Annotated in this window: 52 protein-coding genes (2 of these 52 running past the window's edge); 16 read left to right on the top strand and 36 right to left on the bottom strand. The window is 52.7% G+C overall.

Annotated elements, in window-relative coordinates; translation table 11 throughout:
• On the top strand, positions 1-966 hold the 3' portion of the coding sequence (locus tag EG028_RS21170; RefSeq protein WP_120518327.1) for an alkaline phosphatase. Its footprint begins 840 nt before the window's first position; 966 of the gene's 1,806 nt are visible here — the last part of the coding sequence; the start codon falls outside the window, past its left edge; its stop codon occupies positions 964-966.
• Here the strand turns inward: EG028_RS21170 and EG028_RS21165 are convergent.
• From EG028_RS21165 to EG028_RS21155, 3 genes are read right to left on the bottom strand one after another with little or no spacing between them, the layout of a single operon-like run.
• A complete protein-coding gene (locus EG028_RS21165; RefSeq protein ID WP_120518326.1) occupies positions 957-1,385 on the bottom strand; it encodes an SRPBCC family protein in 429 nt (142 codons plus the stop codon). The two genes, EG028_RS21170 and EG028_RS21165, sit on opposite strands and share 10 nt — an antisense overlap.
• Positions 1,372-2,169, bottom strand: a complete 798-nt coding sequence (locus tag EG028_RS21160) for an SRPBCC family protein (protein WP_120518325.1) — start codon at positions 2,167-2,169, stop codon at positions 1,372-1,374. The genes EG028_RS21165 and EG028_RS21160 overlap by 14 nt, the downstream gene beginning before the upstream one ends.
• The gene (locus EG028_RS21155) at positions 2,135-2,749 is read right to left on the bottom strand and encodes a winged helix-turn-helix domain-containing protein (RefSeq protein ID WP_120518324.1); all 615 of its coding nucleotides are present in this window, start codon (positions 2,747-2,749) and stop codon (positions 2,135-2,137) included. The genes EG028_RS21160 and EG028_RS21155 overlap by 35 nt, the downstream gene beginning before the upstream one ends.
• A gap of 214 nt (positions 2,750-2,963) precedes the next feature.
• On the opposite strand from EG028_RS21155, the gene EG028_RS21150 reads away from it, so the two are divergent.
• A complete protein-coding gene (locus EG028_RS21150; RefSeq protein WP_120518323.1) occupies positions 2,964-3,455 on the top strand; it encodes a hypothetical protein in 492 nt (163 codons plus the stop codon).
• A 125-nt stretch (positions 3,456-3,580) separates the two neighbouring features.
• Here the strand turns inward: EG028_RS21150 and EG028_RS21145 are convergent, their stop codons facing one another.
• The 5 genes from EG028_RS21145 to EG028_RS21125 form a co-directional block, all read right to left on the bottom strand.
• Positions 3,581-4,255, bottom strand: coding sequence for a nucleotidyl transferase AbiEii/AbiGii toxin family protein (locus EG028_RS21145; RefSeq protein WP_120518322.1), 675 nt, complete (start codon positions 4,253-4,255; stop codon positions 3,581-3,583).
• Complete coding sequence (locus EG028_RS21140; protein WP_123864747.1) at positions 4,248-4,778, bottom strand: hypothetical protein; 531 nt, start codon at positions 4,776-4,778, stop codon at positions 4,248-4,250. The genes EG028_RS21145 and EG028_RS21140 overlap by 8 nt, the downstream gene beginning before the upstream one ends.
• Positions 4,779-4,912: 134 nt before the next feature.
• Positions 4,913-5,767 (bottom strand): dienelactone hydrolase family protein, encoded by an 855-nt coding sequence (locus EG028_RS21135; protein ID WP_120518320.1) that lies wholly within the window; start codon positions 5,765-5,767, stop codon positions 4,913-4,915.
• An 88-nt stretch (positions 5,768-5,855) separates the two neighbouring features.
• A complete protein-coding gene (locus tag EG028_RS21130) occupies positions 5,856-6,296 on the bottom strand; it encodes a carboxymuconolactone decarboxylase family protein (protein WP_120518319.1) in 441 nt (146 codons plus the stop codon).
• Between the two features lie 70 nt (positions 6,297-6,366).
• Positions 6,367-6,942 (bottom strand): Crp/Fnr family transcriptional regulator, encoded by a 576-nt coding sequence (locus EG028_RS21125; protein ID WP_120518318.1) that lies wholly within the window; start codon positions 6,940-6,942, stop codon positions 6,367-6,369.
• Between the two features lie 96 nt (positions 6,943-7,038).
• Here EG028_RS21125 and EG028_RS21120 point away from each other — a divergent pair, with 96 nt between their 5' ends.
• From EG028_RS21120 to EG028_RS21100, 5 genes are all read left to right on the top strand, one after another.
• Positions 7,039-7,557 carry an RNA polymerase sigma factor gene (locus EG028_RS21120; protein WP_120518317.1) on the top strand — a complete coding sequence of 173 codons (519 nt, stop codon included), beginning with the start codon at positions 7,039-7,041 and terminating at the stop codon, positions 7,555-7,557.
• Entirely contained in the window at positions 7,554-8,207 is a 654-nt protein-coding gene (locus EG028_RS21115; protein WP_120518316.1) for a hypothetical protein, read from the top strand. The genes EG028_RS21120 and EG028_RS21115 overlap by 4 nt, the downstream gene beginning before the upstream one ends.
• Before the next feature lie 6 nt (positions 8,208-8,213).
• On the top strand, positions 8,214-8,630 hold the full coding sequence (locus tag EG028_RS21110) for a hypothetical protein (RefSeq protein ID WP_123864746.1): 417 nt from the start codon (positions 8,214-8,216) through the stop codon (positions 8,628-8,630).
• A 41-nt stretch (positions 8,631-8,671) separates the two neighbouring features.
• Positions 8,672-9,577: a bestrophin family protein gene (locus tag EG028_RS21105; protein WP_120518314.1), complete on the top strand. Its 906-nt coding sequence runs from the start codon at positions 8,672-8,674 to the stop codon at positions 9,575-9,577.
• Between the two features lie 66 nt (positions 9,578-9,643).
• Positions 9,644-10,633, top strand: a complete 990-nt coding sequence (locus EG028_RS21100; RefSeq protein ID WP_120518313.1) for a helix-turn-helix domain-containing protein — start codon at positions 9,644-9,646, stop codon at positions 10,631-10,633.
• 307 nt (positions 10,634-10,940) lie between these two features.
• On the opposite strand, the gene EG028_RS21095 is transcribed toward EG028_RS21100, so the two are convergent.
• From EG028_RS21095 to EG028_RS21055, 9 genes are all read right to left on the bottom strand, one after another.
• The gene (locus tag EG028_RS21095; RefSeq protein ID WP_120518312.1) at positions 10,941-11,882 is read right to left on the bottom strand and encodes an alpha/beta hydrolase; all 942 of its coding nucleotides are present in this window, start codon (positions 11,880-11,882) and stop codon (positions 10,941-10,943) included.
• Positions 11,883-11,896: 14 nt separating this feature from the next.
• Positions 11,897-13,237 (bottom strand): WG repeat-containing protein, encoded by a 1,341-nt coding sequence (locus tag EG028_RS21090; RefSeq protein ID WP_120518311.1) that lies wholly within the window; start codon positions 13,235-13,237, stop codon positions 11,897-11,899.
• Between the two features lie 31 nt (positions 13,238-13,268).
• Entirely contained in the window at positions 13,269-13,880 is a 612-nt protein-coding gene (locus tag EG028_RS21085; RefSeq protein WP_120518310.1) for a hypothetical protein, read from the bottom strand.
• A complete protein-coding gene (locus EG028_RS21080) occupies positions 13,880-14,218 on the bottom strand; it encodes a TfoX/Sxy family protein (RefSeq protein WP_120518309.1) in 339 nt (112 codons plus the stop codon). Before EG028_RS21080 ends, EG028_RS21085 begins: the two co-directional genes overlap by 1 nt.
• Positions 14,219-14,536: 318 nt before the next feature.
• On the bottom strand, positions 14,537-15,802 hold the full coding sequence (locus EG028_RS21075; RefSeq protein WP_120518308.1) for a glycoside hydrolase family 71/99-like protein: 1,266 nt from the start codon (positions 15,800-15,802) through the stop codon (positions 14,537-14,539).
• Positions 15,803-15,819: 17 nt separating this feature from the next.
• Positions 15,820-17,157, bottom strand: a complete 1,338-nt coding sequence (locus tag EG028_RS21070) for a glycoside hydrolase family 71/99-like protein (protein ID WP_206614491.1) — start codon at positions 17,155-17,157, stop codon at positions 15,820-15,822.
• Complete coding sequence (locus EG028_RS21065) at positions 17,157-17,843, bottom strand: DUF3823 domain-containing protein (RefSeq protein ID WP_120518307.1); 687 nt, start codon at positions 17,841-17,843, stop codon at positions 17,157-17,159. The genes EG028_RS21070 and EG028_RS21065 overlap by 1 nt, the downstream gene beginning before the upstream one ends.
• Before the next feature lie 17 nt (positions 17,844-17,860).
• Positions 17,861-19,738, bottom strand: coding sequence for a RagB/SusD family nutrient uptake outer membrane protein (locus EG028_RS21060; protein ID WP_120518306.1), 1,878 nt, complete (start codon positions 19,736-19,738; stop codon positions 17,861-17,863).
• A 4-nt stretch (positions 19,739-19,742) separates the two neighbouring features.
• Complete coding sequence (locus EG028_RS21055; RefSeq protein WP_162946597.1) at positions 19,743-22,886, bottom strand: SusC/RagA family TonB-linked outer membrane protein; 3,144 nt, start codon at positions 22,884-22,886, stop codon at positions 19,743-19,745.
• Between the two features lie 512 nt (positions 22,887-23,398).
• Here EG028_RS21055 and EG028_RS21050 point away from each other — a divergent pair.
• Positions 23,399-25,705: a hypothetical protein gene (locus EG028_RS21050; RefSeq protein ID WP_162946596.1), complete on the top strand. Its 2,307-nt coding sequence runs from the start codon at positions 23,399-23,401 to the stop codon at positions 25,703-25,705.
• Here the strand turns inward: EG028_RS21050 and EG028_RS21045 are convergent.
• The 6 genes from EG028_RS21045 to EG028_RS21020 all read right to left on the bottom strand — a co-directional run bounded on the left by EG028_RS21045 (position 25,702) and on the right by EG028_RS21020 (position 30,903).
• Positions 25,702-25,866, bottom strand: coding sequence for a phosphatidate cytidylyltransferase (locus EG028_RS21045; protein ID WP_120518303.1), 165 nt, complete (start codon positions 25,864-25,866; stop codon positions 25,702-25,704). The two genes, EG028_RS21050 and EG028_RS21045, sit on opposite strands and share 4 nt — an antisense overlap.
• A 109-nt stretch (positions 25,867-25,975) precedes the next feature.
• On the bottom strand, positions 25,976-27,139 hold the full coding sequence (locus EG028_RS21040) for a hypothetical protein (protein WP_120518302.1): 1,164 nt from the start codon (positions 27,137-27,139) through the stop codon (positions 25,976-25,978).
• A 184-nt stretch (positions 27,140-27,323) separates the two neighbouring features.
• On the bottom strand, positions 27,324-28,016 hold the full coding sequence (locus EG028_RS21035) for a LytR/AlgR family response regulator transcription factor (protein WP_120518301.1): 693 nt from the start codon (positions 28,014-28,016) through the stop codon (positions 27,324-27,326).
• 9 nt (positions 28,017-28,025) lie between these two features.
• Positions 28,026-28,826 (bottom strand): sensor histidine kinase, encoded by an 801-nt coding sequence (locus tag EG028_RS21030; RefSeq protein WP_120518300.1) that lies wholly within the window; start codon positions 28,824-28,826, stop codon positions 28,026-28,028.
• 336 nt (positions 28,827-29,162) lie between these two features.
• Positions 29,163-30,053 carry a TraB/GumN family protein gene (locus EG028_RS21025; protein ID WP_120518299.1) on the bottom strand — a complete coding sequence of 297 codons (891 nt, stop codon included), beginning with the start codon at positions 30,051-30,053 and terminating at the stop codon, positions 29,163-29,165.
• A gap of 61 nt (positions 30,054-30,114) precedes the next feature.
• Complete coding sequence (locus EG028_RS21020; RefSeq protein ID WP_120518298.1) at positions 30,115-30,903, bottom strand: SDR family NAD(P)-dependent oxidoreductase; 789 nt, start codon at positions 30,901-30,903, stop codon at positions 30,115-30,117.
• Positions 30,904-31,089: 186 nt separating this feature from the next.
• Here EG028_RS21020 and EG028_RS21015 point away from each other — a divergent pair, with 186 nt between their 5' ends.
• Both EG028_RS21015 and EG028_RS21010 read left to right on the top strand, forming a co-directional pair.
• A complete protein-coding gene (locus tag EG028_RS21015; RefSeq protein WP_120518297.1) occupies positions 31,090-31,821 on the top strand; it encodes a phytanoyl-CoA dioxygenase family protein in 732 nt (243 codons plus the stop codon).
• Positions 31,822-31,898: 77 nt separating this feature from the next.
• The gene (locus EG028_RS21010) at positions 31,899-33,323 is read left to right on the top strand and encodes an alpha-L-fucosidase (RefSeq protein WP_120518425.1); all 1,425 of its coding nucleotides are present in this window, start codon (positions 31,899-31,901) and stop codon (positions 33,321-33,323) included.
• A gap of 76 nt (positions 33,324-33,399) precedes the next feature.
• Here the strand turns inward: EG028_RS21010 and EG028_RS21005 are convergent, their stop codons facing one another.
• The 4 genes from EG028_RS21005 to EG028_RS20990 are packed head-to-tail and all read right to left on the bottom strand — an operon-like array spanning position 33,400 to position 39,422.
• Positions 33,400-34,263 (bottom strand): helix-turn-helix domain-containing protein, encoded by an 864-nt coding sequence (locus tag EG028_RS21005; protein ID WP_120518296.1) that lies wholly within the window; start codon positions 34,261-34,263, stop codon positions 33,400-33,402.
• Between the two features lie 33 nt (positions 34,264-34,296).
• Positions 34,297-35,124: an alpha/beta hydrolase gene (locus EG028_RS21000; RefSeq protein WP_120518295.1), complete on the bottom strand. Its 828-nt coding sequence runs from the start codon at positions 35,122-35,124 to the stop codon at positions 34,297-34,299.
• 39 nt (positions 35,125-35,163) lie between these two features.
• On the bottom strand, positions 35,164-38,541 hold the full coding sequence (locus tag EG028_RS20995) for a M1 family aminopeptidase (RefSeq protein ID WP_120518294.1): 3,378 nt from the start codon (positions 38,539-38,541) through the stop codon (positions 35,164-35,166).
• Complete coding sequence (locus EG028_RS20990; protein ID WP_120518424.1) at positions 38,535-39,422, bottom strand: ABC transporter ATP-binding protein; 888 nt, start codon at positions 39,420-39,422, stop codon at positions 38,535-38,537. Before EG028_RS20990 ends, EG028_RS20995 begins: the two co-directional genes overlap by 7 nt.
• A 169-nt stretch (positions 39,423-39,591) precedes the next feature.
• Between EG028_RS20990 and EG028_RS20985 the strand changes: the two genes are divergently transcribed.
• Positions 39,592-41,043 (top strand): sensor histidine kinase, encoded by a 1,452-nt coding sequence (locus EG028_RS20985; protein ID WP_162946595.1) that lies wholly within the window; start codon positions 39,592-39,594, stop codon positions 41,041-41,043.
• 2 nt (positions 41,044-41,045) lie between these two features.
• A complete protein-coding gene (locus EG028_RS20980) occupies positions 41,046-41,747 on the top strand; it encodes a LytR/AlgR family response regulator transcription factor (RefSeq protein ID WP_241559193.1) in 702 nt (233 codons plus the stop codon).
• Here EG028_RS20980 and EG028_RS20975 read toward each other — a convergent pair.
• Positions 41,744-42,742: a GlxA family transcriptional regulator gene (locus EG028_RS20975; protein WP_120518291.1), complete on the bottom strand. Its 999-nt coding sequence runs from the start codon at positions 42,740-42,742 to the stop codon at positions 41,744-41,746. The genes EG028_RS20980 and EG028_RS20975 overlap by 4 nt on opposite strands.
• 278 nt (positions 42,743-43,020) lie before the next feature.
• Here EG028_RS20975 and EG028_RS20970 point away from each other — a divergent pair, with 278 nt between their 5' ends.
• From EG028_RS20970 to EG028_RS20960, 3 genes are all read left to right on the top strand, one after another.
• Positions 43,021-43,932, top strand: coding sequence for a transporter (locus EG028_RS20970; RefSeq protein ID WP_120518290.1), 912 nt, complete (start codon positions 43,021-43,023; stop codon positions 43,930-43,932).
• Positions 43,933-43,969: 37 nt separating this feature from the next.
• Entirely contained in the window at positions 43,970-45,538 is a 1,569-nt protein-coding gene (locus EG028_RS20965) for an arylsulfatase (protein ID WP_162946594.1), read from the top strand.
• 80 nt (positions 45,539-45,618) lie between these two features.
• Positions 45,619-45,975, top strand: coding sequence for a DHCW motif cupin fold protein (locus tag EG028_RS20960; RefSeq protein ID WP_120518288.1), 357 nt, complete (start codon positions 45,619-45,621; stop codon positions 45,973-45,975).
• Positions 45,976-46,170: 195 nt separating this feature from the next.
• Here the strand turns inward: EG028_RS20960 and EG028_RS20955 are convergent, their stop codons facing one another.
• Both EG028_RS20955 and EG028_RS20950 read right to left on the bottom strand, forming a co-directional pair.
• On the bottom strand, positions 46,171-46,644 hold the full coding sequence (locus EG028_RS20955; RefSeq protein WP_120518287.1) for a YybH family protein: 474 nt from the start codon (positions 46,642-46,644) through the stop codon (positions 46,171-46,173).
• Between the two features lie 77 nt (positions 46,645-46,721).
• The gene (locus EG028_RS20950; protein WP_120518286.1) at positions 46,722-47,501 is read right to left on the bottom strand and encodes a helix-turn-helix transcriptional regulator; all 780 of its coding nucleotides are present in this window, start codon (positions 47,499-47,501) and stop codon (positions 46,722-46,724) included.
• A 115-nt stretch (positions 47,502-47,616) separates the two neighbouring features.
• On the opposite strand from EG028_RS20950, the gene EG028_RS20945 reads away from it, so the two are divergent.
• Positions 47,617-48,366 (top strand): GNAT family N-acetyltransferase, encoded by a 750-nt coding sequence (locus tag EG028_RS20945; RefSeq protein ID WP_120518285.1) that lies wholly within the window; start codon positions 47,617-47,619, stop codon positions 48,364-48,366.
• Between the two features lie 43 nt (positions 48,367-48,409).
• Here EG028_RS20945 and EG028_RS20940 read toward each other — a convergent pair whose 3' ends face one another.
• The 6 genes from EG028_RS20940 to EG028_RS20915 form a co-directional block, all read right to left on the bottom strand.
• On the bottom strand, positions 48,410-49,357 hold the full coding sequence (locus EG028_RS20940; protein WP_244939848.1) for a 3-keto-disaccharide hydrolase: 948 nt from the start codon (positions 49,355-49,357) through the stop codon (positions 48,410-48,412).
• Between the two features lie 124 nt (positions 49,358-49,481).
• Positions 49,482-51,059: a SusD/RagB family nutrient-binding outer membrane lipoprotein gene (locus tag EG028_RS20935; protein WP_206614490.1), complete on the bottom strand. Its 1,578-nt coding sequence runs from the start codon at positions 51,057-51,059 to the stop codon at positions 49,482-49,484.
• 6 nt (positions 51,060-51,065) lie between these two features.
• Positions 51,066-54,317: a SusC/RagA family TonB-linked outer membrane protein gene (locus tag EG028_RS20930; protein WP_120518282.1), complete on the bottom strand. Its 3,252-nt coding sequence runs from the start codon at positions 54,315-54,317 to the stop codon at positions 51,066-51,068.
• Positions 54,318-54,619: 302 nt separating this feature from the next.
• Entirely contained in the window at positions 54,620-55,981 is a 1,362-nt protein-coding gene (locus tag EG028_RS20925) for a hypothetical protein (RefSeq protein ID WP_206614489.1), read from the bottom strand.
• Positions 55,978-57,345 (bottom strand): DegT/DnrJ/EryC1/StrS family aminotransferase, encoded by a 1,368-nt coding sequence (locus tag EG028_RS20920; RefSeq protein WP_120518281.1) that lies wholly within the window; start codon positions 57,343-57,345, stop codon positions 55,978-55,980. Before EG028_RS20920 ends, EG028_RS20925 begins: the two co-directional genes overlap by 4 nt.
• A 116-nt stretch (positions 57,346-57,461) precedes the next feature.
• On the bottom strand, positions 57,462-57,671 hold the end of the coding sequence (locus EG028_RS20915) for a LacI family DNA-binding transcriptional regulator (protein WP_120518280.1). It continues 867 nt past the right edge of the window; 210 of the gene's 1,077 nt are visible here — the last part of the coding sequence; the start codon falls outside the window, past its right edge — the gene reads right to left on this strand; the stop codon is at positions 57,462-57,464.

Genomic DNA, 57,671 nt, shown 5'->3' with positions numbered 1-57,671 from the left:
ATCCTGCTGATAGGGGATGGTATGGGGCTGGCGCAGATCTATGCCGGATATACCGCGAACTTCGGCGAGCTGAACCTCTTCAAACTCCTGAACATCGGTTTTTCCAAAACAGCCTCCTTCAGCAACTATATCACCGATTCGGCCGCGGGCGGCACCGCCATGGCCTCCGGAAAAAAAACGCATAACCGCTCCGTGGGCGTAGACCCGGTAGATGCACCGCTGCAAGCCATCCCGGACCTCATTGCGCCCCTTGGCATGCAAAGTGCGCTCATCAGCTCCGGCGACATCACAGATGCCACGCCCGGCGCTTTTTATGGGCACAATAAAGAAAGAAGCAGGTACGCCGCCATCGCAAAAGATTTCCTGCAAAGCCCCGTGAGCATCCTCATCGGCGCGGGCGGCAAACATTTCCTGCCGATCCGTGAGCAACTGCAGCAGAAAGGCTATAGTTTCTCCACCAGCCTTTCCGCACTGGATACCATCCGCGGCAATAAGTTCATCGTACTGGACGATAGCGCAGCCTTCAGCATGCAGAAAGGCCGCGGTGAATTTCTCACGCGTTCGTTCCGCAAAACCGTACAAACGCTTTCAGGCGGCAAAAAAGGATTTTTCCTGATGGAAGAAGGCGCGCAGATAGACTACGGCGGCCACGCAAACTCCGTTCCCTATCTCACCATGGAAATGCTCGACTTCGACCAGGTGATCGGTGAAGCGATCCGTTTTGCAGACAGCAACGGGGAAACACTCGTGATCGTAACCGCGGATCATGAGACGGGCGGCCTCACCCTGCTGGATGGGAATATCCGCAAAGGGTATGTGGACGGGCAATTCAGCACTTCAGACCATACTGCCGTGATGGTACCGGTATTTGCATACGGCCCTCACTCCATGGATTTCAGGGGAGTGTATGAGAATACGGAACTGTTCGACAAGATCATGAAAGTAATACGCCGCTATCAGAACTGACGCTGCTGGTAAGGCTGGCCCTTGCCGGTTTCAAGGTATAACTTCAGGCTGTAGAGAAATTGCGCCCAGTTGTAATTGCAGAAGCGGTAGAACTCCGTAAGCTCCCTCCAGCCGGTGTGGCGCAGCGTTACCGCCGTCACATCCTCCCTGGCTTCAAGATCAAATGAAACTTTTGTGCCGATCCACTCCGGATCTGAATGCACACATTCCCAGAGAATACGCGTGGATGGCGTCAGCTCAATGTTTTTGAACTTCGTATCGTAATTGTCGTTAAAATCAAATTCATTCACAAAATCCAGTTCGGGCCTCACGATCAGCTTCTCTGTCCATACGGCGCCCAGGCCTTTCTCCGTGGTCAGCGCGTCATACACTTCCCCGATTGGTTTGCGGATGTATTGAATATGTTCAATGTTGTACATGATATAGTAAGTTTAGTTTTTCCTGCCATTGTTTTTCCAGTTCCTTCATCTCCTTTTCAGGCACGCCGTAAGCGCCGATCCAGGCCCAGATGTATATATCGCCGCCTGGGGCGAACCTCTCGATGGACAGGCGGAACAGGGAGTTGTGAAAATCCTGCATCGTACCAAGAAGGTCCTGCGGCTCGTTGTAGAACATCAGGCGGCCTTCGTACGTTTCATCTACCGGCGTGTCCCATGCATAGTGATTGCCGTTGATACGCAGGTGACCGCCGATGAGTTTGTCCCATAATTCCTGGTACGATACTCCGTCCGTTTGTATACTGGCCAGCGCCACTATCCTGTCTTTACCGGCATGATGTTCCAGGTAATGTTTCAGCGAGAGGGATTCCGTGCCCCAGCCCCTGCGCACGCCGTCATACATTTCGTCCCAGCTTTCTTCACCGCCAAACCCTTTGTGAACGATCCGCAGCGTGGTAACGTCATCTTTGCCATGCAGGAAAAACTCCACAGCCAGGCGCCTCGGCACCGCGGATACAATGCGGTGATGTGATTCGTCGTAGCCGAGGCGGAGATATTCTTCTTCCTTTACCTCTTCGATCTCCATATGCCAGTTCACATCGCTGCCCCATGACAGTTGTATTTCCTCACCGGTGACATTTGCTTTCAGGGGGAACCAGCGTTCCAGCTCCTTTGCTTCCGTGAGGGCCTTCCAGACTGCCTTCACGGGTGAATTGATACTGCGGGTGATGTCAATGACGCGGTCCGCTTTCGTTTCTTTTTTCATGATCCTGTTTTTTGATGGTGGGATGAGAAAACAGATGAAACTGGTAGGGCCTGGCGTGAGCGTTTTCGGGCTGGTGATATTTCATGGCCAGCCGCGCGATGGTCTGGGCTACCTCGTCCGCAAAAGCATGCAGCGCCGATGGATCCTCAAAACGCACTTCGGTTTCCAGGGTGAAAGTGGCCAGTTTCTTCCTGGCCTTGTGCGCCCCGGCCTGCATCGTGGCCACGTCCTGCATCATATGTCCGGCAGACTGAAGCAGGTAGGTGGATGAAAATTTATCGCCGATCTCGTCCGAATCAACCGGAGCGGCCGTGTTCAGCAACACCATATACGAGCGGGAAGTAGCCCTTACGATCCTTTCGGTGCAGTTGCCTTTCCGTTTTTCTTCCACCAGTTCCACGAGTTCGTTTTTTTCCAGTTCGCGGAGGTGATAGTTCAGCTGCTGCCGGGGCATGTCCAGCAGGCGGGCAAGACCGGCCGCGGAATTGGGCTCCCGGAGCTGTTCCAGTATACGCATACGCAGCGGGTGCATCATGGCCGCAGCGGTTTGTGTATCCTGGATGAGATTTTGCGCTTTCATACTCCGAAAATACCACCGAAAAATTAATTTTTCAAGAAAATATTTATTTTCAGATAAGTCTATTGGAAAAGTGAAGTATATACATTTTATAAATAAATAATTATTAAACACAAACAAAAGTGCTATTTGTAATCAGGGGGAAAGATTTAAATTGTATCTGTCATCCAATCATCGACCAAAATCTAAATCTTTTTATCCAACCTAATTGCTCGCTATGATATCAACTCACGGGCGTACGGTGTCCCCTCTGGCCACCGTACTGATGATTGGATGTACCGTTTGGCTGCTGGATGGCGCAGCGGCGGTCATCAGCGCTTATGCCAGGAACGGCGTTCCGCCGGACAGGGTATTTAAGTACATTTCCAGTTCCTTAATGGGTATGCAGGCTTTCAGCGGGGGCCCGCCGGTGATCTGGCTGGGTGTATTCCTCCATTTCCTCGTTGCCCTGGGCTGGGCTGCCCTGTTTTTTATCCTTTACCCGAAGCTGGGGTTCCTGCAGGGGAATAAGTGGCTTATCGGCTGCCTGTATGGTTTATTCGTATGGGTGATGATGAGCCTGGTGATCGTTCCGCTCACGCTTACGCCGCAGGCGAAGTTCAGTTTTCCCGGCGCCGCCATCGGGTGGGTGGTGCACATGGCCTGCGTGGGCCTGCCGATTGTGCTGCTTACACGGGAATGGTACAGGCGGAAGTGGGGATTTGTCTGATTCCATTCTGATTCCATTCATTTTAAGGCTGTAAGGCCTTTGAGAGCGTGCGGGTAGGATTGCCTGCCACGGAGGGATAGCTGTGTCCTGATTAGGTTGGAAATTATTCTTGCAAAGGAAGTAGACTAAAGAGCAAGTACCTTTTTTAGTTTTTGCAATATGCGGTTTGGGTCTGACGTCTCCATATGACAATAAAGAGCTTCCTCAAAATCCGGATGCGTTAGATGAACGGCTAATTCCCTGGCGAAATATTCTTTAACCGGCTTGGGTCCTTCAAGCAGTTGCCGATCGAAGTCATGGCAATTTTCAAAAACGTATACCATATCTTCAAAATCCCGGCTGGTCCTCAAATCATTCCCGCCTCTGGAAATATGTGCCTCCCATTTCGAGGCGAGAAAATAAGGTAATGAAAATATCAATATCTCCATGCCATCATCGAACGTATAAGTAACAGCTTCCCGAAAACCATCAGGATACCATTTGTTACTGAAACCTAAAATACCTGGGGCTGTCGGCATTATATCGACAATTATACCATCTACCTTATACCTGCAGATAACACCGGAATCCTTGGCATTCTCAAAACCGATAGCCCGAAGCCGTTCATCCATGGCGGAATAACCGGTGTACGATGCAAGTTCCAGCACCACGTCAACATCGTCTGTTGGTCGTATGGAAGCAGCTAAAGCCTTATGCGTTGCATATAATGAAACCGTAGCTCCCCCAACAAATACATATGGCTGCCCCAGCCCCCGGAGTATATTAGCAACGGATTTAATGCGCACAATATTCTCATGCATGGCCGATATCAAATTTTTGACTGAGTAACTTTATCGCAATTTTTTTTTCCCTGACCTTACCCAACCTCATTACATCCACCAGTGCCAACAGATTGTGCAATTCCGGATCATTTAATGCTGCGACTATTGCGTTCGGGTATAAAGGCGAAATTGTTTCACCCCTTGCAGTTCCGTCAGGATGAGCCCACACTATCTGCTCCTGGGAAGAGTTATTCATAAGATAACTGGCCATTACGGGCGCGGAGTATGCGGTAGGTACTCCTATTGCCAAAGGGCCTTTAATAGCGGGGAATACAACAGGCAACCCGTATTCAATAAATTCAAGGAAAGTATTCCGCATGACTTTCCTTTTAGACAGATCGATCAATCTTGCATAAGCCGATCTTTGAAGTGAATAACCAATTTCTGCAGGGCTGAGATGCAAAGCAGTCGCCAGATCCTTGTTCATCAAGGATTCCTGCGATACAGCTATTTTTATCAAAACAGCTATATCCTGTGGCCTCATGCCATTGTGCTGATTCATAATAACGAAAATAGGCAATATATTCATAATTCACAAATCATGAATTGTGAATACATCGAATTACCTCTTATAAAAAAACGCCGGGCAAATGGATTCCCCCATCCGCCCGGCATTGTAATTTCCCGTGAAATATTTTATCCCAGCGTTTCTTTAAACAATTCCAACGTTCTCCCCCAGGCCAGTTTCGCTGCTTCTGCATTGTAACGCGCGGCAGAACTGTCATTGTGAAAGGCATGCTGCATACCCTCATACATAAACAGCTCATATTTTACGCCGGCGGCTTTCAGCGCGGCCTCGTAGGCGGGAATGCCCGCATTGATGCGTTCATCCTGGCCGGCGTAATGCAGCTGCACACGGGCCTTGATCTTTGGTACATCCGCCGCATCCGGCTGGCCACCGTAAAAGGCTACGGCCGCATTCAGCAGCGGATCATTTACTGCCAGCTGGTTTGCCATGGAGCCACCCCAGCAAAACCCAACGCACCCTGTCTTCCCGTTACTGTCCGGCCGGCTGCGCAGGTAGGCAAGGCCTTTCAGGTAGTTTTGCAGGTTCTGCGCCTTGTCCAGCTTACCGATGAGCGTGCGGCCTTCGTCCTCATTCGCCGGCGTGCCGCCGAAAACAGACAATGCATCCACTCCCAGGGCGATATAACCGGCTTTTGCGGCACGACGTGTAACGTCTTTGATATGAGGGGTAAGGCCGCGGTTTTCGTGGATCACCACTACCGCCCCGCGTTTGCGGTCTTCTTCAGGGCGCACGAGGTAGCCTTTCATAGTTACGTTGTCCCCGGGCCAGGTCACTTCCTCTTCTTTGAGGCCGGGATCCAGCGGGGGGACGGCCGCTTGTGCATAATTGGATTCGAGAAGGGGCAGGATGGTCATGGCAGCGGCCATGGTGCCGGTGAGCTGTACGAGGCGTTTCAGGAACACGTCGCGGCTGAGCGGCTTATGGGTATACTCATCAAAGAGGTTGATAATACGCTGGTCCATATAAAAAGGGTTTATAGAAAGATAAGACGTTTTTTACCAACTTTCCATCCGTTTTCCTATGGCTGTTTCACCTCTCCGGCGCGGGATTTTACACCCTGGCCGGCTGCATATGCGTGGATACCCCAATCCTGTTCCATGCATTGATAATGATCGCGGCCATGATGATCTGCGCGAGATATTCCTCATCGAAGAGGGCGGCGGCTTTCGCGTAGGTTTCGTCGGACAGGCGCTGATGGATGAGCGTCACTTCTTCTACTATAGCCAGGATAGCCTGTTCTTCTTCCGTGAAAAACGGTGTTTCACGCCATACGGTGAGCGCGTAAATGCGCTGCTCGGTTTCTCCCCGGCTGCGGGCGTCCCGGGAGTGTTTATCGACGCAATACGCGCAGCCATTGATCTGTGACGCGCGGATGCGGATCAGTTCGTGATGGAGCGGGCTGATACGGGTGGTTTCGAGATAACTTTCGAAGGCCTGCATTGCTTTATATGCGGCGGGCGCCGCTTTCGGGATCTTAATTCTTTCAGACATTGTGTTTCGTTTTTGATAACACAAATGTCGCACGGGAACAGGGCTCAAAATCTTGAACTAGTTCAAGAAATCAGGCTTTCTTTTTTGCCCTTATTTTGCTGATGAACTCCGGCGTGAAACCCAGGTACGACGCGATCATATACAACGGCACCCGCTGCACGAAATCCGGGAAGGAACCGGCAAAATGATGATACCGTTCTTCGCCTGTCTGGGTAAAAATGTATTTGACGCGGAGCTGCGCCGCGGTGAGGGCTTTTTGTAAAATAATGCGGAAATATCTTTCAAGCTGCGGCACGGCGGCAAACAATCCGTCCTGCACATCCCGGTACAGCACGGCATACGTGGTATTTTCCAGGGCCTGGATATTACTCTCGGAAGGCGTATGCGCCTCAAGGCTGATGTAATCAGTGATCCACCAGTTTTCTATCGCAAAATGATAGATCTGTTCCCCATCCCGCTCCGAATCAAAATAAGCGCGGCAGCAGCCTTTGATGATAAAATAATTCCCCTGGCATACCTGCCCTGCCTTCAGCAGGTGGTCTTTTTTCTTAACATCCCGGATTTCGATATATTGGGCAAGGATCTGTTCCTCCTCTTCGGACAATGGCACGAATTTCCGGATATGCTCAAACAAATTCGTCAACATAATTAGCTGGTTTTCAATACAAATAAAAAATATTTCCACCACCCTGTGATTTTCTTTCCTTCCCCGCGAATAATAGTACACAATGATTAACACAAGATGAGCATACCGGACAAACAGGCATTTCACCACCTGATCCAGGAGAACCGGCGGATCATTTACAAGATATGCAATTCCTATTGCCGGAATGCGCAGGACAGGGAAGACCTGGCACAGGAGATCATTTACCAGCTCTGGCGCTCCGGGCATTCTTTTAACGCGGATCATAAATTCTCCACCTGGATGTACCGCATTGCGCTGAACACGGCTATTTCTTTTTACCGGAAGTCCGCGCTGCCATCCAAAACGGTGCCGCTTACGGAACATGTGATAGACATGGCGCCGGATACCGATCCGGATACTATCACCGGGGAGCGCATCGGCCGGCTGCAGGAGCTGATACTCGCCATGAACGAGCTGGACCGCGCATTGATACTGCTTTACCTTGAAGAAAAGAGCCACCGCGAGATCAGCGAGATACTCGGCATCTCCGTGTCCAACGTGGGCACAAAGATCGGCAGGATCAAGGAAAAGCTCAAAGAACAATTTTCAACCAACGAAAAAATCACCAGGATATGAATACTGAAAAAGACGAGCTGCTTGAACTCTGGAAAAGTTACGATGACAGGCTGGAACGTTCGCTGCGGCTGAATGAACAGGTGCTGGAAAAATTAGAGACACTGCGTGTCACCACGTCGTTTGACAGGGTGGTACGGCTCAAAACAGGGGCGGTAGTCTTCGGCATGTTCTGGAATGCGTTCCTTGTTTTCCTGATCTATCATACCTGGCGGGAGCCATTTTTTACTATCTCAGCCGGTCTTTCGTTTATGATAAATATTTACGCGATGATAGAATATGTCCGGCAGATCACCATGATCCGTTCGCTGGACTTCAGCGCGCCGGTGACGGAAACGCAGGCGTTGCTCAATAAGCTGCTGATCTCCGTGATACAGGTAATGCGGGTGATTCCCCTGTCATTGCCATTGTATACCACATTTTACATCAAACTTTATATGATCGGGAATGCGGGCACCGCATACTGGATCATACAGACGCTGGTGACCGCGGGCGCGGTGGCGCTCTCCGCCTGGTTGTACAAATACATTTCCATAGAGAACAGGAACAGCCGTATCGTAAACGTACTGATCCGTGACGATGGCGGGCGGTCCATTGCAAAAGCGGAACAGTTCCTGGAAGAGATTACCGCATTCAGAAAGGAAGAAAAATAAACAAAGATGTTACCTTTAAAACGTATTGAAAAACATCTGCTGAGGCATGAACACATAATGGCCGCTTTGCAGGTATCGCAGGCGATGGGCCGGCTTCGGGCATTGCGACGCAGGGTGGTAACAAAACTCGTTTTTAATATGATAATGAACGGGGCGCTGATATATTTTATCATACAGCAGCCCGGCTTGTGGTGGACGATAACTTCTGCCCTGCTGATACCGTTTCATCTTTTTCATGCAGGCAGGGCCATACGTCAACTGACGATCGCGGACAGGCTGGTTTATTCCGAAAAACTGCCGCCGCAGCTGCAGCAGGCATGTATCCTGCAGGCCATTGCCCGCCTTTGGCCGCTAACAGGCAAAGCCGGCAAAAAATACCTGGAGCAGGCAGCCTCTTTTGTTCAGCCCGTAAAGAATGTTTAACTTAAAGAAACATTACCGGATACTGTCATAAACCCCCGCTTATGCTGCTGCGCGACAAGCTCTCGCTTATACAGGTGTTCCGCCTCACATGGCGCCTTGATCTGATGATCATCCTGGTTTGCTCGCTCGCTTATGCGGCGGACACCTACTGGCTGAAACAGCATATCTCCATCCCCGTTACCATGAGTGCCGTGCTCGGTACCGCCCTTGCTTTTTTCATCGGGTTCAACAACAACCAGGCGTATGACCGCTGGTGGGAAGGCCGGAAGATCTGGGGCGCGCTGGTGAACGATTCCCGCAGCTGGGCCCGGAACCTGCTGAATTATGTGGACAATTCCGTCACCGGCGAAGCGCCGCATATCGCACGCAGGATGATCTTCCGCCAGCTGGCTTTTATCTACGCGCTAAACACTTCTCTCCGCAAGGATACAGACCTCTACCATGAAGGTTACCTCAGCAAAGATGAGGCGGACCAGGTGAGGAACAGTACCAATGTACCCAACAGCATACTGAACATACAGGCGGCGGACGTACAGCTGCTGCGCGGCTCCGGGGCCATAGACGGGTTTTGTTTCCGGGAAATGAACGCCCTGGTGCAGAAACACTGCGACAGCATGGGCCAGTGCGAGCGGATCAGCAACACGGTGTTCCCGCCCAGTTACCTGTTCTTTACCCGGGTGTTCATCTGGTTTTACGTGATACTCAATACGTTGATGCTGGCCGAATCCATCGGCTACTGGTCCGTGGTGTTCGGCTGGGCCGTAGGGTTTATTTTTCACGTTACGCACCAGAACGGGGTGAGCATAATGAACCCTTTTGAAAAAGAGCCTACTTCCCTCCCGCTGGACAGCATCTGCCGTACGATAGAACGGAACCTGCTGGAAATGCTGGGGCATGAGCCGCTGCCTTCGCCCCTTGAACCGATAGCCGGGCAATACCTTTTGTGAGTATCCGGCTTTCCGGAAAATACCGTAATATTACAATACCAGTTTTTCAGCCAAACTCAGCATCCTATGCATACAGTGGACCGTCCCGCTATTATGAACTTCGAGGTACCTGACCTCATGAAGCAACGTACTACCGTTTCTGACAAGTTACCTGAACATTACAGTAAATACCGTATACCCGGCACCGTGGTACACATTGAGGAAGGGCCTTTCGGCGCCTTTTTCAAACAGGAGCTGCATACGAAGGACTGGATAGTGGGCTGGCTCAATTTTGACATCAAAGAGCACACCTACCTTTATCCCATCACCAAAGATCCTTTGCTGGCCCTGTATACCGGGCTTGAAGGCAATATCCCCTGCGAGCTGCAGGGGTCGGCGGAAAAGCTGATGCTGCCTGAAAAGAAGTTTGCTTTTTATTATGTGCCGCCTATGGCGTTTAACCGCGCGGAGTTTGCCCCGGCGCATTATACGGCAGTGTATATTTCTTTCTCCCCGTCTTTCATGCAGTATTTCGGCAACAAATACGAGGCTTATAAACCATTGGTGGAAAAACAGTTAAGAGGGGAGCAGGAAGGGGAGCAAAAAAACCTCATCCCCCTGGGGAACGAGGCCCGCGACATCCTGCTGGCCATGGGCACCTACCGGCAGGCCCCGGCCCTGTTCGAGCCCTACCTCCACGCGCAGGTGCTGCTGCTCACCGCCCATTACTTCAACCTGCTGATGGGCCGGCACCAGGTACCCAAAACCGTGCTGGACGCCTGCGATTTCATACAATGCAACCTCGGCGAAGATATAGACACGGCTTTTGTGGCCCGCAAAGCCGGTACGCACAAAGATGCGCTGAACAAACAATTCAAGGAAGTATACGGTAAAAACGTACGCCAGTACATCACTCACGTGCGGCTGGAAGAAGCGGAATACCGGCTGCTGAACACCAAAGAGCTCGTCTGGGAAATTGCCGCCCATGCAAACCTGACGGACGCCTCCCACCTGGTGCGCCTGATACGCGGGAAACACGGGATCACCCCCGAGGAATTCCGTGAAAAAAACAGGTAATTCCCCCTCCGTACTGTTTTTTTTCAGTTCGTACAATTTTACCCCCGGTATATACAACGCCGTATGGGGAAGAAAAAGCAATTTTGGTACACAAGGTGCGAGGCAAGGCTGAAAGCCGGACATCCGAAAAATATTGGCCCAACGGCCCTTCTATTTTAACTGGTAATGTTCCTTATTTTGCTGAAAGACAAGAACTTATCCCTACTCTCCAATTTAGCAAAGACAAAGAAAAAAGATCTGACAGAATCCGTTCCCCAAATTAGACTTGAGACATTTTCTCAAAAGCCAGCGCCGGAAGCACTGGCTTTTATTGTGCCTTTATAAATTCCCCGACTGCCGAGGTCCATTCCCGGCCATACTGTGAAAGATAGTTAACATGCCCTCCCTCCGGAAAAGTAACCCGCTTTTTGGGGCCGGGCAGGTTATTATAAATATCGTCTATCTCCTTCCGCGCCACTCTTCCGTCCTTTTCCCCATATACCATCAAAACCGGCACCCGGGCGGACTTCGCATATTCTACCGGCTCGTGGCCGAAGCCCCAGAACCCGTTGATGACGCCTCCCCAGAACACGACCATGCCCGCCATCGGGAAAGAAGGCGCGCCAATGGCCCGGAACCTTGCGCAGGCCGCTTCGTACAATGTGCTGAAGGGCGCTTCCAGGATCACGCCTTCCGGTTTTACCGGGTAGTCTTTCAGGGCTTTCAGGATGGCGGCCGCCCCCAGTGAAACGCCCAGCAGGTAAATGTTGTGCTCCCCGTGGGCGGCAAGGTAATCGTAAGCCGCCTTTACATCCAGCGCTTCTTTGTAGCCGATCGTGGTAGCATTGCCGCCGGAGCCGCCCGAGCCCATAAAGTCCACCAGCAGGGTGTTGTAGCCTTGCCCGAGGAGTATTTCCGCCCGTTCCAGCAGGCGGGATTTGGACGCACCATAACCATGGAAAAGGGCTACCGTTCCTTTCGCCCCGGGCGTCCTGATCATCCAGGCTTCCAGCGGCTCATGACTCTGCAGGCGGATGGTTTCATATGCCCGGCCGGGCTTGTCGCGGTTCACCGGGCGTGGATTGTCCACTCCGGCCACCATTACCTTCAACTTACCCGCAAACCCCAGCCTGTTGGGATTGGTGCGTTGTACTGTCGCGCTGGTGAAGTGGGTGAATTTGTATGCGTGAAAACAGGCAAATGCATTGACCAGCAGGAAGAGGGTCAATAGCGTCCAGCCGGTGCGCCTGATGAATTTTGAGCGTTGCATGGGTATAAGAAAGTTTAGTCCCGGTATTCCAGGCCGGTATAAATATCGATATAAAAAAGCTGATTTTTCTGCGTTACCGCCCCGCTTTTATCGATGCTGTCGTACAGCGGCGGGGTAATGTGGCGGCCGGTATCCAGTTCCATCAGGCCATACAGGTTGTCCAGGCAATAGGGCACAATGCCTTCCGCCAGGCAAGGGCCGATGTAGCTGTATGCCGGTGTTATTTTCCAGTCCTGCTCCATAATGTCAAAAACGCCGTATTTGCCGCTCTTGTTGTCTTTCCCGGCGTACAGCGTTCCACCGAGGGATTCGGGGTACTGGAGGGGAAAAAGATGGAACTCCAGGGCGGTGTCCATCACGCCCCTTGCGCTGCCCTGGGTGAACAGCAGGGCGCCGTTGCGCAGCATGGAATCGAAACCCGGGCGCGGTTCCACCAGTTTGTTCCATTTGCCGCTTTTATGCAGCACCAGCAGCCTCCGCTCATCGCTTTTGCCGGTGGTGGCCAGTACAAAAAAATGATCCGTATCCTGCAGAGCCCCTATCATGGCAATATACTGCACCCCGCCCACCTGCGGGTATGGCTCGATAGAGGCCGGGAAGGGTTTGGAAAAATCCGGGAAAAGGAATACCTCGCCGCCGGTGGACTGGAAGACCGGGGCGGCAATGCGCTGGTAAGGCGCTTCCTGCTGCGGGATCGTACTTCCGCCGAATACGAGGTGATTCTTTTTGTAATACCGCACCGCGTCCAGCGGTTTGCCGGCTTCATTCACGCGGCGGTACCAGCCTTTGCGGTACTGGAGGAAGGTGCCGTCCGCCAGCTGCCCGAAGATACTGCCCGAGCAGCGTTCCCCTTCGGCGTTGTACAGTTCGTGGCGAAGCAGGAGGTGTTCTCCGGAAGTGAGCAGGCGCAGGTCATCCGGCATTTTGCGGGCCGGGCCCCAGGCATTTTGCTCGTCCATACAATTGAACTCCTGTAGCTTTTCCATGCCGGGCAGGGCCAGCACGTCCCATTTGGCGCGCGGCACCCGGGTGGTCAGCAGCGGGCCGTTGCGCCGGGTGCTGAGAAGGTTCAGTCCGGGCAATACTTTCCAGCGCGGCAGCCGCCACCAGGCATTGTATTCTTTTTTGATAAAGGCGAGTGAAAAGGGGCGGGGCGCGGAGAGATGGACAAAAGGGTGCTCCGGGGCTACCACAGGCACTCCCAACGTGTTGATGAGGCCAAAGCCGCCTTCCTGGGCCATGACCGCAAATTCGCCCCGGAAGGGCCGGGCATGGGTGTACTGCGGCGGGATAATCAGTCTCCCGTCGCCGTCCGCATAGCCATAAAGGCCCGATTTTGCCAGCCATGGTATCATAGTGCTGGCCGGAAAGAACAAAAACTGTACCTTATTCCATGGTATAGTACTCGGCGGTCCGCAGCGTCATTTTGTGGGGGCTGAATTTATTGTTCGTCCGCATCCCTATCCAGAGGAACAGCGTATCGTTCTCCAATACCATACACTTTTGCAGATCTTTGTCTGTCATGGGAGCGCAGGAAGTGGTAAGGTAATGGGGACCGGTGAACACTTCCCACTTTCCTTTCTTGAAAGAGAAGGTAATGTGAGATACAGAACAGTCAGGCGAAACTTCCCCGAATGCCGATAGTTCATCTACACCGTCGTAGTCAAGATCACCTTCGTTGACGAGCCGCTTCCTGCCTTGCGTAGGTTCCAGGTCAGGCAAAGAGCCGGAAGTAAAACGTACGTAACACAGGTCATAAAAGGTATTTACGGAATCAGACATGAAAGAGTATGCGGTGTCTTTCCGGCGATCGCCGTTAAAATCACCGGTCACGTATAAAGTATCTTTTTTCCAGATGCCGTTGGGTGGGAGCTTCTTATTATGTTTTTCAGTGCTATCCATCGACCGAATCATAGCTTCTACAACGGCCTGGTTGGGGCGGGGCTGGAGCTGACAGGCCACAAAACACATCAGTACAGGGATCAATAAATGTTTCATTATTTCTTCTTCGATGATTTCGCAAATTTATTAAAAGCAAGCGCCTTGTTCAGCCAGAAATCAAGTTGCTTCTTCGTACGCAGCACTTCTTCCGCCACATACATGTATCCTTTCATCTCGCGGCCACCCATTTCCATGATGTTTGTTCCTTCCATTTCCACCAGCGCCTCCCTTTCTTCAGGATCGAAACGTACCATCAGTCCGTCTCTTATGCCAACGCACATCTTACCATTCACCATAAAACAGATGCCGCCGAACATTTTCTTTTCTTCCATCTCATGGGGTGTGGCGGCTAAAATTTCTCTCACACGGAGAAGCAGGTTTTCATTGACAGGCATACGCGGAGTTTTGACACGGACAAATGTACAGTATCCATCGCAAAAGGGTAATATAGACGGCCCTGATATGATAGTATTTTGCCTTTTGCTCCAAAACAGGCGTGTCACTACAGCGAAGTAACTGGAAACCGCTATGGTAAGTATAGGAGAGATACAGGCAAGGCGGAGTTGAGGTGGAGATGAGGCGGACCTGATCCGCAGCTGATGCGGTTAATATGCTATCAGGATACGTTAAATCAAAACAGGCCCGAACCTTCCGGCTGGACCTGTTTGTGTAATGAAAATCAAGGCCGCCCCTGCCGGAGCGGCGCTGGATAACTATTTTCTTTCGGGCATTTTGAACGTCAGCGGAATTTCATGGCGCAACATCTTTGCCGCCTGGCCCGTGAGCCAGAGATAATGATCGGAAGGTTTGCCGTCCATATCAATGAACGAGGTCACCTTACTCACCGGCGGTTTGTCGCTGCCTTTGAAGATAGCCGTGGCTTCGTTCACCTCGTCAAACATCGCCACATACAGCATGGTGGCGCCTGAATTGAGCGCGGTGGATATCATCTGCCAGTAAAACCGCCCGCCCTGTCTCGGGATGGAGCCGACCGGCTTCACATCATCCGGAAATTCATAACGGCTCAGGTTGTGCCAGCTGAAGCCGGGATACACGCAGGGCACGTAGGCCACTTTGTTTTCCCTGCACCAGTTGATATCGTCCACGGTATTATCCCTGAAACGGTCCATGTCATTGTGCAGCAAAGGCGAATAACGTTGTACCGCCCATGGCAGCACGATGTCCGACTGGCGGATGAGCGTGTGCAGGTACGGATCGTTCAGGCAATCCGCATTCAGCGTACGCCATGCCGTAGGCACACCCAGCATTACGGCGCAGCCGCCGTATACGGGATCGTTTTTCAGGAAATCGATCAGCCTTTCCAGCCCGATGTTGCGGGTGTTATACGGCCTGTCCGGAAAACCGACGCCCCAGATGGCCACTACGGGTTTGCCGTCGTGGTGGAGGTATGTTTTTTTGCCGGGCTGGTCCGTCACTTTCAGCTGGTCTACCAGGTATTTCCAGTCTTCGATCAGCGCGGAGCAGTCTTCCCCGTTCGCACGCAGGCCGGAGAGATCGTACATTACGGCAATGGCGCGGTTATGTTTGGATGCGGCGGCAAATGCATTTTTTAAGATCACGGAAGAAACCGAATCCCTTCCGCGCGCATTGCTGAAAAAACGCTGCATGAACACACCGTCCACGTTGTACTGTTCCATCCAGGAGAAATGCAGGTCTGCCGTGCTTTTGTCGTAAGAACTGAAAAACTTTGCAGTTTCCCCGTTAGCCAGCTTCCAGGGCGTATTGTAGGTTTTGGCATATTCCGATACGTCCGGCCACATGTCTATACCTGTGCGCTCCTCGTTGCCGTAGGAAAAGCGGCGGGCATTGGTACCGTCTCCTTCCGCCCTGAACCATCCCTGGTAACCGGCCATGATGAGGCCGTTGTACGAAGGATAGCTGGTTTGTTTGCTGTGTTTGCGCTGTGCAAAAAGCTGCACGCTGATCAGTAACAATAATGCGATGATTCCTTTCTTCATGCTGTTGATTTTAAAACTTAGCGTACGGGGAGCGCCGCGCTGAAACCTCCTTCCCCGTGAAACCATTTGCCCGCCTGGCCGGTCAGCCACAGATAATGATCCGTTTGCAGGTCATCTTCGATACCAACGAACTGTTTCGCGCCGTTTAGCGGTACTTCAGACTGCCGCGCGCATTTAAAGATCGAAGTGCCTTCGTCTATCTCGTCGAACATGGCGACGTACAGCGACGTGGCACCCGACATCTTTGCCCCTGCTACCTGCTTCCAGAGGAATTCCCCTTTCAGCCGCGGAATGGAATTATAATCCGCCGCATTGTTCTTCAGGTTGCCCCAGCTGAAACCGGGGAACACCAGCGGCACATAATCCACCTTGTTCGTCTTGCTCCACTGAATGTCCGCGGCCAGCTCGCCGCCCGCTACAGTATTGTAGTTGGCGCTGCTGTAGCGGCCTACGGCCCATGGCATAATGATGTCGGTCTTTTTGATCAGCGTATGCAGGGCCTGCGAATTCTCGGTATCGTTGCGGAGAGAGCGCCAGTAATACGGCACGCCCAGCATCACGGACACCCTGTTGTTGCTGCCTTTCAGCTTACCCACCAGTGCGTCCGCATCGGCGATGGTATACTTGCGGTTGTCGTTGAAACCTACGCCCCAGATCACCACCAGCGGTTTTTTTTTATGCCGCAGATAGGTGGGATGCGTTTTGTTATCGAACAGGCTGAACAGCTGCTGCAATTCGGCCCAGTCCTTTTCCACATATGCCACGTCAGCGGATGTACAACCACTGAGGTCATACATCACGCAGATGGCACGGGAATATTTTTTGGCCGCTTTCAGCGCGTTCTCCAGCACTTTGTTGAAGTGGCGTTTGCCTTTCGCATTTTCATTTTTCACCTCCACCACAAACCGCTGCATGAATACGCCGTCGATGCCGTAGTCTTTCATCCATTTGAAATGCAGGTCTACGGATTCCTCATCATAAGGGCTGTACAGCGGCGCATTGGCGCCATTGGGCAGCGTGAAGGGAGAAGGGTATTTTTTCGTGTACTCCGTCATGTCCGGCCAGAAGTCTACCGACGCGCAGCCGGGCATAAAACCACCGCAGCTGCCGTTGCGGTAATGGTACCAGCCTCTTTCGGAAGCGTCTCCTTCGGCGGCGAACCAGCCCTGGTAACCGGCCATTACGAGGTTATTGTAGGATGTAAACAGGCAGCCCGTTTCATCGTACACGGTGTCCTGCGGCGGTGGCGGCGGGCCGGGCGGCCCCGGGGGCGGGGTGCTGCCCGAGCTTTTCGAGCAGCTGTATCCCGCTCCCAGTAATGCTGCGAGTAAGATTATCTTAAATTTCTTCATCATTATATTGCCAGTTTGATGGGAGCTGCGTAATTAAATTTCGCTTCACCAATCGAGATCAGCGCACCTACGCGGAACCAGTATTCCTTGCCCAGCGGCATCTGCGTCTTGAACTCGTCAGGGTTGTATTCGAGGCGGTAAGTTGTGTTCGGGTCAGCCGGCGCATTGATGTCCTGCTCCTTCTGCCCGAGGCGCATCGGTTCGCCCACGCGCTGGTCCTTATCCGCATAGATGCCGATCTTCACCACATTGCCCGCTACATTCTGCTGGAGCTTGAAGGTGGCTACCACGAGGTTGCCCACCTTTTCCACTCTCAGGTCCTGCACACGCAGGTAGGGCGTTACCGAGAAATCCAGCACGGTCTTACCCTTGATCTGGATATCCTGCGACGGCACATCCACGAAGTTGCCGCGCATCGGCTTAACGGAGTAAGTGTTCTCAAACAGCAGGCTGTTTTCATACGTACCGTCCGTTTTCACCACCAGCACCTGCGGTTTTACGGGATCGTATCCATGTTCGGTGATCTCGATGGTAGTGCCACGGATAATGTCCTGCTCCACGAGCAATTTGGTATCCGCATCGATGATCCTGCCGGAAAGCCCGGCGGTGGGGCCGTCGAAGTTGTCTTTTTCACAGGCCGCCGCAAGCGTCATCACACCGGCCAGAAGTATATATCGTAACGTTTTCATGATTGAAGTTTTCTGTATTAATACTGCGGGTTCTGTACCAGGCCGTTGGAACCGATGCCGGGTATGTAACGGTAGTAGGATTTGGGTTCGAATGTGCGCGGATTGGAATTCGGCACCTGTACCCTTACGAAAATGTACATGGTGGCGGGCAGCGCGCGCAGGTCCTGCAGCGGCAGCAGCGTATGCATCACCCGGTTGTTGAACTGGGTGTGATATTCCCTTCTGCGGATCAGGTCCCAGAACCGTTTGTTTTCGAACGCCAGCTCCACTCTCCTTTCACGTTGCACGTTGTCTACGGTGAGCGGAATAGCCACTGTATGGCCCGCGCGGCGGCGGATATCGTTCAGTGCTTTGGCGGCAGCCGTAGCATCGCCGGTACCGCTTTCTACTACAGCCTCCGCGAGGTTCAGCAGTACTTCCGCGTACCTGAATTCAGCCCAGTCCGTTGTGCTCTGATTCCAGCCGGGAACGATCGGGCTATTCTGATTCATGAATTTTTTGAAAGAGAAACCGGTACGGGTATTGTTGCCGCCGTAGGTGTCAAAACCGGAATACATTGTGGTGCTGGGTGCGCCGTAAGTGTAATAAGTGTTGGTGCCAACGGTGATCTGGTCCTTGATGCGGATCGCCGCCTGGCCATCAGGCTTCACATAACCGGCCTGGATCACGATGTTGTTGCCTTTCCAGCTGGTGCCCGGCAGTACAGCGGTGCCCCACAGGCGGGCGTCCTTATTCTGGAAGATCTCGTTCGGCGTGCTGAACCGGATATATGATTTCGCGGGATCGTATCCGCCATAATCATTCACGTTGCCATCGGTAGTAGTCACAACCGGTGCGCTCTGGCCCGGATTGGTATAGCTTTCGTACAGGTCCACCAATTCCAGCGTGGGATTCATCCTGCCGGGGTGGGGCCATCCGTTGGCCACCTGCGCGGGCTGGTACCAGATATCGTAGTTGTGGCCCAGGTTGGCGCCGGGCAGATTATACCCTTTGATGAGAATTACTTCATCCGGCGCATCGTTCGGGTTCTGGAACAGCAGGCGGTAGTTTTCCGCTGCTTCCGCCGGAGACGCGGGATTAGGGCGGAACAGGGAATAAGCGCCATCTGTAATGATAGCCTGGCTGGCCTGGATGCAGGCAGCGTAATAAGCTGCCGCCGCCGCCGGCTCCATCCCTACGAGTTTCTGCGTTACCGCATCGCCGCTCATCGGGGCGCGGGAACCGAACTTCGCGAGAGAAGCCGCATGCAGCGCGGCGCGTGATTTAAGCGCCAGCGCGGTGTATTTGTTTGCCCTGCGTCCCTTCACGGTACCGAGGTTCGAAGCCGCAACGTCACACAGTTCCAGTACATAATCCCAGGTTTCTTTTTCCGTGCTGCGCGGTACTTTCAGCGCATCAGCATTGCCTTCATATTTCTGCGTCGCCTTGATCAGCGGTACGCCGCCGTAACGTTTGGCCAGCGCGAAATAAGCAAACGCCTTGATGAAATTACCCTCGCCGGTCAGCGCGTTCTTTTCCTCCTCCAGGATGTCCAGTGTGGGAATCGCATCGATCAGCAGGTTCACGTCCCTGATGAGTTTATAACCCTGGTCCCACCAATGGAAATCGCCATCACCCAGGAAATCGCCGAACTCGGTGTGCATCGCTTCTTCCGTCATCATCGCCGCACTGAAGCCACCGTTGTTTGGGTCACCGCCGTTCTGGTTGAAACCCGCCCTGAAATAGGCGAAGTCTTCTATCGGCAGCTGGTAATACAGGTTTGCCATGTAGATCTTCACACCTTCCGGATCGCCGAACAATACTTCCGCCGGGATCTTGTTGGTGGGCTCGATATCGAGGATGCCCTGGCAGCTGAACATCATGCCCGTTAAGAATATTACGAATAACTTTTTCATTGTCTTAGAAATTAACGTTAACACCAAAGTTAAAAGCGCGCATCAGCGGATAGTTGAAACCTGCGTTGAACAGGCCTTCCAGCCTTTCAGGATCGAATGGTTTCACGAAGCTGTCCGCGATGGTAAAGAGATTGAAGCCGTTCGCATACACGCGGATCTTGCTGATGCCGGAACGGTTGTACAATCTCGGTGCGATGGTGTAACCCAGTTCCGCACTCTTCAGCCTGAGGTAAGAAGCGTCTTTCCTCCAGGTATCTGTTTCGGTATACATCCTGCCCACGTCGAAGTTGAAACGGGAAGCAGGCCATTTGCCGGCGATCCATTCGCTGTTAGGATCGTAAGGATCAGCCTTGTGCCAGCGGTCGTAGAAGTAAGCCGGTGTATTGCCCCTGAAGGCCATTATTTCCGCGTATACTTCCTGGAACCTCACGGTGTACATGGCCGCGCCCTGGAACAGCATGTTCAGGTCGAACCCTTTCCAGGAGGCATTCAGGCTGAGGCCGTAGTTGATACGGGGCGCCTTGCCCGCGGGGTTGATGTCGTTGTTGTTGCCGTTGGCGCCGAAGTATTGCGCCACCATATCATTATCATTGATCACGCCGTCGTTGTTCGCATCAAGAATGCGGTAGTCGCCGGGCAGCTCGCGCCTGTTTCCCTGGTCCCCGTTTTGCAGCGCATGCGCATACACTTCCGCCAGGCTCTGGAACTGTCCGTCGCCGATGAAGGACCATACCCAGTCGTTGTTTCGGTAATCGTTCGCGTTCCTCCAGCGTTCCCAGCTGTTCAGGTCTTTCCCTCTTTCCACGTACAGGTTCATGCTGCGGAAGAAGTTGAAGTTGCCGGAAATGCCGTAGTGGAAATCGCCGATGTCGTTGGTATGGCCGACGGTGAACTCAATACCCTTGATCCTCGCGGAGTTCAGGTTTTCCTGCGGCAGGGAAGCGCCAAAGGTATTGGGCAGCGTCAGGTTACGGAAGGCGGGAATGCCCTCCATGTCACGACGGTAAACGTCCACTTCGAGGGTAAGTTTATTGCGCCACAATCCCAGGTCCATACCGATGTTCAGCGTCTTGGAGCGGGTCCAGGTGAGCTGTTCGTTCACGATGCTGGGCGATGCCGCGCCGGTGGTGAGGGCGCCATTGGTAAACTCATACTGACCGCCGCCGGAGAGGTTGTAACCGACGATATACTGGAAGGGCGCAGCGGCGTCCTGGCCGAGGATACCATAGGATGCATCGAACTTCAGGTTCGAGATCACCGGTACTTTCTCTTTCATAAACGGTTCTTCAGATATCCTCCAGCCGGCGGAAATCACAGGATAGAAGTCCCAGCGGTTAGACGGATGATAGGCATAAGAACCGTCTTCCCTGAATGCGAAATCTACCAGGTATTTTGATTTGTAATCGTAGCTGAAACGGCCCAGGTAGCCGATACTCGCTGTGCGGTTCTCGTTACCGGAATTTTCCATTTTGGCATTGCTGGCCCGGTCTATCTGGTCCATGGTATAGAAGTCATACGTTCTTCTCAGCCAGGCATCGCGGCCCCACCACTGCTGCGTTTCCATTACCAGGGTGGCCGATACGTTGTGCACGCTGGCAAACTGGCGCTGGTAATTGATCTGGCCCTGCATGGTAAGGCGGGAGCCGTTGCTGTAGTTGTTGGAGATCGTTGCCGCGCCCACGCGTTGCGGGGCAGCCACATAGGCGCCGTTCACGTAGTTATAAAGTTTGTAAGGTTTCTGCACGTCTTTGTTCGTATACACATTCAGATCGTAGCCGGCCACGCCGCGGAGGCTCAGGCCCTGCACGAAAGGCACGGTGTAGTTCAGCGCGACGGTAGACTGGATATTTTTCGTAACAGATTCGTTGTAGCCGGTGATCTCCCGGTCGGACAGCACCACCGGGTTTTGCGTGGAAGGGCTTACATTAAAGGGATAGTCCGGGTTGTTATTGGCATAAGGCTTCTCCGTGGGCAGCGTAACGCGAGTACCCTTGAAGATATTGAAGAAGTTCTCGCCCGGGGTTTCCCTTTTGTCCCAGCGCCCGCCGATCAGCACCTCGAGCTTCAGGTTCTTGTGCAGCTCGGTGGTGAGGTTCGTACGGATGTTGAAACGGTCGTAACCCATGTCGTTGGTCTTGAGCAAACCCTCTTCGTTCGCATAGGCGAAGCTCACGAAGTATTGGGTCTTGTCGTTGCCTCCGGTGGCAGACAGGTTATGCTGCTGCTGCATGGCTTGTTTTTTCATGGTCTCGCTGTACCAGTCGGTGCTTTCATATCCCGGCGCGCCGTCGATCCATTTCTGTAGCTCATCTTTGGTGAGGAAGGGTGTGCCCTTGCCGCCAAGTACGTCCGCGTCGTTCCTCATTTGCATCCATTCGCTGGCGGATGCCATCCTCGGCACGTCCGTCGGTTTCTGGAAGCCTACCATGCCGGTGTAGTTAAAGGAAGCCTTTCCTTTGGTGCCTTTTTTTGTGGTCACGATCACTACGCCGTTGGCCGCACGCAGACCATAGATCGCGGCGGTCGCATCTTTGAGGAAGGAGATGCTTTCGATGTCATCCGCATTGAGGCGCTGGAATTCGCCGGACCCGTCGCGCACGATCCCATCGATTACGAACAGCGGCGTACCAAAGCCCCTGATGTTGATACTGTTGTCGAATGTGCCGGGCTCGCCGCCGAGCTGCCTGATTTGCAGACCGGCTACTTTGCCCTGCAGCTTCTGCGCGATGCTGATGTTGGCCACCGTCTGGATCTCCTTGTTGGTAATATTACTTACGGCGCCGGTCAGCGTTTCTTTGCGCTTGGAGCCGTAACCTATCACCACCACGCCGGACAGTTGTTCGTCTGTAGGTGTCAATCGTACATTTATTGTACTTCTGCCGTTGATCTGTTCAACGGTGGTTATCATGCCCACATATGTAAATGTGATTTCTGTGGCTCCCGCAGGTACGGTCAGCGAATATTCGCCTTGGGTATTCGTGGTCGCCCCCGTTCTTTTGCCGGCAGGGTCTACGGTGAAGACAGTTACCCCGGGGAGGACTGCGCCGTCCCGCTCATCGGTAACCTTTCCCGTGATGGTTTTTTGCTGGGCTGCCGCCAATAGCGGGAGCAGGCAACACAGCACCAAAAAGTGATAGATTTTCTTCATAACGATTTTTTTCATGGAGTAGAAAAGGAATGCAGAATCTGGTTGAAACGTGGTATTCGAGATTTGGTTCGAGAATATGGATGCAAGTAACCCGGCAGGCATTAATAAACCAATTAATGAAAGCGTTAATAGCCGAATTAATTTTTAATTATTGATAAATTGATTGATAATCAATGTGCAGGATAAAAGAAATGCATAAAATTGTACTGAACTTTCCAAATATTGCTTATCTTAAAAATCGCATTTCACGAATGAAAGAACGGATCTGATCATCCAAAAGGACCGGTTATTATTATCAAAAGCATTTTACGCCTCCGATGGGGAAATATATATTTTTTATCTGCTGGACCCTTGTTTACAGTCATACAATATTCGGTCAATCGCACGGGCTTGGGTTTTCCAGTCATGAGGTGGTTCCAGAGAAAAGGACATCCCTTCACCTGACCCCAGGGCCCCCCGTATGCCTGCGCGGGCAAACGGAGTTGAGCTTTGACCTGGAGTTCAAACCGAATATGGAAACCTATTTCGGGTATATTGTACGGGTAATCACCACGGACCATCAGAATATAGACCTTGTATACAACCAGCGCCTTGCCGTATTCCACTGCGTGATCGGGGAAAAAGTGACGGGAGAATTCCGCATCGATACCCTCCAGCTGTACCGCGGCTGGAATACTATCAGGATAAGTTTTGACAAAAAGGCCGGCGAAGCCGTGTTTTACAGCCGGGACAAGCCTGTTTGCCGTGGGAAACTTGCTATCAGGGAGAATACCTGCGCGCATATATATTTTGGCGCCACCAATTTTGAAGGGCACCAGACGCTGGACCTCCCGCCGATGAACATCAAAGACGTGCGTATCACCCAGGACGGCTCCCTGCGGAACTTTTACCCCCTCTCCGAAAGCCAGGGCACTTCCGCGGACGATACCGAAGAGAAAGACACCGCCGCCGTACGCAATCCCGTTTGGCTGAAACCCCGGCACCAGAACTGGGACCGTGTGCAGACCATCGAGACCGCCGGCACCCCCAGCATCGCATTTGACCAGCAAAAGGAAGTATTATATATTATTACCGCCGATTCCACTTTCAGGCTCACGTTCAGGGATATGCAGGTCAGGGGCGATGCGCTGGCCTCGGGCCATACTTTATTGCCGGCGGGCAACCAGTCCGTGTACGACCCGGTGCGCCAGCAGATCTACAACGTGCTGGTTGACGAAAAAAAAGTCCGCCGCTACGATACGCTCGCGCGGCGCTGGGACAATGAGTTCACCTATACGGAACTGACGGAATACTGGCAGGCGAACAAATTTGTCAGCCAGCTGGACTCCTCTATATATATAATGGGCGGTTATGGCCAGCTCCGCTACAAAAACCTCGTGCAGCGTTATCATTTCCCGACACATACCTGGGAGACTGTGCCGGTGAAAGGCGAGCATTTCATGCCCCGTTACCTTGCCGCGCTGGGCCTCAACGCCGGGGGAGACACCGCATTTATCCTCGGCGGCTACGGCAGCAACACCGGGGATCAGTCCGTGAACCCGAAATACAATTACGAACTGAACGCCTACAGTATCCGCGACCGTACATTCCACACCATATGGCGTTTCCCGGAGCCCGCGCGGCAGTTCTGCTTTGCAAACAGCCTTATCATAGATACCGCCACACGCGAATATTACACCCTCATTTACCCCACAGACAAATTCAATTCTTCCCTCCAGCTGATCAAAGGCTCGCTGGCGGAGCCGGGGTACCAGCTCATGGGCGATTCCATCCCCTATTCGTTTTATGATATCCGTTCCTTCGCGGATCTCTATTATTGCCCCGTCAGTAAAAAACTGGTGGCAGTGACGTTGTACAATGCCAAGGAGAATACCTGCCAGATAAGGGTGCACACCCTGGACTTCCCGCCGAATGCGCTCGTGCCCGCCGCCACCGCCCGCAAAAAAGGGATCGGCGCCTGGTGGATCGCCCTGCCCGGCCTCCTGCTCATCCTGATCATACTGGCCCGCCGGAAAAAGACCAAACCCGGGAAAACAGCCGGAAATACCCCTGCCTTTGTACCTTCAGAACCCACGCCCGGGCAGCAGCCGGAACGGTCCGCCGTATTTCTTTTCGGGCAGTTCGAGGCGTTTGACAAAGAAGGGAATGATATTACAAAACTGTTCACGCCCTTGCTGAAAGAATTGTTCCTGCTCGTGCTCATCCATACATACAAAGACGGCAAAGGCATCTCCTCCGAACAATTGTTCGACATCCTGTGGAATGACAAACCGCAGAAAGACGCCCGCAACAATTATTCGGTGAACATCGTGAAGCTGAAAGCCATCCTGGAAAAAGCAGGGGAATGGCATATCGGGAAAGAATCCGGCAAATGGAAGCTGGATGTGCTGAACCAGTCCGTGCAGGTGGATTATGCGCATTTCACGCAGCTGTGCGCACAGAAAAACGTCCCGTCACGCCCGTATATCCAGGAGCTGCTGGCAATCGTGAACAGGGGCGCTTTCCTCAAAACCGTACAGTACGAGTGGCTGGACGATATCAAATCCGACATATCAGGGCAGGTGATAGACCTGTTCCTCCAATATATCTCCACGGCGGACCTCCACACGGAAGCAGAGCTGGTACTGCGGCTCACGCACGCCATCTTCCTCTTCGACGCGCTGAACGAAGAAGCGCTCTCCTACCGCTGCCGCAGCCTGATCATACTCGGGCGGCACGGCATTGCACAGGAAGCTTACCAGAAATTCGCAAAAGAATACAAGGAAAGTTATGGCCAGGAGTTCGGCCGTTCATTTAAAGAGATCACGAACCAGGGCTAATCTTTCCTGCCACGGGAAATCAGCCAGATAATGAGGCCCAGTACCACTGCTACCAGCAGCAGGCCCGTCCATACCCCGGCTTTAAAAATACCTTCCACCAGTTCACAGCTGCTGAGCGTAACGGTCAGGATGGCGAGGAGAAAAAGCGTTGCGTTCTTCATAGTGTTCTTTTTACTACGGGAAAACATATACTGTGCCGGAATGCGGAAGCTGCAACAGCAGTGGGCTTGCTTTACGGGCGTTGTTTGTCCCGGGGAGGTAATTCCACAACTAAATAGGGGCATTGAAGGGGTCCATGCCCCGGGCGATGCTTACCGGCAGCCGCCGTTCAATCACCACAGGATCGGTATTGCCGGCCAGGTTCTGCGGTGGCAGCATCACGCGGCACACCACTTCGCCGGAAGTAATCCCTCTGTCTGCCAGGATGCCGCGAACGGTGCGGCTTACATACACCTGCGTATGATCCCGGTCAAATAAATGCGACGCGGCCGGATCGTGGCGCGACATCATTTTGAATTGAGTGCCGTCCGCAAGAAGGAACCAGCGGAAACGCATGCCGCTGGCATGAAAACGGTGATTGTCCATGTCCGGAATGCCGTCGATATTAAAAATAGGATCTTCTTCATACGTAGTTTCGGTGTAAATGGTCCTGCCGTTGGGCGAGCCGATGCTCAGATTGTCTCCCCGGTAGCCGGCTGCGCGTGCCGTCATGGCCGCGGGGGGCATCACCGTGAGGAAATGCACGAAGCAGGAATAACTGTCGGCATTAAACAACCGCGTCGCGGGGGCATCGCCTTCCGTACCTGAATCTTCATGCGACTCGTCGGTGGCCGCCTCCGGGCGGCGCGATTCCACGCAGCCATTGTGGAAATAACCGGTATCATCTACCCCTAGCCAGTAATGCGCCAGCTCATGAATGATCGTACCGGCCTGTTCTGCCAGCGCTTCATTGGAAAATGCCGGGAAACAAAGCATCACGTTGCCTGTGGAAACCCTTGTACTGCCTTCCCCCTCATGCAGTACATACGCTTTGCGGGGTGTTCCGCTCCTGCTGGTGCATAGGCCGTATCCCTCTTCTCCCGAGCTTGTACATTGGTAGGTAGACGTGCGGATGTGGCTGCGGATCACCCCAAGCCGCTGGCGCACGCTGGCGCGGGTTGCTTCACTGTTATCCCTGAAAGCGAGGAACAATGCATTATTTACACTATCGGGCAGCGGCACGGTATCCATGATATTGATGGCGCGGGTGATCATATTAAACGCTTCGGACACTGCCTCGTCCACCGTTTCCCTTTCCGGATCAGTACAATCATTGGTAGGCGCACGTTGTATCACCGGTGCGGCGGGCGTAAAGAAACTCCCTTTTCCCTGTGGCGGAAAAAATGCAGGGGTTTTACCTGCGGGGGTGGTTGCCGGGGTTTGGGCCTGTTGCATGAAGCTGGGGTTAAATTCTACATGAATTTACTGAATTCCGGGCACAAAAAAGCCCGGCTGGAAAACCGGGCACAGGATACTACAAATGGAAATTTTACAACTTTTACCAAAGTAAAATAAAAATTCTGAAAATAAAACAATCAATATGAGTAAGTTACAGTCAATCTGCGTTAAGCGGCGGCGGTCACATCATCTGGTTGATTATTTTTGTAAGCTCACTTCTGAACGTTTGCCCTATCGGCACCTCTTTGTCCCTGATGCAGACCTTTTCATGATCGAACTTGCTGATTTTATTCAGCGACACGATAAAGGACTTATGCACTTTTACAAAAGGAGGTTTAGGCAGGGAGCTTTCTATATTCTGCAACGTCATATAAAGTGATACCAGCTCGTGTTCCATGTGAATGAGCAGTTTGTTCCGCCGCGATTCCACGTAAAGGATATCCGAAATATTGACGGTCATGATCTTGTTGTCCGATTTCAGGAACAGCCAGTTTGAATGTTTTTTCCCCCGCAGCAGCTGCTTTGCCTTTTCGGCGGCTCCGATAATATGTTCAAATGCCACGGGTTTCACGAGATAATCGATCACATCGAATTTGTAACCATGATGCGCAAACTCTTTATAGCCGCTGGTGACAATGATCCTGCAAAGCGACCGCGTAATGGCCATAAACTCCAGCCCGTCCAGCTCGGACATTCCCATGTCCAGGAATACCAGTTCCGCCTTTCCCTCCGTGACCCACTCCACGCCTTTCAGCGGACTGGTCGTAACGCCCGTCAGTTCCAGGAAATGGATCTTCTTTACCAGCTTTTCGATCATCTGGGCGGCAAAGGCTTCGTCATCTACAATAATACATGTGATCGGGTTTATTCGCATGATGAATGATTAAAGGAGGATAACCAAAATGATATTGAACAAATTACTGTTGTCTTCAATCTCCAGTTTATGGTTCCGCGGGTACAGCAGCTGAAGCCGCTTCCGGATATTCTGGATGCCCACGCCGCTGTTCAGCAGTTTATTCCGGAAACCTTTGAGGTTCTGCGTGCTAAATGTCAACACAGAGCCGGTAACATCCAGGCTGATATGCACAGGATTGTCGGGATCATGCACCACACCATGTTTGATGGCATTCTCCACAAACGGGATAAGGATCATAATCGGGATCTGTATGTCTTCCATATCCTCTCCCTTTATTTCAAACTGCACATAACAGTCCGGCTCATATCGCAGCTGCACCAGCCTGATATAATTCCTGATATGTTTGATCTCATCCGTTAAAGCGATACAGCCGTCTGGGTTTTCACGCATGGTATACTGCATCAGTTCGGACAGTTTTATCACCGCGTCCGCGGCTTTCGCCGAGCAGGGCTCCACGGAGCAGTATATAAAATTCAGGCAATTAAATATAAAGTGAGGGCTGAGCTGGGCACTCAGAAAAGAAATCTCCGCGTTCCGTTTTACTTCTTTCAGTTCCTTCTCCACTTTTCTCTTCCAGTATTTTTTCCGGTTACAAAAAAACATATAAGCATAATAGACCGTAACAACCAAGGCGATAAAATATATCGCATAGATGGCAGCACCATTGAGCAGGCTGGCGGGTATCTGTATATATTTCTCCGGTTGATATTTTTCGGGGAGGGTAGCCCATGGGAATATGTGTAAGGATATAGTTAAGCATTTATGCATAGTTCAAAATTATGAAGCTGGCACACTCAATTTGCATCCCTGATACCAAAAGAATCACTTTAAGGACAAACAATTAATTTGGAAGGACAAAACATGTTGGCCGGTAATTTTATACGGCTGGCTGATGTAAATGTAAACAGAAAATCAATATGTTTTGTTTCATGAAAGCCTTTACCACAAACGTGTTTGAAGGTTTTTGTATTAACAAACGGTTCACCAATCCTTTCGTATAAAATCAGTAAGGGTTGTATTATGTTGTGGTTACAGGAAGAAAAAAACCGTGTAAAAATTACACGGTTGGCAGTACTAACTTCTTTGTATAAACGGATATTTTATTCAGATATTCGCCGTTTGGCGTATGCTTACCGGCTCCACTTTAAACCCTTGTTTTTTCAGCTCCATCAGCAGCCCCTGTTTATACATCAGGTGCCCCACACCTACCGCCACAAAACAAGGTTTTGATTTTAACATCACCGGCAGCGATTTCATCCAATGCGCATTCCTTTCCACCATCAGGTGATAAATATCGCTGCCCTTCGCGTGCGGTTGCGGCTTTTTGAACATATAGTCGATATCCATTGTGGCATAACTTCCGTCTATATTACTCATCACCTCTTCTCCGGATCTTTTCGCGCTGAACAGCTTTACCATGCCGTCCGCCCACTGCTGTTCGGTAAGCCCGTATTCCAGTATGCCTTCCCGTACGGTGAACCCGCTATCCAGCCCGGCCAGCGGGAGATGTTCCTTTTGGGCGTAACGCAGGAAATAATTGTCAACGGACTCATCCTCTTTTTTCATCCGGTTGTCTTTTTCGTTCACCAGGTTCATGGTCAGGTACGAGCACAATAAATGCGGAGGGAAATGCACGCTGTCCAGTTCTTCCAGTTTGTCCATACCATACGACGCCAGCACCGAATCCATCATCCGGTAATCGGCGGGAGAGAACAGTTTGGAATATGGCGTCTTCCCGGTAAAAGACGGCTTCGTTTCCTGTACCGGTTTGCGGACACTTTCCAACACCACGCATTCCGCCGTTTTCAACAATGCAGCCACTTGCGGGAACGTATCGATGAACGTACCGCCATAACTATGATTGGTGCCAATCACGTAAGAAACACGGCCCTGGCTTCCGGGAGCGGTTATTTTCCATAAAATGGTGCCAGGCTTTGAGGACTGGGCGATCGCAAAAACAGGGAAAAGGAGCAGCCATATACATACAAACTTCATAGGTGGATATTTTACCGAATATAATTATCCCCCTGAACTTTTGCAAACATCCGGCAACACATCACCCTAACACACTCCCGCAGCTCAGGTTCACCACCACCCCTGTGATAGCGCCCGCCTTCTCCGAAGCAAAGAACACCGCCGCATTACCAACGTCTTCCAGCGAAGAATGTCTTCCCCCCGGCGGTTTTTCCGTAAACAATTCATCCAGTGTTTTCCCCATCAGCTTCGCCCGGAAACCGAACACTTCTTTTGCGTGCGAGCCCATCCGCGTTGTTTCCGGGATAGCGTCCGGCCGCAGGCAGATCACGCGGATGCCTTGCGGAGCCAGCTCCCCGGCCAGCTGAATGCTCAGGCTTTCCACCGTGGCGTTCGATACGCTGAAGCCGCCGGAAACCGATGTGGGCATTTTGGAACCGGGCGTGGTCAGTGTAAACAATACGCCTGCACGACGGGGGCTCATCACCCTTGCTGCCGCGGTACTGGTAATGAAGTTGCCGCGCGCATAGGTTACGACCGGCAGTTCAAATTCCTCCGGCGTCAGCTCCGCCAGCGGAATGCCCTGTACATGATATACGCCGATAGCATTAAAGGAAATATCCACTTTCCCTTCGCGCGATATGACCTCCGAAAGGTGTTTGTCCACGGCGGATGTATCCAGAGCGTCCACCACAGCGGTAGCGGCAAAGCCGCCTGCCTGGCGGATGCGTTCGGCAACAGCTGCCAGTTTTGATTCCGTGCGGCCGGCGAGGTACACGCGTGCGCCAGCTGCGGCAAATGCTTCCGCGGCAGTGCTGCCTAATGCCCCGCCGCCGCCGTATACAACGGCTATTTTGTTATTGAGTTCCATGGGCCTGTTTTTTGCTGATAAAGTTCAGCATAAACATCTCCATTCAATGGGGGTATTAAGGACAATCAACAGGCAAAATGCGCCAAAAGGACGTATCAACGCGATTGATCATTCATAACTCAGGTTGATCAGTAAGCCGTGGAAAAAACGTGTCTTTGAAGTATTTTTCACCTTCAAACACTCACCATGCTGCAGGAATTTATACATAACGGCTTTGTAAAGATCGAGCAGGCTTTCCCCCGCGATCTGGCGCTCCGCGCGCAGGACATCCTCTGGCAGGCCACCGGCCTCGATAAAAACGACCCCTCCGCGTGGACCCAGCCGGTCATCCGCATCGGTGAACGGTTTGAGCCTGAATTCCGGGAAGCCGCCAATACGGAGAAACTGCGGCAGGCTTATGATGAACTGGTGGGTAAAGGCAATTGGCTCCCGCGCCAGAGCATGGGCACTTTCCCGGTCCGTTTCCCCTCCGAGCAGGACCCCGGCGATGGGGGCTGGCATATCGATGTAAGTTTCCCGGGCGAGGACCCCTCCGATTTTTTCAGCTGGCGCTCCAACGCAGCGTCCAGGGGAAGGGCCCTGCTGATGTTGTTCCTGTTTTCAGACATCACGGCCCTGGATGCGCCTACCCGTCTCAGGGTGGGCTCACACGCAACTGTCGGGAAACTGCTGATCCCTTATGGCGATGACGGCCTTTCTTTTATGGAACTGGCGCAGGCTGCTACGGAAGCCACAGAAGGCGCGACGGTGGCATTGGCCACGGGCAACGCGGGTGACGTTTACCTCTGTCATCCTTTCCTGCTGCATGCCGCACAACCCCATTACGGGAAAAACCCACGGTTCATGGCGCAGCCGCCGCTTTTTCCGAAAGGCGGCCTGCCTGCGGATTCCCCAGTGTTGCAGGCCATAACGGGGTAATTTTATCGTTCTTTTGGGTAGTATCTCCCAATATCCGGCGGGCGTATGTGATTAACTTGGAAAAAATACCCATCCATATGCGCCTGTTTTTCCTTCTTCTTTTCTGTAGCTCCATGGCCGCCGCGCAGGAACGTTTCCAGCCCGTATGGCCTTCACTGGAGCAATATTCCACGCCCGACTGGTTCCGCGATGCAAAATTTGGCATATTCATCCACTGGGGCGTATATGCCGTCCCCGCCTTCGGCAATGAATGGTACCCCCGCAACGTGTACCGCAAGGATTCCAAAGAATACAAACATCACGTGGAGAAGTACGGCCCGCTGGACAAATTCGGTTACAAGGATTTTATCCCGATGTTCAAAGCCGGGAAATTCGACGCCAACGCCTGGGCCGAACTCTTCAGACAATCCGGCGCGCGTTATGTGGTCCCCGTGGCCGAGCATCACGACGGTTTTGCCATGTACAATACCGCCCTCTCCAAATGGAACGCGGTGCAGATGGGGCCTAAAAGAGACATCATTGGTGAGCTGGCGGTCGCCACCCGCAAGCAGGGCCTCATATTCGGGCTTTCTTCCCACCGCATAGAACATTGGTGGTTCATGAACGGCGGGCGTAAATTTAATTCAGATGTGAACGATCCGAAGTACGCGGACTTTTACGGCCCGGCCCATGAGGAAACCGAAACCATGAGCCCCGAGTATATGAACGACTGGCTGTTGCGCTGTACCGAACTGGTGGAAAAATACCAGCCGCAGCTTTTCTGGTTCGACTGGTGGATCGAGCAGCCCGCGCTGGAGCCATGGCGTAAAAGTTTCGCGGCCTACTATTACAACAAAGGCCTGGAGTGGAACAAAGGCGTAGTGATCAATTACAAACACGACATCGCCTTCAAACCCAAAGCCGCCGTGCTGGATCTGGAACGCGGCAAACTGGACGAGCTGCGCCAGCTTCCCTGGCAAACGGATGACGCGCTGGGCAACAAGTCATGGGGGTATACCATCGACAACGATTTTAAATCCCCTCAATACATCATTACCAACCTGGTGGATATTGTCAGCAAAAACGGGAACCTCCTGCTCAATATCGGTCCCCGGGCGGATGGCACCATCACCGAACAGGAAACCGCCGTATTGCTCGCCACGGGCAAATGGCTGTCCGTAAACGGTGAAAGCATCTATGGCACCCGTCCCTGGAAAGTGGCCGGGGAAGGCCCCACCAAATCTGCCAAAGGGCCTTTTGCAGACCAGAAAGAGGCATTCACCGCAAAAGACATCCGCTTTACCACAAAAGGAGACACCCTGTATATGATCACCCTGGGCCTGCCTTCCACGCCTGTATCCGTAAAGGCGCTGGCGGCGGACAGCAGTGTCATCAGCAATATCACGCTGCTTGGCAGCCATGAAACCGTACGTTGGAAACAGGAGCGCGGGCAACTGGTCATCCAGCCTTCCGCCGGTTATCCTTCAGAACATGCGGCGGCTTACAGGGTCATTTTCCGGTAAGACGCCCGGATACAATAAGCCCCTGCCCGACCGGAGATAAGCCGGTCAGGCAGGGGCTTTATTCGTTAGATGACCACTATGGAAGGATTGTTTTAAAGTACTGCTGCGGGGTTTTACCGGTGTGTTTTTTGAAGATCCGGTGAAACGAAGTGTAGTCATTAAACCCGCTGGCAAAGCAGATCTCCTTGATGGAAAGCCGGTTGTCCATGAGCAATTTACACGCAAAACCCACTCTTACTTCGTAAAGGAATTGCAGGTACGTTTTGCCTGTTTTTGATTTGAAATAACGGCAAAAGGAGTTTTCGCTCATCATGGCTATACCCGCTACTTCCGGCAATGAGAGCGGCTCCTGGAAGTTTTTGAAGATATGGTCGAATACGCGGTTGATGCGCTCGCTGCCGGCGGACTGGTTCACTACCGGCCTGAAGCCCGGCGATGCCAGTTCCGTAACACCCGGATGCATGGCGATTTTGGCCAGGCAGCGCAGTAATGCAACGATTCGTTCAATTCCGTCTGTTTCCACCAGGCGGTTCATTTCCGCAACGATCGCCGCGGATGCATGTTCCGCAATGTGCAGCCCTCTTTTTGCCCGCTGGATCAGCCCCCGGATGGAGGATGCTTCGGGGATATCCAGGAAACCTCCGCCCAGGCAGGTTTCTTTGAAATGGATCACGGTGGAGTAAGGAATGTCCGCACTGTCTCCCTCCGTATTTTCATACCGCCAGAAATGCGGGAGATTAGAGCCTACCAGCACAATATCCCCCGGCGAAAAAGCCCTGATATCGTCCCCCACGAACTGCATACCGTGCCCCTTCTGGAAATGGATCAGCTCCAGCTCGTCGTGGTAATGCCACCGGCTGTTGATATTCGGCAGCATATCGCGGCGGGCGCTGAATGAATGTATCTCCCGGGTCGGAACTTTTAACAGCTCTGGTTTCATAACGGCAATTTATGATGACACAAAAATACGGTCTTACCGGCTGAAATACTGGTGCATGAACAATAATTGGTACTGTACCGAATTGGTCCAGTAATTCCAGTTGTGCGCGCCGGGGCGTGCGGTGAAGTCATGCGGGATATTGCGGTATTGCAGCTGCTCGTGCAGGTTCAGGTTCACTTTATAAAAAAAGTCCTCGTAGCCGCAGTCTATCAGCAAGGCAAGGCTATTCGGCGTGAGGAGGTGCAGCAGGTTGATGACCGTGTAGGCCTCCCAACGCGCGGGCTCTTTCGCGTATGCGCCGAGGCGTTTGGCCATATCCCAGTTATTGGGGAAAGGCCTGATGTCCACCCCGCCGCTCATGCTTCCCGCCGCACCGAATACCTCCTGGTGGCGGATAGCCAGGTACAGCGCGCCATGGCCGCCCATGCTCAGGCCCGTGATAGCACGTCCTTTCCGGTCACGGATCGTTTTGTAATGTTCATCTATCCAGCTCACCAGCTCTTTTGATACATAGGTTTCGTATTGATACGCAGGGTCCACCGGGCTGTCCCAGTACCAGCTGCTTACGCCGCCATCCGGGCATACGATCAGTATATTGAACTGGTCCGCCTGCTGCTGTACGGCTTTTACTTTGGTCACCCAGCCGGCATAATTATCGCCATACCCATGCAGGAGGTACACTACCGGCAATGGTTTGCCGCCGTCATAACCCGCAGGTTTGATCACCACCGCTTTGATGGTCTTTTTCATCACCTGGCTGTAGGTATCCACGGTATCCACCGTAGCGGCCAGGGCTGCCTGCGCCTGCAGGATAAGGAGCAATGCCAGTAAACGGAAAGTCTTTTTCCGGAAATTTTTCATGACGGGATTTTAATTGATCTGCCTGTCAAGATACATAAATCATGGCAGGACAGCAACGTTGTCCCGGCGGTTGTCATCCGGAATATATGCGTACGGGTCTATGGCCGCTGCGGCGGGCTTTTGGTCCAGCAGCAGGGTGATCAGCGTTTCTTTACCGGTAAAGCGGTGCATTTTTTCGTAGATGGGCCCGGCCAGCGGGTCCGCCTGGGCAAAGACAGCGATGGGCAGCAGGTCGTTCGCCGTGCCGCCGTTGCGGAGGGTCTTTATTTTGAGGGTGAGTTTATACTTCCCGTTCACCGGTTCACAACTGATGATACTGATCCCCAGGCTATAAGTGATCACTTCCCTCAGGCAGGTGTTGATGAGATTGATTTCATCGGGCGTGGCGTCCAGGGTAAGCTCTTTTATCAGTTCCTCCGACCGGCTCACTTTTGCGGCCAGTGCCCGGCGCAGGGCCGCGTTCACCCGTTCTTCCCCCAGTGTTTCCTTGAGCCGGTACATCGCCAGGCCGCCTTTCTGGTACACCACATGCGTTTCCCCGTCTGTATTTACAAGCGGCAGCTCCTCCACACCAAAACTACGGACGTACATATACCAGTTGTTGTCCGAGAGCAGGTAATTGCGAAGGTGCATCTTGCCTCGTGCTTTTTCCAGCACCATGGCTTCCGTATACTTTGCCAGCGACTCTGTGAGGAATTTAGAGCCCGATGTATCCGCGGGTATCAGTTTCATGGCCCACCACTGGTGCGAAACTTCGTGAGCGGTAGTGGCATACGCGAAATTCACTTTATTGGAATCCCTGAAGTCTCCTTTGAAGTTCAGGCGTTCGGCCGCAAACACTACGCCGGGGTACGCGGTGGCCACACCCCGGTATTGCGGGATCTCCGCCATGGTGAGGCTCCGCTGCGTGTAGGGGCTGAATTGTGCATTGCAATAAGCCAGGCCATCCCTGAGCCCCTGCATCAGCGCGGGCACATTTTCTTTTTCGTCTTCCCTGAAATAAAAACGCAGATCGATGCCGTGCAGCGTATCCCGGCGAAGAGCGTAACGCGCGGAGCTGAAGGCGAACATCTGCAATATAGGTTCCGCCGTTTTGTAATGGAAATAATGGCGCCCTCCTCCGGACCAGTCCTTCAGCAATGTACCGGAAGTAATCACCTGCTGGCCCTCCACGGTGGAAATGACGGTTTCAAAATCCACCAGGGGGCTTACCGTAGTCGGCCCTTGCATAATGGGAGGCAGTCCCATCTCTCTCCGTTTGCTGGTATCGCCCAACGTCAGGCCGGCATTGAAACCGATGTAAGGGAGATATTTTTCCAGCTCCACATAAGAGCCGTTGGCCACAATGGAATGTTCGTTATTGAAGGGCAAAAAACTATTCCTGTCAGCCTCGGCCGTAAACGCCAGGCTCATCGTATCTCCCGGTGCCAGGGGCCGCGGGAGCGTTATCCAGAACTGGTTGTGCCCGGCGGATGCCGCATTACCACTGAAATGCAGTGAAGTCATCTCCGGATGCGCCCCTGCCAATATTTTGGCGATAGTTTTCCCGGACCTGTTTTCGAGGTGGTACCATCCTTTTACAGTGTACCGCGCTTCCCCAGGATAAATATCCGTTTCGGTACGCACTGCTGTGATATCCGGCTGCGGCATGTCCGCATACTGCCGGAATCGTTTTTCATATACCACTTCCCATTTTTCAAAATTGTAATTGTGTTGCTTTGAATAGATAAACGCGGAGGCGGCTAATACCAGCAGTAAACAGGGAATGGTAAACATCATCACCCGCTCCCCGGTCCTGCGCGTTCTTTTCCAAAGAACGGCCGAAAGGAACAGCAGCAGCATTGCAAATGCTCCCCAGTACAACATATACCAGTTAAACGCCTTCGCAAAATGCCCGAATCCGTTCATGTCCGAGTATTTCATATCCGGCGTAACCGCGTAGCGGAACAGGAAATTTTCCACCCCGAGTTTCCGGCTGAACATGATCAGGCCCGCCATCAGCAGGCATGCCAGCATGCCGGTATATTTATGCGGTATCAGCGTTTGAATGAACACAGCCAGTGCCCCGAACAGGAGCAAGGGCAGCCCGCTGTAATAATAGAGGGAAAAATAAACCGGCAGTTCAGCTTTAAAATATCCATGGCTCCATTGCAAACCCAATCCCAGCAAAATATTCAGGCTCACCAGCGCAAATATCACCAAAGCCAGCACGGCGCATTGTACGGCGGGGAAAAGGATATTCCTCACCGGCGTGGTATACACCAGGGAATGGATATTCACCGTGCGTTCCCGCCGCACCAGTTCCGCCGCGCAAAAAATGATCAGCAGCATGGCAGGTCTCAGCACATGCAGCTCCTCCACGATAATACCCGTGGACGGGTGGAAGCTCGTATCAAACAACCCGTGGAACAGGTTATCATTCAGCTCGATCCCCATCAGTACCACCCACAGCAGCAGCATCACGATCAACGGGATATTTTTGAACATAGCCGCCGCTTCCAGCTTAAACTGCATCCAGCCGGCGCGGAGCGCATACCCTTTAAAAACGGGCTGTATCCTGCGGTAAGCAATCGGCATTGCCGTGCCTGTTTTTGATACCGAACGGTTGGTTTTTAAAACCTGCGGCCGGAAAGAAAATGCCCTGTAAGCAATAAAAAGCATGATGACTGAAACACCCAGCCACAACACACGATTGAGCAGGAAGACACCCCGCGGCGAAAACAATTGAACGTTCATCTGCGCATTGGTCCAGCCGCGCGTTTCACCAAAAAATGCCGCCAGCCCGAAAGGGTCCAGCAGGGCGGGCAACATGGCATCTCCGGGATTGGAGTTCGCCATCATCGGCGAATTGCCCAGCACGGAGCCCAGCATGTACAGTACATACAACAGCACCCCTGTTACGTACACAGCCTTTGCGCTCCTCGTCAGCAAAGCGGTGGCAAATACAAGCCCGCAGCCGAACAGGATATTCGGCAGGCCGAATAACAGCAGCGGTTGTACAAAATAGAAGATATTAAAAGGGCCCTGTTTCCCCGGCCCCACCAGCAAGCTACCCGCCATCAGCCCCACGGAAGCCAGGCACAGCAATACGAACACGGCCAGCAGCAGGCCGGCAAGCCGGCTGATAAAATACACCGGCTTCGTGAGTGAACTGGTATAAATAAATTGTTCTGTCCGGTGATGCGTATCCCTCAGCACTACGTTCGCACAGAACACAATGCTGGCAAATATCGCGGAAAGCGAAAGGATGCCCACCAGCAAAGTGACCACGTATGGCCCGTTCACATGCACCCCGCTTCCCCGGTAATTGCCAAACACGGCCGTCAAACCAAGTGCAAAAAATATCACGGCGGCGGCCAGGAAGCTCAGTTGTTTCAAATGGTAGCGGTATTCAAACCGCAGCAATTGCGTCAGCATATCATCGCCTCCTTTTCTTTTAACGCCGAAAAATATACTTCTTCCAATCCCGCTTCATAAGGCTCAAACCCTTCGCCCGGCTCGTCTTCAGACCATACCTGCAATTGCAGCCTTCCCGCCAGCAGCCTGGTGGACAGTACGGTGAACGCCGCCATGTATTCCGGCAGCATTTCCTTCCGGCCCGTTTTCCTCCACACCTTTCCATCCAGCGATGCGGTGAGCGTGGAGGGCCTTCCCTGCAAAATGATCTTTCCTCCAGCCAGCACGGCCATTTGCGGGCAGAGGTCGCGCACGTCCTCCACGATATGCGTGGACAGGATCACCACTACCTGTTCCCCGATCTCGCTGAGCAGGTCATGAAAACGGTTACGTTCTTCCGGATCAAGGCCGGCGGTAGGCTCGTCAGCAATGATCAGCTGGGGATTGCCCAGCAATGCCTGTGCGATGCCGAACCGCTGGCGCATGCCGCCGGAAAAGGTACTTACGGCCTGTTTTCGCGCACTATAAAGATTGGTTTGCTGCAACAATGCCAGCACCTGTTCCCTGCGTTCCTTCGGCTCCAAAATGCCTTTTAACACGGCCAGATGTTCCAGGAGATCTTGCGCGGACACTTTCGGGTACACGCCAAAATCCTGCGGCAGGTAACCCAGCTGGCGGCGCATGGCCTGCGGGTCTTTCAGGATGTCCGTGCCGTCAAACAGTATCTCGCCGCCGTCCGGCTGCTGAAGGGTGGCGATGGTGCGCATCAGCGTGGACTTACCCGCGCCGTTCGGTCCCAGCAGGCCAAACATGCCGTTAGGTATCTGTAGATTCACGCCGCTCAGCGCTTTTACGCCGCGGGTGTATTGTTTATCCAGGTTCCGGATATACAGTCTTTCCATGTTACAGGGGTTTATGCAGCGAAAGTAAGGCCGCATCAAAACCCGGGAAATTAATCATGTCGAACATCCGCAAAGCCGTGACCAACACCACCCCGATGCTTTCATCATCACTTTTGATGCTTTCGTCATTATCTTTTGGGGGAAAGGGGAAATGTGCCTTTTTTTATGCATGATCAGGCAGCAGACCGATACTTTTATTTTACTGGGGCTTCTTTGTTTTGTTGCGGCCGCCCAAACGGACATTGCGGTAGGCTCATGGGGTATCTACCTGCCCATGCTGGCAGGGTTCATCCTTTCACAATGGCCCGCCCTCACGTTCAACATTATCAAACACCGCCTGACGCCCCGGCAATACAATCCCGCCTGGTTCATTGCTTTCTGCCTCCTTCTTCCGCTTACCCTCGTTTTTTTCATTTCCGTATTGCCTTTCGGGGGAAATAGAGATGCGTATGTGACCATCACCGTGTTCACCATCTGCCTGCAATTATTTTTCTTTATCAATACCTGGTGGCAGGAGCATACGGCTACCCGCAAACGCTGGTGGAAGATCAGTTTTGAAAAAGGCGCACTGATCACGCTGGCGCTGCTATCGGTTACCTTCGCCACCATGGCGGTATCCAGCATGGGTAATCCGGAATATCACAAGTTCGGTATCCTGCTGCTCGGTTTTGAATTCGATATCGTGAAGGTGTTTTTAAACTTCGATACATGGCTGGCCATCGCTTTGCAGTTCATGTTCATGTACGGCTGCGGTTACCTAATCTTCTGGCTGAACAGCCGCATCCTCGTATCAAAGATCCTGAAGGAAAGGGGCATGCTCATCTATTGCCTTGCCGGGCTGGCTTCGGTGGCCATTTTTTATCCCATCGTCGGGCAGCTGCTGGCGTGGCTGCCGCTGAACAAACTGCTGGGCGGCATTTTTTCCTACAATCCTTTTAAGGATGAAAACGCATACAGTTTCCTGGCCCTGCTGGTCGTAAGCCTGCCGGTGATCCTCGCGTTGCAGTGGTATGCGCAGAACAACCGTATTGTATCCCTGGAAAAAGAAAAAACGCAGGCGGAACTGGATATGCTCAAACAACAGATCAATCCGCACTTTTTCTTCAATACCCTCAACAACCTTTATGCGCTCAGCCTTCATAAATCCGATCAGACGCCTGACGTGATCCTCCAGCTCTCCGACCTCATGCGTTACGTGATCTACAAAGGCCAGGAAGCTACCGTGCCGCTGAAGGAAGAAGTGCAATACCTGGAAGATTACATCCGCCTCCAGGAGATACGGCTGAAACACCGGCTGAAACTACGGTTTGAGCAACACCTCGAAGGAAAAGACCTGGCCATCGCTCCGCTGCTGCTGATCGTGTTTGTAGAGAATGCGTTTAAACACGGCATTGAACCGCTGGAAGAAGAAGCATACCTGCATTTATATTTGCGGGCGGACGAAAAGGGGCTTATTTTCATTTGTGAGAACCCTGCCGGGGAAGCAACAGAAGGACAAGAAGGCATCGGCCTGCAAAATCTCCGTAAACGCCTTGCACTGCTGTATCCCGGAAAACACAAGATGGTTGCAGGCAGGGAAAATCATACATTTAAAGCTGAATTGCACCTGGACTGGTCATGAAAATGCGCTGTTTGATCATAGACGATGAGCCGCTGGCGCACGATGTTATTCTCAAATACATCGAAGATGTGCCGTTCCTGGAACTGGCCGGCCAATGTTACCGCGCCACCGAAGCACTGGAATTCCTCAACCGCCAGCCGGTAGACCTCATTTTCCTGGACATCCGTATGCCCCGCCTGAATGGCCTGGAATTCCTGCGCACCCTGCACCAGCGCCCGCTGGTGATCATCACTTCCGCATATGAGGAATACGCTCTCCAGGGCTTCGACCTCGCCGTGTGCGACTACCTGCTCAAACCCTTCCGCTTCGAACGTTTCCTCCAGGCGGTGAACCGCGCACATGTGCTGTTTGCACAGACCGCCACAACGCCCGCTCCCGCCACGGCTTCAGCCGCACCGGCACAACTGGCGGTAAAAACAGATAAAAAACTGGTGTTTGTAGACCTGCAAAACATCTCCTACCTGGAAAGTTTTGGCAATTATGTGAAGATATGGCAGGACAATGTGTATCTCCTCACGCAGCGCACCCTCAGCAGCTATGAGGCAGAGCTGCCGCAGGACGTTTTTGTGCGTATCCATAAATCATTTATCCTCAACCGGAAGATGGTACACGCACTGGAAGGCAATATCGTCCATCTCAAAAACGGTAAACAATTACCTTTAGGAAAGAACTATAAACATGTCGTGCGGATGCTGGGCGCTTAGTTTTCTTTCATGATATGGCCCGCAACCTGCTCCCAGTTATATTTGGCGCGGTACTGCACCGGCGAAAGCCCGGTAATACGTTTGAAGGTGGTCCTGAAAGCCTTGGTACTGGTATATCCCACGCTGTACATCACTTCATTCACATTATACCTGCTGGATACCAGGCTGGCCTTCGCCGCTTCGATCTTGACCCGTTGCGTATATTCTCCCACTGTATTTGAGGTGGCCTTTTTAAAACGCCTTTCAAGATTACGTTTTCCCAAAGCCAGCATATTAGCTAATTGATCCACCGTAATGCGCTGGTGGATGTTCTTTTCGATGAACTCCTGCGCTTTGCGGATAGACTCATCCTCATGATCCTTTTGCCCGTTGAAAATAATGAACGGCGATTGCGCTTTCCGGTCCATGTCTACCTGGAAAAATTTGGAACAGAAAATAAACGGCGCCTGCCCGGCGAACTTCTCCACCAGGTACAGCAGCAGGTTCACAAAAGACAACCCGCCGCCGCTGGAATAAATGCCGCGTTCGTCCGTGATGATCTTGTCTTCCACCAGTTCTATTTCCGGGAACATCCTCTTGAACACATTCACCGCGCGCCAGTGCGTCGTGCACCTGCGCCCCGTGAGCAGACCCGTGGATGCGAGCAGGAAAGCGCCCACGCACAGGCTGGCGATCTCCGCGCCCCCTTTGTATTGTTTCACCATCCAGGGGATGAACTCGCTGTTTTTAGCGAGGTATTTGTCCATATCCGCTTCGAGGGCGGGGATGATGATCAGGTCCGTTTGTTTGATATCCTTCAGCTGCGCGTCCGTATTCACGAGATACCGGTCATTGTTCACGGGCACCTGTGCGGCAAGACCGGCCATTTGTATCCTAAAGAGCGGCGGTTTGCCCGTGCTTTCCAGGTACGCATTCACTTCCGAGAAGACCTGCCTCGGCATCTCGATACTGCCCATCATTCCCCCGTGAGGAACCAATATTGTGACTTGTTTCATGATGAGGATTTAATGTATTGAACAAATGTATGCCGCATTCGGATATGCAGGGGGCGTTGAATGTGACAATAATGGAGCCTGTCTGCGACAAGATGCTGATGGCACAGAAGGCCGGTAAACTTTTTTAAAAAGACATTTTTGCACCGGAACTTCGTTTATCCGCTGCGGATGTTTTGCAGTTTAATGCCGATATTTTAACTTCAACAAGCATAACAGTCATGTAGCCTTCGTATAAACAATTCAGCACGGAAACCATTATTTAACCTAACTATTGGCTCATGAAAAACCTGTTAACCTTTACAGGCGGAATCCTGTTGCTCTTTTCCTGCTCCGGTGTTTCAGGCCAGGCAGTGCCTACGGAACCACGGGCCTACCTGAACGTTCCGAAAGGTACCCAATCGCTGGGCGCATACTATACTTACGCTGATGCAAATTTCCCTTCTTTGCAGAACTCACATTATCTCAATGAATCAGGTATTCATAACAATATTGTTTTTACCCGCTTCGCCAGTTTCTTTTCAGTGGGCGGCAAAACGGCCGGGGTGAACGTGATGCTGCCTTATACTTTCGTGGACGGAAACATTCCCAACCTCGGCCTCAAAGGCTCCAATGCCGGCTTCGGGGATATCTCCGTGACCATCGGCAGCAACATCATCGGTGCGCCTTCGCTCACCCTGCCCGAGTTCGTAAAATACAAACAGAAAACCATCCTCAGCTGGTCGCTCCAGTTCACCGGCCCCACCGGGAAATATGACACCACCGCCGTGCTGAACATCGGCACCAATCACTGGATATTTAAACCGGAACTGGGCCTGTCCCAGGCCTTTGGCAAAGGGTTCATCTGGGATTTTTACCCCAGCGTGATGTTCACCACTCCAAACCGGATGATCAAAAACGGTCATAAAGAAACGACCAAACCCATAATGGGGCTGGATACCCACATCAGTTACAGCTTCACGCCCGCCATATGGGCTTCGGCCGACTTCTTTTCCCAGTTCGGTGGCGAAACCGCGGTAGACGGCACAGACCAGGACGACCGGCAGGCCACCATCAAGGTAGGCGCCACTGTGAAAGGAATGCTGAAACGAAGGCATCTTTTCGGCCTGGCTTTTATGAAAACCGTTCACGAAGACCAGGGGGCCGATGTGCTGGCGGTTACGTTCAGTTATATGTACACGCTTCGCCTGTAATTCACTGTTATCTCATTACTCACCAAATATTACGGTTATGATCCAATCCGCAAGATTATTGTGTTGTTGCCTGCTGACGGCGCTGGCCGCTGGTATGTCCGCCGGTGAACTGAAAGCACAGAAAAAACCTAATATCCTGTTCATCATGACGGATGATGTGGGCTGGGGCGACCTGGGCTGCTTCGGCGGAGGCGCCATGCGAGGCGCGCCTACTCCGCACCTGGACAGGCTGGCCGCAGAAGGCGCCCGTTTCGTGAATTATTATGGACAGGCCAGCTGCACCGCGGGAAGGGCTTCCTTTATGACCGGCAGGATACCCATCCGTACTTCCCTTTCGCTGGTGCTGGTACCCGGCGACCCTGACCATCTTACCAATGAGACGCCCACCATTGCACAGTTCCTTAAACAAAACGGCTACTCCACCGTACAGCTTGGCAAATGGCATTTAGGGGATGTTCCGGCTGCATACCCAACCTCCGTTGGTTTTGATGAAATGTACCATATGCTGCCTTATTACGCGGGCGTTTACGCTTACGACGATCCTGAACTGAACCCCGCATGGCCTAAAAATGACGCTGAGTTCATGAAAAAGTGGAACAGCATCAACCTCGGCGAATGGGAAGCAAAAGCAGGCGGAAGCCCCCGACAGATCAGGCGTTTTGACTACAAAAACCTAATCACCAGCGACACAGAGATCCGTGAGACGGCCATCTCCTGGATCAAAAGTCATGCAAAAGACGATAAGCCGTTTTTTATGTACCTCAATTTCATGAAAGTACATCAGCCCAATTTCCCCAGCCCCGAATGGAAAGGCAAATCACCCGCCGGCATGCCCTACCAGGATGCACTGATGGAGCTGGACGATAATTCCGGCCGCGTGATCCAGACCATCCGCGATCTTGGCCTGGAAGAAAACACCATCATCATCTGGACAACGGACAACGGCGCCTGGGTAGACGCCTGGCCTGATGCCGGTTATACACCCTTCCGCGGCGAAAAAGGCAGCGCCTATGAAGGTGGGTTCCGCGTGCCGTGTATTGCCGCATGGAAAGGCCACATCAAACCCGGAACCACCAGTACCGAAATGATGTCTCATATGGATTGGTGGCCTACTTTCGCCGGCATCCTCGGTGTGCAGCCTCCGCCTCATGAATGGAAGGACAACAAAGGCAAACCTATCATTTTTGACGGGATAGACAACAGCGACTATGTGCTTGGCAAAGGCCCCAGCAAGCGGGATCATTTCTTTTTCTATTATGATCAGTCCTTTGGCGGCGTAAGAGTAAAACAGTACAAGTTTATGTTCACCGCCAAAGACAGCTGGCTGGGCCCGAGTATGCCTCTCACCAGTGCGCCGGCGGTATATAACCTCCTCTGGGACCCTGCTGAACAATACGATATCCTGTTCAACGGCGCTGCGCCTTCCACCGGCATCAAGACCTCAGCAGGACGCTTTGCAGGCCCTGATCATGGCTGGACGCTTACCATGATCATGAATCCCGTCCTGATGCCTCATTTTGCCGAGCTGAAAAAATTCCCGCATATCAAATCACTGATCGGTGGCGGGCCATACCATATGATACCCGACGAAAACAAACCCAACTGATTCGTTTCTCCATTTATCATACCCGGGAGTGGCCTTTACGGGCCATTCCCTTCTTTGTACCTTTGCGTACAAATGCAAATATGAGCGCCAACATCCCTTTTCAATCCATCAACTGGGCACTGATCCCCGCCACCACACATCCCGGTGAAACAGGCTCCGCACAGTGGCGCACGCTTCAATTCCAGGGCTTAAGGATCCGGATGGTGGAATACTCACCCGGATACCTTGCGGACCACTGGTGTCAAAAGGGCCATATCGTCCATTGCCTTGAAGGCAGCTTCGTGAGCGAACTGGCTGATGGTTCCCGTTTTGTGTTGGCGGAAGGAATGAGTTATGTAGTGTCCGACGATCTGAGCTCACACCGCTCCCTGACTGAATCCGGCGTGAAACTGATGATCATAGACGGGGATTTTCTGAAACCAGCAACACCGTTATAACTATTTGATTTACAATAACCAATATTTTTTTACCACAGATCAAGTCCACCTCATCTCCGCCTCAACTGCGTCTATCCTCCGTCTCTCCTTTACTTTCCCTATATCTACCCTTCAAATGTCATTTAGGTTAATATAGGATCAGCGATAACGTAGCAGTGTTGAAGAAGCCCAACCATAGCCGGTTTGTATTTTCTGTTAACCGGGCGGCAGGTTGCTGCTAAACGAATCCCGGTACATTTTCCAGCCCTCCGGCGTCTTTTTCCAAAGCACCAGGAACTTGCCATTGTCGAACATCTTATTGCCGGCATCGAACGATTGCCAGAGGCCCTCTTCAGTGACGTATTCTATGCCATCGCCGTATACGGCCGTAGTCGTGAATTTCCCGTTGCGCAGGCCCACCTTGTCGTAAGCGATCCGGAAGAACGTTGCGGCAGCATCTTTCCCGCACAGGGCGGGCATCCCGGGCGTCATGATGCAACAGTCCTTTGCATACCTGTCAATGAATATCGAAGAATCCCCTTTTGCAAATGCCTGGAAATAAACAGCATTGCTTTCCGCGATCGCTTTTTTCGCTTCTTCCAGCTTATCCGGCGCGGAGCCTGCCTGTGCCGCGCAGCCGCACATCCATACGGAAAGTGCGAAGCATATAAATAGGTTAAATGTTTTCATGTGCTTTTTTGTTTTACAGTTACAAAGTAACGCCACGGCAACGCCGCATCATTGTAAAAAAGCGAACAGCGGTATTTTTATGGTTTTACCACCAGTGATTGCTGGTATTGGGAAGGTGTGAGGCCGGTGAAGTTGCGGAACTCTTTAATAAAATGCGCCTGGTCGAAGTACCCGCATTCATAAGCGATGGAAGTAAGCGAAACAGTGGAAGTACGTACCAGTTGCAGGCTTTTGTTGAAACGTTGTATATTAAAAAAACTTTTCGGTGTAACGCCCACGTAGTCCAGGAACAGCTTCTGCACATACCGTTCGGATACCCCGAAACGCTGCGCGAGTTTTTCCACGCTCACCGTATCGCCCGCACTCAGGTGGCGTACCAGCTCCAGCCGCTGCTGATCTTTGATCAGTCCTTTTAGTTTATTCACGAGGAAACGGTCCAGCACGGCCACCTTTTGTTCAAGCGTCTCCTGTTCCATTATTCTTTCAAAAAGCTCTTCTGCATCCTGTTTGATCAAGTCTTTCAGGTCGATGGAATCGTTCGTGAATTCAGAAGCCTGCGCGGGAAAAAAGATGGCGCTGGCATGCGGGTGAAACCGCGCGATGAGCAGCGTAGTGCTTTTGCTGGCGGTTATTTTGCCGGGTGCCGTGAGGTGACCCAGCACTTCCACCGGCGGCATTTTGATGTGGCGGTCGTTGAGAATGGTGACCACATTGCCCGCTGAAATGTTAATGGCCAGCTCGAGATACCCGCTGGGGTAAATAGTTTCCGTGATGCCTTCCTGGCCGGTGGCAAATATCCAGTAGCACTTGATGTAAGGCTGCAGGAGGGGGGAGGGTGGAAACTGCTGAAAGTTCATGGCCTATAAATTTATGAAAAAAGGCATCACGTTTTGTTTCCATAGAAGACATGCTGGTGGAAATAGATGTGGTCGCGGTGAAATAACAAGGGGGAATTTTGCGTAGCTTTATTACATGGAATTCCAGGCATCAAAGACCCCGCTTGCCGATATCCTGCCGTTCCGGGCATTATATCTCCAGGAAACCAATTTCCAGGTAAGGTACAACGCCACTCACGAAAGAGGCTGGTCGGACTCCTACAGGCTGCTGATTGATGGCCATACGGCAGGCTACGCCTCCGTCAAAGGGAGGCATGAGATACCCGACCGTGATGACGTGTTTGAATGTTACATCGTCCCGCATTACAGGCAATATACCCACGCCCTGTTCAGGCAATTCCTCCTGGCATCCGGCGTACGGTACATTACCTGCCAGAGCAATGATCTTTTTCTCTCCGCATTGTTATACGAGTTCTCCATACACATCAAGTCCGAAGTGATCCTGTTTGACGACTTCGCCGTCACTACGCTCACCAGTGATGCCACCTTCCGTCCCGGCAGCCTGGAAGATGAAATGTTTGAACACAAATCCGAACCGGTGGGCGCGTATGTGCTTGTGCTGAACAAAAAAGTGATTGCTACCGGCGGGTTCCTGCTGCATTACAATAAACCTTTCGCCGATCTGTACATGGAAGTGCTGGAAGATTCCCGGAAACAGGGGTATGGGAGTTTCCTGATACAGGAAATAAAAAAAGCATGTTACCTCGCAGGCAGAAAACCCGCGGCCCGCTGCAATATTACCAATCCCGCTTCAAAAGCGACGCTGCTGAGGGCAGGCATGAGGGTGTGCGGATATATGCTGGAAGGAGAAATACCCAATAGCTGAAAATAAAAAAGGACAGCGTTTGCAGCTGTCCTTTCCTGGTATCTTATTTTGCCGGTGTTATCACGATCTTCCTGAATTCTATCGGGCCATGATCGCCCTGGATGTAGATAGGTCCGGGTTCGCCTTCGTTGCTGTCGATAGCGCCGCCGGTGATGCCGGGTATCTCCTGGTTGCTCACCACTGTTTTCCCGTTTACCACGATGGTCACCATTCTGCCAATGAGCGTGATGTCGTAGCTCTGCCACTCACCCGGGCCTTTGGCCGCGATCTCGCTGGGAGCGATAAACCCGTACACACCGCTGAACAATACGCTGGAAGGATGTGCATCTTTCGGGCTGTCTTCGATCTGCACCTCATGACGGCCTCTCAGGTATACGCCGCTGTTGCTGCCTTTCTGGTATTTGAATTCCACGTGCAGTTTGAAGTCCGTGAAGGTTTGCTCGGAGATCAGGTTCACACCGGATTTTGCGCTGGTGAGAATGCCGTTTTTCACTTCCCATTGATTTTTGGGAGCGATCTTCCAGCCGCCCAGGTCTTTACCGTTGAACAGGTTGATGGGCTTGCCCCAAACCGGTGCGGCAGTTCTGTTTAAATAAGGGGCTTTCACGCCTTTATAGCTGAATTTTTTGCCGGTGCTGGTCGTGATCGTACCCTGGATGCCTTCGCCCGCTACTTCGCCTTCGATCACAAAATCCTGGTCGCCGCCTTCCCACTGTGGTGGAATGGTGAAGCTGAACTTACCATTATCAAAATTCACTTTTGCCACCGGGCGGGCGCTGCCGGAGGTACCTACGAAGTAGCCCACCAGCGTATGGGTGCCGGACAACTTTACTTCCAGCCAGGAAGGAGCGGGTTTGCCGTTTTCGTCCACTGTGATGTCCCAGCGGCCGATCAGGTCTTTAGGGTCGGCGGGGTTCGCCGTGCTGCCCATCTTCTCACCGCCTGACGCCAGTACTGCGTTTGTAGCGCCCAGCGTCATGAGGCAACTCATCCCTAATACAAGAAATTTTTTATACATATGATTAAATATTTTCTGCAATGGACGGACAAGATAAACCATCCGGCTCATCATTGCAAAAAACAGGGCAGAAGAAATATCCTCTGCCCCGCTGCTGTCAGTTCGTTGGTACCGGGTAATCTGCCAGCGGCTTTTTGTCCCACCAGAGCCGGGTATGATTTTCATCCGGCCCGCCCAGCATACCTACTGCCGCATCATATGCCACCCTGTTCGTGGATATCTCGACAGGAGCATAGGTTACGCGCCTTACCAGCCCCGTCCTCGGGATATCAGGGCTTTCCGAGGCGATGATGGCGTATCCTCTCGGGTAGCCAGTCCTTCTGCGCTCCGCCCAGGCCTCCCAGCCGTCAGGGTACAGCGCGATCCATTTCTGGGTGATGATCTGCTCGAGGCGTCTTTCAAAGTTGCCGGCCTCGTCGTAGAGGACCGGGATGTCGCTCATCGCGGGGCTGTTCCATTTATCTGCGAGGGCTGCCGGTGTGGCTGTGCTGTTTTGATACGCGGTGATCTGCGCGGGACTGGCTGCCACACGTTCCATGAGGGAAAGGCTGATGCCCTGGTTGTACAGGTCTTTCGGCGTACCGCCCATGTTCCAGCCGCGCAGGGCGCCTTCCGCCCGCAGGAAGGCAACTTCCGAGGCGCTCAGCACACGGTTCGGCGTGAGCGTTCCTTTCCTGTCCGGGGATAACCATTTGGCGCCCACGAATGAAGTCACATTCGCCAGCTGGCTGCCTCTTTCCGAAGCGGGCAGGCCGTTCCGCAGGCCGGTGAACTGGTTGCCGGTGACGGAGGGAGAAAAATAATCGGGCATACGCGGGTCGTTGTAACCGGTAAGTGCGCTGATCATCGTGGCGCTGGCGCGGAAATCTATCAGGTAAGTGATCCTAGAAAGAATGTTTACGCTGTTCGTAGTGGAGAGCACATTGGCGTTGTCCTCGTTTCCGAGGATCACACCGTCTGTTATAGCTTTTTCCGCTTCCGTCCTGGCTTTCCCGGCATCGGCATACACGATGCGCATGGCGAGGCGCAGCCGGAGAGAATTCGCGAGTTTCAGCCATTTGGCCGCACTACCCGCATATACCTGGTCGTGCGCGGCGAAGCCGTTGCCGCTGGGATGCTGTTTCAAAACGGCCGACGCTTCATCCAGTGTTTTGAAAAAATCATTGTAAATATCCTGTTGCGAATCGAAGGGCACACTGTTCGCCTGCTCGCCGAAATGCGAGTAGATCACCGGCCCGAAATAATCCGTCATGCGGCTGTACATCACTACCCGCCATATCTTCGCGATAGCATTGGCCACGGTCAGGTTATTTTCTGCTGTCACTTTCTCCGTAAGGAACAACTGCGGGGCGGCTTTGGTGTAGAAGTCTTTCCAGAACAGGTCCACCCATGAGCCGTTTGGTATAAACTGGTCTGTGCTGAAAGCTGCGGGCACACTGGTGAAATACTGCGCGTACATATCCGCGTGCAGCGTCTGCCCCACTTCCACATATACCGCGCACAGGCCGTTGTATTGCGAAAAGGCAAATGCCTGGCCGATCAGCGCGGGTGAAATATCGTCTTCGGGAAGCAGGTTTTCCGGTGTGTTCAGCTCATCAAAGTTCTTCGTGCAGGCGGCCAGCCCTGCAAGCAGGAACGCGGCCAGCGTTATCACGGGAATGAAATGTTTTTTCATCTTTATTTATTTAAAGTTGATCTTAATATTCGCGCCGAATGAACGGGACGGCGGCAACGCAAATGACTGGAAACCCTCGGAGATAGTGCCTGTGCCTTCCGTGTAATCCGGGTCAGGGCCTTTTGCTTCGCGGTAAAGGAAAAAGAGATTCCTTCCAACCAGCGAGAGCTGTATAGACGCCAGCGGGCCTTTCCTGAAAAGCGATTCAGGTAGTTTGTAGCCTAACGTGAATTCGCGAAGGCGGGTATTCGTAGCAGAGCGGACGAACATTTCACCCACCGGCGCCGTTCTGCCGCCCAGGTATTGCCAGAGCTGCTGTGCGTTCACGGCCACGGTGTTTTCGGAACCGTCCGCTTTCACGCCGGGAATGTTTTGCAGGATGTTTTTTCCAAACAACAATCCGCCGTCCCGGCCCTGCAGGGTTTCTTCCACCAGCCCTTCTCCGTAAAGGATAGCGTCGGTGAACGAAGCGATGTCCCCGCCCTGTTTGTGGCTGATCACAAAACCGGCGGACCAGTTTTTCCAGCTGAAAGAACTGGATACACCGCCTGTCCAGTCAGGGTTTACGTTTCCGAGTAATACGGTTTTGCCGGGAGTGGTCTGCGGCAGTCCATTTACGCCTACTATCACACGGCCCTTGTTATCGCGCACAAAACCTTTTCCATAGATCTGCCCGAAGGGTTTTCCTTCTTCCAGCACAAAATTGCGCATATAGGTATCGCCACCCACGGTCAGCGAGGGTATCTCATCGGATAGTTCTTTCACGGTGTTGGTGTTACGCGCGAAGTTTACGTTCAGGTCCCAGTTGAAGTTCGTGGTCCGTATTGGCGTAGTGTTCAGGATCACTTCCACGCCACGGTTTTCCACATCGCCGCCGTTCGTGTAAAAGCTAAGCGCGCCGCTGCCTACGGGTAATGCCTGCAGGAAGATCTGGTTGTTCGTGTTGGTGCGGTAGGCGGTTACGTCGATGCCGACGCGGTCGTTGAACATCCGTAGCTCAAGGCCCGCCTCCAGTGAACGTGTCATTTCCGGCTTCAGATTTTTGTTGGGCAAAGTGGTATTGAGAGAAAGATAACCCAGGTTACCACCCGCGGAGCTGGCTGCAAACCGTTGCAGCAGGCCGGGAGACGCGCCATTGCCCACCTCCGCCCAGGAGCCGCGCAGTTTCAGGTAAGTAAATGTTTCCGGCAGCTGCGCCAGTTCGGAGATCACCGCACTGATGCCCGCTGAAGGATAAAAATAAGAACGGTTATTCGCCGCCAGGGTGGAGCTCCAGTCGTTCCTGCCCGTTAATTCCAGGAAGACGGCGTCTTTCCACCCTAGCTGCGCGTTGGCATAAAGTGACTGCGTTTCTATAGCTACGCCCGGCGCATAGGTGGCAGCGGGCGCCAGCGCAAGATTGGAGAGCGCAAAGAAGTTCGGGATGCTCATGCCTGTACCTGTGCTGGCACTCAGCGCATCGTCCTTGATGTGCCTGATCTCACCGCCCGCATTGGCGGTGACGTTCCAGTCCGCGTTGATCTTTTTGGTATAACTCAACAGGAAGTCGCCATTCACGAGCAGGGCGGAACCTTTACCCACGGCATAACGGCCGGAGGGATCGCGGTAGGTGCCGTAGTAGGATTTTTCTTCGAGCGCATTGTTCTCCCCGTCAAAAGATCCGCGTATTGCCGCGCGGAAGTTTTCGGAGAATTGATAGCTCAGCGACGCGAGGCCCATCAGCCTGTCTACTTTGTTGTAGCGGAGATTCCGGTAAAGCGTCCAGTAAGGATTTGCGCCGGTTATCGTGCCGGGGCTCCAGTAGTTCTGGCGCATCACGCCCAGCACCGGATCGATGAACTCAAAGCGGGTAGCGTCCTGGTCGCGGATATTGGCGGGCATGGTAGCTACCTGGCGCAGCGGGTTGAAGCTGGATTCGCCTTCATCCAGGCGGTTGTCGATCTTTTGTTTCATGTAATCCAGCTTTACATCCAGCGTGAGGCGGCTGGTAAGCTGGTTGGTGATGCGCAAAGCAGCGTTGTGGCGGGAGAGATCGTTGCCGGGAAGTACGCCCGCACCATCGGTATGCGTATAGGTAAATAATGTGCGTCCTTTATCGCTGCCCGCGCTTACGGACACATTGGTGGCCCAGTTATGGCCCGTACGGAAGATATTATCACGCGCCTTCCGGTCCGGCAGGAAGGCGTATTTATTGCCGGCTTCCGCAGGGTCAAGGCTCCAGGTGTCCACCATGGTGCCATCCAGCTTTGGCCCCCAGGATGATTCGGATGTTTTCAGATAATTGCCTGAAACGCCTTGTCCGTACTCATATTGATAAGGCGTGGAAAGGATCGCCTTCTCCGCCATGTAAGTAGAATTGACCGTTACATTGATACCGGACTTCCCTCTTTTTGTTTCGATCACGATCACGCCATTCTGCCCGGCGCTGCCGTATAAAGCAGCTGCATTCGCGCCTTTGAGCACGTTCAGCGAAGCAATGTTGTCCGTATTGATATCAGCCGGGCTGGCGCGTACCACCACACCGTCTATCACGTACAGCGGCTGGCTGTTCCCGCTGATGGACCGGTTGCCGCGCAACGTCACCCTTGCCTGGGAGCCTACACCGCTGGAACCGGAGTTGATGTTCAGGCCGGCGACTTTACCCTGCAAGGCATTCACCATGTTCAATTCCCTTGCTTCCGTCAGTTCTTTGGCACTCACGCCCTGCGTACTGTAGGTCAATGTTCTTTTTTTCCGTTCCAGGCCAAGGGCTGTTACCACTACGGCTTCCAGCGATTTCACCGCCGGTTGCAGGCTCACGTTCAGCTCCGCACCGTTCACCGGTACTTCTTTCCGTTCATAGCCGGTGTAGCTAAATATCAGCACCGCATTCTCCGGCACACTGATGCTGTAGCGGCCGGCTTCATCCGTGATGGCGTTGCGCGTGCCGCCTTTTACCACTATGGAAACGCCAGGCAGCGCAATACCGCCTTCGCCGGTAACGATGCCTTTTACCGCGATATCTTCTTCCTTGAAGATTCGCCTGGACGATACAGTCCCTTCTTCAGCAACACCATTCCCCGCAACCTTTTCAAGGAGCGGAATGGAAACCGTCTTCACAATATTTTTCCCAATGGTTGGATGATCCGCAGCCATACTTTGCATTACACAAACAGATAACAGCAATAAATAAAGCGCCGCATTCCTGATGAAGCGGTACATGCGGGAGCGAGCGACAGGGGAATACCATCCCGTCCTCAACAGTACGTTGACAGCCATAATAAAATTCAATTTTGGTTTCAGTAAATAATAGCGGGCGATATCCGCATGCGGGCCTTATCTTTTCCATCAATACCGGTAACGTTACCGGTCAATAAGCCGGCGAACCCGCCGCTGATGTGTGCCTGGAGATAAATTCAGTTTTTGGTTGTTTAAATCAGGTTTCTCAATACAGTCTAATGTTCGTCTGTTCTGCTACGGTTGCTTATTGCATCCGTTTGTGCACTTCTTCAATTAGTCAGCCGTTCTTTGATGTTGATCAATATGGTTGCCTGTTTAAAACAGGTCTTGTTTTGTTCGTTCTAATTTGCCAGTAATTTTTTTATCGCGTCTGTCAGCACTTTTTCCACTTCCGGGGTAACGGCCGATGCCTGGCCGGTTTCATACCCGCCTTCCCCGTAGGCAGCCGCGGTGCCGATGTATCCCGGCGCATAGTCACCGTATGCGGCCACGGCCACAAACAGGTCAGGACGGGCGGCTTTGGCGGCCAGCTGGTATTCTATAAAACATTCGCCGGGCAAATGCACCATACGCGCTTTGCCGATACCAAGACTGCTGAGGCTGATCGTTTTTCCCTTTTTTACTCTTTCCAGCCATACCAGTTTGGAAGCATTATTCGCAACAAAAGTGGAGGTTTCTTTATGCAGCAGTTCACCCAGCGTATTCAGGCTTTCTTTCGGCGGCAATGCTACCGGTACAGTATTCCATTTTACATCCGAAGGAGAAATCTTTTCTTTCACGGTCCGTTTCCATGCGCGCTGCATGCCATCAGCAAGCCGTTCGGCCAGTATCAGCCGGTTTTCGTGCGCGCCGTCGTTGTACTTGCCGGCGGTGATATTCCCGCCCGCGCCGTTGAAATGTAAGTGCAAGGCATCAGGAACGGCCAGCTGCCTGAAAAACCGCGCTACGCCCGGGATATCGGGATTGGCCACACCGGTGCGGTAATAACTTTGCGGATGCGTGGCATAATAACTCAGTACAGCCAGGGGTTTATCGTTGTTCCAGAAACTGATCAGCGAAACCATCGGATCGATGAGGCCTTCGGGGCGGTTCCTGACGGCGGGGTCTTTTGTGGCGGAGGTCCGGGAGGCGATCACTTTTCCCGAGTCTCCCATTATCCGCCGGTTGGACGCCACTTTATACACTTCCGCCTGGCCCAGCCCAATGTGGGTTACAGGCTTCGCCTGTTTTAAGGAACCGGTTACAGCTTCCTTCAGCCGGCGGATCACTTCGCGGGCGAAAGTACCTTCAAACCCCAGCGGGTCCATCCCTTCTTTTTTCAGCCATTGTTCCGCGCCAAAATCACAAACAGGCGCATCGTGCTGGTGCAGGGCATGCAGCGCCACCCTGTCCGGCGTAGTGCCCGCGGCTTCCGCGAGCGCCTTGCAGAATTCATCATATCCTTCATTCGCGATCCCGATCCAGTCTACCACGCAAAGCACAATGGGCTTGCCCGCGCCCGTAAGCACGATCCCTTTGGCACGAAGGCTTTGATCCCAGCTATTGATCATCTTGTCGTACACCAGCCAGGAGCCGGGCGGCGGCGTGGCATCCACGTCAAAGCAGGATACTTTTAATGTGTCTCCCGGCGCGGTATTCCCTTTTGAGATACCCGGCAGTAAAGTGACCGTGATGATGATACAAAGGCTGATGATCCGTTTCATAAAGATGTAAGCTTGTCCCTGTTTTCGTAAACTTTCATAATGGCGTTGATGATATCGTCCATGTCCGAAGTGCCTGCTATCAGCGGGCCGGAGCCGGGCAATACGATCATTTCATCGCATACCTGGTCGCAGCCGGGCATGTGCGCGGCGGCCCGCCGGTATTCTTTTAACCTTGCGGAGGAAAACACGTTTTTGTATTCGTCCAGTTCAAGTATGTGATCTATCCAGGCTTCGCGGTGCAGGCCGTTCGGAATGTACGGGCTCAATGCTATGCCTTCCGCCGCAACGGCTTTCAGGAATTGCTGGCGGGTGGCGTTGTTGAAATGTTCTTTTTTGTAGGACGCGGCGTAGTTGTAATACCCGCCGCTTTCGGTGCCGTCGTATTGTTTCTGGGGCACAAGGCCGGGAAAACCTTTCAGCTTCGAGTTCAGGTAAGCAACGTTTTTGTTCCGCAGCAGGAAACGCTCCGTGGCTGTCGGCAGCTGACCGTTCAATATGCTGGCTTCAAACTCGTTCATCCTGTTCTTCGGGCCAATGGTAACATGTTTTCCTTTGCGGTTGGTGCCGTGGTTGTGAACGGTGAAACACTGATCCATCAGGCTTTCGTCATTCCCCACGATAGCGCCGCCTTCGCCGCAGGCAATGGCTTTGCTGGCCTGGAAACTGAAGCAGCCCAGGTCGCCGATAGTACCCAGCGCCCTGCCGCGATGTTTGGCCAGCGCACCCTGGCAGGCGTCTTCTATTACTTTGAGTTTGTGTTTCCTGGCAATCTCCATGATCCGGTCCATATCCGCGGGCAGGCCCATGATGTGCACAGGTATGATGGCTTTTGTGCGGGGTGTGATCTTCCGCTCCACATCCGCCGGGTCCAGTTGGTAGGATGCGGGATCAAGATCGGCGAGTACGGGCAAGGCCCTGCTGGTAAGGATCGCGGAAACGGTACCGAAGTCCGTATAGGGAGAAGTGATCACCTCATCCCCTGGCCCGATGCCCATCGCTTCCACGCAGATAGCCAGCGCCTGTGTGCCCGATCCTGTACCGATGCAGTATTTTGCACCGGTCATGGCCGCAAATTGTTTTTCAAATGTAGCCACCGCACCGTTCACCGGCGACTGTATCCGGCTCCAGATACCGCTCTTCGTGGTCTTCACCACTTCTTCTATCATCCTGTCGTCCACATGCGGCCACTTCGGCCATTTTTTGGTGGCCGGTCTTACCGGCTCCCCGCCCAGCGCGGCCAACAGGCCTGTCTTCCTGGAGGGAACCGCTGAAAATGCCTGTAGCGCGGGCGAGATCATTCCCGCCACAGATGCCGCGGTGAGCGTACTGATGAAGTTTCGGCGCCCGATGTCTTTATTTGCCATAAAACAGCTTGTAATAAAGTTGACCTTCCACACACCCGGTAACGTTACCGGATTATCGGCTGAAAAGAGCGGTGGTTACCGCTTTTCTATTTTGATGTTAAAAGCTTACCGGTCTCTCAATAGTTATAAAAACTATAGTTCTCCCGTGTAATAATATCGATCGGCATAAACGTCACTTTCTTTACCGGGAAAGAAATAGCCAGGTGCTGGTACAACGTCATCACCCCTTTATAGGCCTGCTCCAGCGGTTTCTGGCAGATCAGGAAATCGATCACCCCTTTTTCGATGAACTCGATGTTTTCATTCACAAAATCGTATCCCATCAG

The sequence above is a fragment of the Chitinophaga barathri genome (assembly GCF_003807585.1).
GTDB classification, from domain to species: domain Bacteria; phylum Bacteroidota; class Bacteroidia; order Chitinophagales; family Chitinophagaceae; genus Chitinophaga; species Chitinophaga barathri.
The sequence above is the reverse complement of the archived record's forward strand: the minus strand, read 5'-3'. Positions and strand labels throughout refer to the sequence as shown.

Excerpts from the sequence above, each read along its gene's own strand:
- EG028_RS21165 (WP_120518326.1), bottom strand. The coding sequence starts at position 1,385 with ATGTACAACATTGAACATATTCAATACATCCGCAAACCAATCGGGGAA.
- EG028_RS21160 (WP_120518325.1), bottom strand. The coding sequence starts at position 2,169 with ATGAAAAAAGAAACGAAAGCGGACCGCGTCATTGACATCACCCGCAGT.
- EG028_RS21155 (WP_120518324.1), bottom strand. The coding sequence starts at position 2,749 with ATGAAAGCGCAAAATCTCATCCAGGATACACAAACCGCTGCGGCCATG.
- EG028_RS21150 (WP_120518323.1), top strand. The coding sequence starts at position 2,964 with ATGATATCAACTCACGGGCGTACGGTGTCCCCTCTGGCCACCGTACTG.
- EG028_RS21145 (WP_120518322.1), bottom strand. The coding sequence starts at position 4,255 with ATGCATGAGAATATTGTGCGCATTAAATCCGTTGCTAATATACTCCGG.
- EG028_RS21140 (WP_123864747.1), bottom strand. The coding sequence starts at position 4,778 with ATGAATCAGCACAATGGCATGAGGCCACAGGATATAGCTGTTTTGATA.
- EG028_RS21135 (WP_120518320.1), bottom strand. The coding sequence starts at position 5,767 with ATGGACCAGCGTATTATCAACCTCTTTGATGAGTATACCCATAAGCCG.
- EG028_RS21130 (WP_120518319.1), bottom strand. The coding sequence starts at position 6,296 with ATGTCTGAAAGAATTAAGATCCCGAAAGCGGCGCCCGCCGCATATAAA.
- EG028_RS21125 (WP_120518318.1), bottom strand. The coding sequence starts at position 6,942 with ATGTTGACGAATTTGTTTGAGCATATCCGGAAATTCGTGCCATTGTCC.
- EG028_RS21120 (WP_120518317.1), top strand. The coding sequence starts at position 7,039 with ATGAGCATACCGGACAAACAGGCATTTCACCACCTGATCCAGGAGAAC.
- EG028_RS21115 (WP_120518316.1), top strand. The coding sequence starts at position 7,554 with ATGAATACTGAAAAAGACGAGCTGCTTGAACTCTGGAAAAGTTACGAT.
- EG028_RS21110 (WP_123864746.1), top strand. The coding sequence starts at position 8,214 with ATGTTACCTTTAAAACGTATTGAAAAACATCTGCTGAGGCATGAACAC.
- EG028_RS21105 (WP_120518314.1), top strand. The coding sequence starts at position 8,672 with ATGCTGCTGCGCGACAAGCTCTCGCTTATACAGGTGTTCCGCCTCACA.
- EG028_RS21100 (WP_120518313.1), top strand. The coding sequence starts at position 9,644 with ATGCATACAGTGGACCGTCCCGCTATTATGAACTTCGAGGTACCTGAC.
- EG028_RS21095 (WP_120518312.1), bottom strand. The coding sequence starts at position 11,882 with ATGCAACGCTCAAAATTCATCAGGCGCACCGGCTGGACGCTATTGACC.
- EG028_RS21090 (WP_120518311.1), bottom strand. The coding sequence starts at position 13,237 with ATGATACCATGGCTGGCAAAATCGGGCCTTTATGGCTATGCGGACGGC.
- EG028_RS21085 (WP_120518310.1), bottom strand. The coding sequence starts at position 13,880 with ATGAAACATTTATTGATCCCTGTACTGATGTGTTTTGTGGCCTGTCAG.
- EG028_RS21080 (WP_120518309.1), bottom strand. The coding sequence starts at position 14,218 with ATGCCTGTCAATGAAAACCTGCTTCTCCGTGTGAGAGAAATTTTAGCC.
- EG028_RS21075 (WP_120518308.1), bottom strand. The coding sequence starts at position 15,802 with ATGAAGAAAGGAATCATCGCATTATTGTTACTGATCAGCGTGCAGCTT.
- EG028_RS21070 (WP_206614491.1), bottom strand. The coding sequence starts at position 17,157 with ATGATGAAGAAATTTAAGATAATCTTACTCGCAGCATTACTGGGAGCG.
- EG028_RS21065 (WP_120518307.1), bottom strand. The coding sequence starts at position 17,843 with ATGAAAACGTTACGATATATACTTCTGGCCGGTGTGATGACGCTTGCG.
- EG028_RS21060 (WP_120518306.1), bottom strand. The coding sequence starts at position 19,738 with ATGAAAAAGTTATTCGTAATATTCTTAACGGGCATGATGTTCAGCTGC.
- EG028_RS21055 (WP_162946597.1), bottom strand. The coding sequence starts at position 22,886 with ATGAAGAAAATCTATCACTTTTTGGTGCTGTGTTGCCTGCTCCCGCTA.
- EG028_RS21050 (WP_162946596.1), top strand. The coding sequence starts at position 23,399 with ATGGAAACCTATTTCGGGTATATTGTACGGGTAATCACCACGGACCAT.
- EG028_RS21045 (WP_120518303.1), bottom strand. The coding sequence starts at position 25,866 with ATGAAGAACGCAACGCTTTTTCTCCTCGCCATCCTGACCGTTACGCTC.
- EG028_RS21040 (WP_120518302.1), bottom strand. The coding sequence starts at position 27,139 with ATGCAACAGGCCCAAACCCCGGCAACCACCCCCGCAGGTAAAACCCCT.
- EG028_RS21035 (WP_120518301.1), bottom strand. The coding sequence starts at position 28,016 with ATGCGAATAAACCCGATCACATGTATTATTGTAGATGACGAAGCCTTT.
- EG028_RS21030 (WP_120518300.1), bottom strand. The coding sequence starts at position 28,826 with ATGCATAAATGCTTAACTATATCCTTACACATATTCCCATGGGCTACC.
- EG028_RS21025 (WP_120518299.1), bottom strand. The coding sequence starts at position 30,053 with ATGAAGTTTGTATGTATATGGCTGCTCCTTTTCCCTGTTTTTGCGATC.
- EG028_RS21020 (WP_120518298.1), bottom strand. The coding sequence starts at position 30,903 with ATGGAACTCAATAACAAAATAGCCGTTGTATACGGCGGCGGCGGGGCA.
- EG028_RS21015 (WP_120518297.1), top strand. The coding sequence starts at position 31,090 with ATGCTGCAGGAATTTATACATAACGGCTTTGTAAAGATCGAGCAGGCT.
- EG028_RS21010 (WP_120518425.1), top strand. The coding sequence starts at position 31,899 with ATGCGCCTGTTTTTCCTTCTTCTTTTCTGTAGCTCCATGGCCGCCGCG.
- EG028_RS21005 (WP_120518296.1), bottom strand. The coding sequence starts at position 34,263 with ATGAAACCAGAGCTGTTAAAAGTTCCGACCCGGGAGATACATTCATTC.
- EG028_RS21000 (WP_120518295.1), bottom strand. The coding sequence starts at position 35,124 with ATGAAAAATTTCCGGAAAAAGACTTTCCGTTTACTGGCATTGCTCCTT.
- EG028_RS20995 (WP_120518294.1), bottom strand. The coding sequence starts at position 38,541 with ATGCTGACGCAATTGCTGCGGTTTGAATACCGCTACCATTTGAAACAA.
- EG028_RS20990 (WP_120518424.1), bottom strand. The coding sequence starts at position 39,422 with ATGGAAAGACTGTATATCCGGAACCTGGATAAACAATACACCCGCGGC.
- EG028_RS20985 (WP_162946595.1), top strand. The coding sequence starts at position 39,592 with ATGATCAGGCAGCAGACCGATACTTTTATTTTACTGGGGCTTCTTTGT.
- EG028_RS20980 (WP_241559193.1), top strand. The coding sequence starts at position 41,046 with ATGCGCTGTTTGATCATAGACGATGAGCCGCTGGCGCACGATGTTATT.
- EG028_RS20975 (WP_120518291.1), bottom strand. The coding sequence starts at position 42,742 with ATGAAACAAGTCACAATATTGGTTCCTCACGGGGGAATGATGGGCAGT.
- EG028_RS20970 (WP_120518290.1), top strand. The coding sequence starts at position 43,021 with ATGAAAAACCTGTTAACCTTTACAGGCGGAATCCTGTTGCTCTTTTCC.
- EG028_RS20965 (WP_162946594.1), top strand. The coding sequence starts at position 43,970 with ATGATCCAATCCGCAAGATTATTGTGTTGTTGCCTGCTGACGGCGCTG.
- EG028_RS20960 (WP_120518288.1), top strand. The coding sequence starts at position 45,619 with ATGAGCGCCAACATCCCTTTTCAATCCATCAACTGGGCACTGATCCCC.
- EG028_RS20955 (WP_120518287.1), bottom strand. The coding sequence starts at position 46,644 with ATGAAAACATTTAACCTATTTATATGCTTCGCACTTTCCGTATGGATG.
- EG028_RS20950 (WP_120518286.1), bottom strand. The coding sequence starts at position 47,501 with ATGAACTTTCAGCAGTTTCCACCCTCCCCCCTCCTGCAGCCTTACATC.
- EG028_RS20945 (WP_120518285.1), top strand. The coding sequence starts at position 47,617 with ATGGAATTCCAGGCATCAAAGACCCCGCTTGCCGATATCCTGCCGTTC.
- EG028_RS20940 (WP_244939848.1), bottom strand. The coding sequence starts at position 49,357 with ATGAGTTGCCTCATGACGCTGGGCGCTACAAACGCAGTACTGGCGTCA.
- EG028_RS20935 (WP_206614490.1), bottom strand. The coding sequence starts at position 51,059 with ATGAAAAAACATTTCATTCCCGTGATAACGCTGGCCGCGTTCCTGCTT.
- EG028_RS20930 (WP_120518282.1), bottom strand. The coding sequence starts at position 54,317 with ATGGCTGTCAACGTACTGTTGAGGACGGGATGGTATTCCCCTGTCGCT.
- EG028_RS20925 (WP_206614489.1), bottom strand. The coding sequence starts at position 55,981 with ATGAAACGGATCATCAGCCTTTGTATCATCATCACGGTCACTTTACTG.
- EG028_RS20920 (WP_120518281.1), bottom strand. The coding sequence starts at position 57,345 with ATGGCAAATAAAGACATCGGGCGCCGAAACTTCATCAGTACGCTCACC.